We start from the raw sequence: 57671 nt of genomic DNA, 5'->3' as shown, positions 1-57671 counted from the left end.
GTCGGCCAGCGCCGCCGGGTCGGCCCAGGCACGACGCGGCCAGCCCCGCACCTCGACCGGCACCAGATCGGTGTCGGCCACCACAGACTCCACCTGCTCCGCTTTGAGACGGTGGTAGTCGGCCAGGTCGGCGCGGGTGGCGACCCCCAGCGCGGCGCCCGCCTGCCCCACCAGGCGGCGCAGGCACTCGCTCTCGTCCAGGTCGTCGTTGAGGAGGGAGGAGGGCACTGCGCGTTCGGCCAGGTCGTAGACGCGTTTCCAGCCGCGGCGCTCGCTGACGACGACCTCGCCGATGTCCAGCAGCCACTCCACGGCGATCTTGCGCTCCGACCAGTCCCACCACTCGCCGCCCTTGCGGCCGCCGCCCAGCTCGGCAGTCGTCAGCGGCCCCTCGTCCTCGAGCTGCGCGCGGACGGCGGCGCAGGAACCCTCGCGGTCCTTCATCACGTGCCAGCGGCGGCCCCGCTCCCGGAAGGCGCGGCGGCGGAAGGCGAAGTGGGGCCACTCCTCGATGGGCAGGACGCAGGCGGCATGCGACCAGTACTCGAAACTGTGCGCGCCCGTCCAGTAGGCCGCCTCCACCGTCCGGCGTCCCACCGCGCCCAGGCGGGCGTAGGGCACCAGCTCGTGCGACCGCGCCAGCACCGAGATGGTGTCCAGCTGCACCGCTCCCAGGCTCCGCAGTACGCCGCGCACGCCTGAGCGCCGGTCTGGCGCGCCCAGCAGGCCCTGCGCCCGCAGCGCGATCCGCCGCGCCTCGTCGGCGGAGAGGGAAACCGTGGGGCGGGAAGGGGCCGCGGGTGCGGCGCCGGTGAGGCCTGTGGTCATACGCGTCACCCTAGAAGGCCCCACTGACAACCCACTCCAAGTGGGTCCGCCGGCACCGTACTTCCACCCCGCTCGACCGGCCCGCTCTCGGCCGCACGGCTGCCCGGCTGCCCCGCTCGGTGGCCGTACGGCTGCCCGGCTGCCCCGCTCGGTGGCCGTACGGCTGCCCGGCTCGGTGGCTGGCCCACTCAGCGGGGAGCGGGCAGGTACGGGGTGTCGAGGGGGAGCCCCCAGTCGGAGGGGAGCAGGGCCGCGGTGCGTGCGTCGCGCCGTGTTCCCCTGTGCACGATGCGTGCCCGCTGGACGCCTTCCTCCACGAAACCGATGCGCTGCGCCACGGCACGGGAGCCCGCGTTGTCTGCCTGGGCGACCCACTCCAGCCGTTCCACGCCCAGGGAGGTGAAGGCCCACTCGGCGACGGCGCGCCCGGCCTCGGCCGCGCAGCCCCTGCGCCGGTGTCCGCGCGCTGTCCAGAAGCCCAGTTCGGCGCGGCGTTCCGCGGTGCGCAGGAGCGTCACCCCGACCAGGCCCATGGAGCCGACGAGTTGGCCGTCGTGGGTGAAGACGCCGAAGTTGTACATGGTGTCGTCCCGCCAGCCGGCCGGGTTGGTGACGGTGACGAACTCCTCGGCGTCGGCGAGTGTGTACGGTTCGGGTACGGGGACGTAACGCTGGATGTCGGGGTCGTCACACGCGGCGGCCACGGCCTCGGCGTCTCCCCGCTCGAAGGGGCGGAGGAGGAGCCGCTCGGTGCGCAGTGTGATGGGTTCCATAGTCTGAATTGTGCAGCCCCGCTCCCCGGCACCTTCCGGGCCTCCGGCACGTTGGGGGTACAGGGTCAGTCCTCCCTCGCATACGATGGCCGGTGCGGTTCAGGCCCTCGGCAAGGAGAGGACCTCGCGGATCCGCACCGACATCCGCACTGACCCGTGCAGACCGTGCCAGGCCCGACCGGCAAGGAGCCACCCTAAGTGTCCGTCTTCGGCAAGCTCATGCGCGCAGGTGAAGGGAAGATCCTGCGCAAGCTGGACCGCGTCGCGCGGCAGGTGAATTCCATCGAAGAGGACTTCGTCGACCTGTCGGACGCGGAGCTGCGCGCGCTCACGGACGAGTACAAGGAGCGGTACGCCGAGGGCGAGTCCCTGGACGACCTGATGCCCGAGGCGTTCGCCACCGTCCGTGAGGCGGCCAAGCGCGTCCTGGGCGAGCGCCACTACGACGTGCAGCTGATGGGCGGCGCCGCGCTGCACCTCGGCTACGTCGCCGAGATGAAGACCGGTGAGGGCAAGACGCTGGTCGGCACGCTGCCGGCGTACCTGAACGGGATCTCCGGTGACGGTGTGCACATCGTCACGGTCAACGACTACCTGGCGCAGCGCGACTCCGAGTGGATGGGCCGGGTGCACAGGTTCCTCGGCCTGTCGGTCGGCTGCATCGTGGCGAACATGAGCCCGGCCGAGCGCCGCGAGCAGTACGCGTGCGACATCACCTACGGCACGAACAACGAGTTCGGGTTCGACTACCTGCGCGACAACATGGCGTGGTCCAAGGACGAACTGGTCCAGCGGGGTCACAACTTCGCCATCGTCGACGAGGTCGACTCCATCCTCGTCGACGAGGCCCGTACGCCGCTGATCATCTCCGGCCCCGCAGACCAGGCCACGAAGTGGTACAGCGACTTCGCGAAGCTGGTCAAGCGCCTGGAAAAGGGCGAGCCGGGCGATCCGCGCACCCAGAAGCCCGAGACGGGCGACTACGAGGTGGACGAGAAGAAGCGCACCGTCGCCATCCACGAGTCGGGCGTCACCAAGGTCGAGGACTGGCTGGGCATCGACAACCTCTACGAGTCGGTCAACACGCCGCTGGTGGGGTACCTCAACAACGCGATCAAGGCCAAGGAGCTCTACAAGAACGACAAGGACTACGTCGTCATGGACGGCGAAGTCATGATCGTCGACGAGCACACCGGCCGCATCCTGGCGGGCCGCCGCTACAACGAGGGCATGCACCAGGCGATCGAGGCCAAGGAGGGGGTGGAGATCAAGGACGAGAACCAGACGCTCGCCACGATCACCCTCCAGAACTTCTTCCGCCTCTACAACACCCTCTCCGGCATGACCGGTACGGCCATGACCGAGGCGGCCGAGTTCCACCAGATCTACAAGCTCGGCGTGGTCCCGATCCCGACCAACCGGCCGCTGGCCCGCAAGGACCAGGCCGACCTGATCTACCGCACCGAGGTCTCCAAGTTCGACGCGGTGGTCGACGACATCGTCGAGAAGCACGAGAGCGGCCAGCCGATCCTCGTGGGCACCACCTCGGTCGAGAAGTCCGAGTACCTGTCCAAGCAGCTCACCAAGCGCGGCGTCGCCCACCAGGTGCTGAACGCGAAGAACCACGAGCGCGAGGCCCTGATCGTCGCCGAGGCGGGCCGCAAGGGCGCCGTCACGGTGGCCACCAACATGGCGGGCCGCGGTACCGACATCAAGCTCGGCGGCAACGCCGAGGGCATGGCGGAGAACGAACTGCGCGAGCGCGGCCTCGACCCCAACGAGCACGTCGAGGAGTGGGCGGCCGCGCTGCCCACCGCCCTGGACAAGGCGGAGAAGTCGGTCAAGGCGGCCGTCGAGGAGGTCAAGGAACTCGGCGGCCTCTACGTGCTGGGCACCGAGCGGCACGAGTCCCGCCGGATCGACAACCAGCTGCGCGGCCGCTCGGGCCGCCAGGGCGACCCGGGCGAGTCCCGCTTCTACCTCTCCCTGGGCGACGACCTGATGCGGCTGTTCAAGGCGCAGATGGTCGAGCGCGTGATGTCGATGGCCAACGTGCCCGACGACGTGCCGATCGAGAACAAGATGGTCACCCGCGCCATCGCCTCCGCACAGTCCCAGGTGGAGCAGCAGAACTTCGAGATCCGCAAGAACGTCCTCAAGTACGACGAGGTGCTCAACCGGCAGCGCGAGGTCATCTACGGCGAGCGCCGCCGCGTCCTGGAAGGCGAGGACCTGCAAGAGCAGGTGGGGCACTTCATGGACGACACGATCGAGGCGTACGTCCAGGCCGAGACCGTCGAGGGCTTCGCCGAGGAGTGGGACCTCGACCGGCTGTGGAGCGCCTTCAAGCAGCTGTACCCGGTCAAGGTCACGATCGAGGAGCTGGAGGAGGCCGCGGGCGACCGCGAGGGCATCACGGCCGACTTCATCATCGACTCCGTCAAGGACGACATCCACGAGCAGTACGACGCCCGTGAGAAGGAGCTGGGCTCCGAGATCATGCGCGAGCTGGAGCGGCGCGTGGTGCTGTCGGTGCTCGACCGCAAGTGGCGCGAGCACCTGTACGAGATGGACTACCTCCAGGAAGGCATCGGCCTGCGCGCGATGGCCCAGAAGGACCCGCTGGTCGAGTACCAGCGGGAGGGCTACGACATGTTCCAGGCCATGATGGAGGGCATCAAGGAGGAATCCGTCGGCTACCTGTTCAACCTGGAGGTCCAGGTCGAGCAGCAGGTCGAGGAGGTCCCCGTCGAGGACACCGTCCCCGCGCCCTCCCTGGAGAAGGACAGCGAGCCCCGGGACGCCGTTCCGGCCGGAGCGGGCGCCGGGCCGGCCCCGGCGATCCACGCCAAGGGCCTCGACCAGCCGCAGCGCCCCGACCGCCTGCACTTCTCCGCGCCCACCGCCGAGGGTGGCGTGGTCGAGGGCGACCTCGACACCGGTGCCGGCACGGACGGGGACGAGACCGGCCCCGTCCGCTCCCAGGCCGACGGCCTCACCCGCGCGGAGCGGAGGAAGGCCCAGAAGGGCCGCAAGAAGCGCAAGTGACCGCGCGGCGGTCACGCCGACGCCACCTAGTGGGCCCCTCCCGGGCCGCACCCCCGCTGAGGGGCCGAGCACCTGCTGCCCGGCCCCTCAGCCGCGCCCGACACCACTGCCCCCGACGCTGTCGGACCCCGGCCCGCCCTGTGGGGCCTGACTGACTCGGCCAGGCGCTCTGCCCGCCCTTCCAGCCCCTCTGAAGGCTCCTTGGCAACCCTGCCCGACCGCCCGGGGCCGCGTCGCGGGCTCTGCCCGCCCCTCCGGGGGCTCGCAGGCCCTGTCCGCCCCCAAGGGGCCCAGGAAGCGGGGGCCGGGACCGGACCCCGCCTGAGCGCTGCGCCGGCCCCCTGCGGCCTCTTGACCCGCCAGCCTCTCTGCCCCTTGCCCTTCCGGGCCCGGCCTCGGCGGCTCCGGCCCGCATGCCCGAGGCCGGGGGCCCGAGGCCGGGCGTCAGAGGCTCCAGACGTCCCAGACGGGCGGCAGCCGGCGGAGTTCAAGGGGTGAGGTCGAGTTCGAGGGCTGTGCAGCGCCAGCGGTTGTGGCCGTGTTCGAGGCGGAAGGCCATGGCGCGCTGGCGGTGGCCGGTGGCGACGCGGGCGAAGGCTTCGATGACGCCGGGCCGGATCTGGGTTCCGCGGGCCTCCAGGACGGCGGGGGCCGTGCGGTCGGTGCCGCGGGGGCGGAGCGGGGCCGAGGGAGCGAGGGCGCCGAGCCGTTCGTAGGTCTCGTCCGTGGCGTAGCCGAGGAGGGTGTGGACGGGGCACTGTCCGCTGAGGACGAGCAGCAGGCGGCGGGCGAACCAGTACGGGGGCTGCCGTTCCCGCGCGCGGTGGGCGGCCGCGCGGAGGGCCGACTCGGCGGGCCTGCGGCTGTCGCGCCGTGTCGGCGGCCGGGACGGCGCGGAGCGCGGGGTGCGCCGGCGCGGCTGGCGTCCGGAAGCGGACTCGGAGACGGGCGTGGTCATGGGCTCCCCCGTGGGCGTGGCGTGTATGAGTGCCTGCCGGGTCCGCCGGTGCGGGGCGGACCGCGATACCGGCCAGTAACCGGTGGCTGGCAACGGTTGTAGCCGTGGGGGGAGCCGCACGGCAATGAGGCGGTGGGGCCGGGGAGGGGGCTGGAGAAATTCCCCTATCAGGATCATGCCGCGGAGCGAGGTTGACGCCGCCGCGCGTCTACCTGCGGGTTTGCGCGGGTGCTCGTCGGCGCGGGCCTCATCGTCTGCCCGTATGCTGACGGGCAGACGGTCCCCGGCGATACACGAAAGCGGCAGCCATGCGTGTCTATGTCCCTCTGACCCTGCCCGCACTGAGTCAGGCGCACGGCGCGGGCGAGCTGGGACCGGCCCCCTTCGAGGCGTACGCGGTCACCGCGGGGCTGCGCGCGTGGTGGGGGTCCGAGGACGAGGAGGAGCTGGAGTACGCCGCGCTGGGTCTGGCGGCCGCCGCCTCCCTGCGTTCGCTGGCGAGGGACGCCGAAGCCGCGCGGCGCCGCGTCGTCGTGGTGGCCGAGGCCCCCGACGCCCTCGTGCACAGCGAGGAGCGCGACGCGGTGGGCGGCCGTTCCGAGCTGGACGAGGACGCGGCCTCCGTCGGCCGGGTGCGCCTCACGGCTGCTGTGCCGATGTCCAGGATCGCGGCCGTCCATCTGGACGCCGAGGAGGCGGTCGGGGCCGTGACGGCGGCGCTCGACGCCCTGCCCGCGGCCGCGGGCGGCGACCAGCGGGCCCAGGCGGTCGTCGACGCCGCCGAGGACCACGAACTGCTGTGGTTCGCCACCCAGGAGATCCCCGCCCTGGTCGCCTGACCCGTCGCCGGCGGTCGGATCCGTGCCTGATGATCCGGGCCTGACGGCCTGACCGGCCGGGCCCTCGGTGACGGGCCTGAACGATCGCCGCCCTGTCGCGTTGTCAGTGCCTCCACGTACCGTCGGAAGCATGGTCTTAGGGCAGCCACCGCAGCAACCGCAGCAATCCGAATCGGGACCGGAACCGCAGCAGGGCCGGCCCGCCGTGCCCTCCGCGCACCTCGTGTGGGACTGGAACGGCACGCTGCTGCACGACATCCACACCGTGCTCGAGGCGACCAACGCCGCGTTCGACGAGCTCGGCTTCCCGGCGATCACGCTGGAGCGGTATCGGGAGCTGTACTGCGTTCCGGTGCCGCGCTTCTACGAGCGGCTGTTCGGCAGGGCGCCCACGGGCAGCGAGTGGCAGGTCATGGACGAGACGTTCCACCGCCACTACTGGGCCCGTATCGCCGGCGCGGGTCTGGCCGAGGGCGCCGCGGAGCTGCTGGCGACGCGGCAGGCGGCAGGTCACACCCAGTCGCTGTGCTCGCTGGCGCCGCACGACCGGCTGGTGCCGCTGTTGCGTACGTACGGCATCGACGGGCACTTCCTGCGGGTCGACGGGGCGGTCGGCCCGACTGGCGGTGGCAAGGCCGCCCAGATGGTGCGGCATCTCGCCGCGCTGCGCGGGGTGGAGCCGAGCCGGGCCGTGGTGATCGGTGACGCGGTCGACGACGCGTTGGCGGCGGCCCACGCGGGGGCGCGCGCCGTGCTCTTCACCGGAGGCTCGCACAGCCGGGCCAGCCTGGAGGAGGCGGGGGTGCCGGTCGTCGACACGTTGCGCGAGGCGGTCGAAACAGCGGAGCGCCTGGCCCGCGAGGCCGCGGGTGACTCCCATGCCACAGGGAGCACAGGGGCCACAGAGGGCCCAGGCAACCAAGGGAGCCCCCGCTCCGACGGAGAGGGGGAAGCAGCGGCATGGGAGTAGTGTCAGCGGCGTCGTCGGCGAAACGGCGCCCGCCGACCGCCGTCGGCCGACCTCCGCTTTGGCCGAAGTCTCCCCGCTCCTGCCGGCCCCCGGCCCCCTCGTGCCGAAGAGCGGCCGTCGCGTGGCGGCATACAGCGGCACACAGCGGCATACGGCCGCACACAGCGGGCACGCGACGCCATGCGGCCGGGAAGGTGTCCGAAAGGGCCAAGACGATCTTTTCGGTCTCCCTCTTTGTACACATAAGGGCCATGACGCGAGGGTGCCGGAGAGAGATAGCCTGGCCTACGTGATCAGCGCGATATCCACCGGAGGGTCTGCCCGCGGGCGCCGCTCCGCTCAGCGCCCCCCGCGTGACCGCGCGTGGGGCGCCGCTGGTCGTCTCTCCCGGCACAGTGGCGGACCCGTGCGGACACCCCGTGTTCCGGCGCCGTGCCCCTTCCATCCCGACGTCACGCAACGGCGCGCGACAGGAGCCAGAGGACATGCAGAGCAAGCTGGAAGAAGCAAAAGCCGAGCGGCTGGCGGAAGCCGCGAGGGTGGCTGAACAGAGCCCGGCGCAGGGACGCCACCCGGTGCAGGGCCTCAACGGCCCCCAGGACGACGCCCTTGGCGCGTATCTCCAGCGGTACTACCTGCACACGGCGCCGGAGGACCTCACCGACCGTGACCCGGTCGACATCCTCGGCGGTGCACTCGCCCACTACCGTCTCGCGCAGGAGCGCCCGCAGGGCACGGCCAACGTGCGGGTGTACTCGCCGTCGATCGATGAGAACGGCTTCTCGTGCACGCACTCGGTGATCGAGGTCGTGACGGATGACATGCCGTTCCTGGTCGACTCGGTCACCAACGAGCTGTCCCGGCAGGGCCGCGGCATCCACGTCGTGATCCACCCGCAGATGGTGGTGCGCCGGGACCTGGCCGGGAAGCTGCTGGAGGTCCTGTCCGCCGGCCGTGACGACGTGGCGGCCCAGCAGGCCGACGCCGCGCAGCAGGCGGGAGCGGCTTCGCAGGGGCCGGGGAAGCGCCAGGCGAAGGAGAAGCGGGAGAAGCTGCCGCACGACGCGCTGGTCGAGTCGTGGATCCACGTCGAGATCGACCGTGAGACCGACCGGGAGGACCTCAAGCAGATCAGCGCGGATCTGCGCCGGGCGCTGTCGGACGTGCGGGAGGCGGTCGAGGACTGGCAGAAGATGCGGGGCGCGGCCCTGCGCATCGCGGACGAGCTGACGGGGGAGCCGACCGACGACCTGCCGGGTGAGGAGGTCGACGAGGCGCGTGAGCTGCTGCGCTGGCTGGCTGACGATCACTTCACCTTCCTTGGCTACCGCGAGTACGAGCTGGACGCGGAGAGCGGCAAGGGCGGCGGAAGCGGCAAGGACGCCAAGGCCGCCAAGAGCGGCAAGAGCGCCGGATCGGGCAAGGGCTCCAAGGACGGCAAGGACGCCGACGACGCCGACGACGCCGTGGAGGGCGAGGAGCTGACGCTCGCGCCGCTGCCGGGCACGGGCCTGGGCATCCTGCGGTCCGACCCGCACCAGCCGGGTGACGAGGGGCACCCGGTCTCGCCGTCGTTCAACCGGCTGCCCGCGGACGCGCGGGCGAAGGCGCGTGAGCACCGGATGCTGGTGCTCACGAAGGCGAACAGCCGTTCGACGGTGCACCGTGCCTCGTATCTGGACTACGTGGGTGTCAAGAAGTTCGACGCCGAGGGCAACGTGGTGGGGGAGCGGCGCTTCCTGGGCCTGTTCTCGTCCGCGGCCTACACGGAGTCGGTGCGGCGGGTGCCGGTCATCCGGCGGAAGGTCGCCGAGGTGCTGGACGGCGCCGGCTTCACACCGGACAGCCACGCGGGCCGCGACCTGCTGCAGATCCTGGAGACCTATCCGCGCGACGAGCTGTTCCAGACGCCGGCGGACGAGCTGCGCTCCATCGTCACCTCGGTCCTCTACCTCCAAGAGCGCCGCAAGCTGCGGCTGTACCTGCGTCAGGACGAGTACGGGCGGTACTACTCGGCGCTGGTCTACCTGCCGCGCGACCGCTACACGACCGGGGTGCGGCTGCGGCTGACGGACATCCTGACCGAGGAGCTGGGCGGCACCAGCGTCGACTTCACCGCCTGGAACACGGAGTCGGTGCTCTCCCGGCTGCACTTCGTGATCCGGGTGCGTACGGGCGCGGAGCTGCGGGAGCTGACGGACGCGGAGGTCGACCGCATCGAGACGCGGCTGGCCGAGGCGGCGCGCTCGTGGGCGGACGGCTTCAGCGAGGCGCTGGTCGCCGAGTGCGGCGAGGAGCAGGCCGCCGAGATGGCGCAGAAGTACGCGCACGCCTTCCCCGAGGGCTACAAGGCGGACTTCTCGCCGCGTGCGGCCGTGGCCGACTTGCAGCACATCGAGCAATTGGTGCGCGGCGGTGCGCAGGACGACTTCGCGCTGAGCCTGTACGAGCCGGTGGGTGCGGCTCCGGGGGAGCGGCGCTTCAAGATCTACCGCACGGGCAGTCCCGTCTCGCTCTCCGCCGTGCTGCCCGGGTTGCAGGCGATGGGCGTCGAGGTGGTGGACGAGCGCCCTTACGAGCTGCGCTGCGCGGACAGGTCGCACGCGTGGATCTACGACTTCGGGCTGCGGATGCCGGACGGGCAGCGGGGTCTGGAGGAGGAGACGCGGGAGCGTTTCCAGGAGGCGTTCGCGGCGGTGTGGACGGGCCACGCGGAGAACGACGGCCTCAACGCGCTGGTGCTCTCGGCCGGGTTGACCTGGCGGCAGGCGATGGTGCTGCGCGCGTACGCGAAGTATCTGCGGCAGGCGGGTTCGACGTTCAGCCAGGCGTACATCGAGGACACGCTGCGCGGGAACGTGCACACCACGCGGCTGCTCGTCAGCCTGTTCGAGGCCAGGCTGGACCCGACGCGCAGGCGCGCGGGGCACGAACTGGTCGACGGCATCCTGGAGGAGCTGAACGGGGCGCTGGACCAGGTCGCCAGCCTGGACGAGGACCGTATTCTGCGCTCCTTCCTCACCGTCATCACCGCCACCCTGCGCACCAACTACTTCCAGCTGGCCGGCGACGGCAGGCCGCACACCTACGTGTCGATGAAGCTGGACCCGCAGGCGATCCCGGACCTGCCCGCGCCGCGCCCCGCCTACGAGATCTGGGTGTACTCGCCGCGGGTCGAGGGCGTCCACCTGCGGTTCGGCAAGGTGGCGCGCGGTGGTCTGCGCTGGTCGGACCGGCGTGAGGACTTCCGCACGGAGATCCTCGGCCTGGTCAAGGCGCAGGAGGTCAAGAACACCGTCATCGTGCCGGTCGGCGCCAAGGGCGGCTTCGTCGGCAAGCAGCTGCCCGACCCGGCCGTGGACCGCGACGCGTGGCAGGCGGAGGGCATCGCCTGCTACAAGACGTTCATCTCGGGCCTGCTGGACGTCACCGACAACCTGGTCTTGGGCGAGGTCGAGTACCCCCAGGACGTGGTGCGCCACGACGAGGACGACACCTACCTCGTCGTCGCCGCGGACAAGGGCACGGCCACCTTCTCCGACATCGCCAACGAGGTCGCGAACTCCTACGGCTACTGGCTGGGGGACGCGTTCGCCTCCGGCGGTTCGGCAGGGTACGACCACAAGGGCATGGGCATCACGGCGCGCGGCGCCTGGGAGTCGGTCAAGCGGCACTTCCGCGAGCTGGGCCACGACACCCAGACGGAGGACTTCACCGTCGTCGGCGTCGGCGACATGTCGGGCGACGTGTTCGGCAACGGCATGCTGCTCTCCGAGCACATCCGCCTGGTGGCCGCCTTCGACCACCGGCACATCTTCCTCGACCCCGACCCGGAGGCGGCCACCTCCTACGCGGAGCGCCGCCGCCTGTTCGAGCTGCCGCGCTCCTCGTGGGCGGACTACGACACGACGCTGATCTCGGCCGGCGGCGGCGTCCACCCGCGCAGCGCCAAGTCGGTGCCGATCACCCCGCAGGTGCGGGAGGCGCTGGGCATCGAGCAGGGCGTCACCAAGATGACCCCCGCCGAGCTGATGCGCGCCATCCTGACGGCCCCCGTCGACCTGCTGTGGAACGGCGGCATCGGCACCTACGTCAAGGCGTCGACGGAGAGCGACGCGGACGTCGGCGACAAGGCCAACGACGCGATCCGGGTGGACGGCCAGGACCTGCGGGTCAAGGTCGTGGGCGAGGGCGGCAACCTGGGCTGCACCCAGCTGGGCCGGATCGAGTTCGCCTCGGACGGCGGGCGGATCAACACCGACGCGATCGACAACAGCGCGGGCGTGGACACCTCCGACCACGAGGTGAACATCAAGATCCTGCTCAACTCCGTGGTGGCCGACGGCGACATGACCGTCAAGCAGCGCAACAAGCTGCTCGCCCAGATGACGGACGAGGTCGGCGAGCTGGTGCTGCGCAACAACTACGCGCAGAACGCGGCGCTGTCCAACTCGCTGGCGCAGGCCCCCAGCCTGCTGCTGGCCAGCCAGCGGCAGATGCGCAGGCTCTCCAAGGAGGGCAAGCTGGACCGGCAGCTGGAGTTCCTGCCCTCCGACCGGCAGGTCCGCGAGCGGCTGAACAACGGCGAGGGGCTGACCCAGCCGGAGATCGCCGTGCTGCTCGCCTACACGAAGATCAACGTGACGGACGAGCTGATCACGACGTCGCTGCCGGACGACGCCTACCTGAATCGGCTGCTGTACTGCTACTTCCCCGAGGCGCTGCGCGAGCGCTTCGGACAGCAGATCGAGGCGCACGCGCTGCGCCGCGAGATCGTCACGACCGTCCTGGTCAACGACACCGTGAACGTCGCGGGCTCCACCTTCGTGCACCGTATGAAGGAGGAGTCGGGGGCCTCGACGGAGGAGATCGTGCGCGCCCACACGGCCGCGCGCGCCATCTTCCGGCTCGGTGACATCTGGGACGAGGTCGAGTCGCTGGACAACCAGGTCGCGGCCAATGTGCTCACCGACATCCGGCTGCGCTCCCGGCAGCTCGTCGAGCGCGGAACCCGCTGGCTGCTGAACAACCGTCCGCAGCCGCTGCTGCTGGCCGACACCATCGAGCTGTTCTCCGAGCGGGTGGAGACGGTGTGGGCGGAGCTGCCCAAGCTGCTCAAGGGCGACGACCTCAAGTGGCACCAGCGGGTGTACGACAAGCTGTCGGGCGCCGGTGTCCCCGCCGAGCTGGCGCAGCGGATGGCGGGCTCGGCCGCGGCGTTCTCCACGCTGGACGTGGTCGCGGTCGCGGACCGCATGGGCAAGGAGCTGATGGACGTCGCCGAGGTCTACTTCGACCTCGCCGACCGGCTGGGCATCACCCAGCTCCAGAGCCGCGTCAGCGAGCTGCCGCGGGCCGACCGCTGGCAGTCGATGGCCCGCTCCTCCATCCGCGAGGACCTGTACGCGGCGCACCAGCTGCTGGTGGCCGACGTGCTGGCCGCGGGCAACGGCGCCGACACGCCGGGGCAGCGGTACGAGGCGTGGGAGGAGAAGAACCGCGCCATCCTCGTGCGCGCCCGGGGCACCCTGGACGAGATCCAGGCCTCGGAGACGTTCGATCTGGCGAACCTGTCGGTGGCCATGCGGACGATGCGCACGCTGCTGCGCAGCAACCGCTGAGGCCCGGCGGGGTAGCCCGCTGCTGACCGCCGTGCCGGGAGGGACACCCTCCCGGCACGGCGGTCACGCGTTCGGCCCTCCACGGCGCGCGGGTCGCCTGCACCGCTGCTTACCGTGCAGAGATGGGTGGGCTGGTGGAGCGCGTGACCGGTGTGGACGACGCGGGCGCGGCGGAGAGCGCCGAGGCCGCGCGGGAGCGGCAGCGGCGCGTCCGCCGGATGCGGGACCGTACCCGGTCGGGATGCGCGCTCGGGCTGCTGGCCGCCGGCTACCTCTTCCAGGTCTGCGGCATCGCCGGGGCCGGGGCCGCCTTCGTCGTCCTCGGCGCAGCGCTGGGCCTGCTGACGGACGTGCTGCTGCCGCACCACGCGCGCAGGACGGAGCGGCGGCTGGCCCGGGCGCAGTTCACCCCTGCCGCCCGGCAGATGCTGCGGGACGCGCTGCTGCTGGGCGGCCTGGGCAGACTCGGCGTCCTCGACGCGGGCAGCACCGCGCCGCTGCTGGCGGCCGTGCTGGCGTGCTGGGCCCTGCACTTCCTGTGCCAGGCGGTCGCCGGGTCGGTGCGCGCCCGCAGACGGCTGCCCGTGGTCACCCGCAACATCGACGCCTCGGCGCTCGGGCTCACTCCCTCGCCGCCGACGCTGTTCGCGCAGCGGGCGACGGTGCGCCTGCTGGGTGTCGCGGCCGTGCTGACGGCGGGGATGAGCGCGTCGGCCGCGACGGGGGACCCGGCGTGGGCGCTGGCGGCGGCCCTGTGCTGCTGCGCCGGGATGCTCGCCGGTATCGCGTGGCTGGCCACCTGGCTGCTGCCGGGCAAGCGGGTGGCCGGCGAGGAGGAGGCGCTGGCCTGGCTGGACGGGTGGCTGGCGGAGTACCGGCCGACGGTGGGCATGTACTTCTCCGGCGGCAACGCCTCCGCGTACCAGGCGAACATGTGGCTGAGCACGCTGGCCGAGTTGGAGGGCCGGCCCGTGATCGTGCTGCGTGAGCGGTTCATGGTGCAAAAGATCGACCCGACGGACGTGCCCGTCCTGTGCGTGCCCAAGGTGTCGCACCTGATGCGGCTGGAGCACTCCACGCTCAAGGTGCTGCTGCACCCGGCGAACTCCGGCAAGACCTCGCAGGTGCTGCGCATCCCCACCCTCAAGCACGCCTTCATCAACCACGGCGAGTCCGACAAGCTCTCCTCCTGCAACCCCTACGCCAAGGCCTACGACCAGGTGTGGGTGGCGGGCGAGGCCGCCCGGGAGCGGTACGCGCTGGCGCACATCGGGGTGGAGGACAAGGATGTGGTCGAGGTCGGGCGCCCGCAGCTCGCGCCCATCGAGGCAGCGGGCACCCGCGCGGCCGGGGCGCGGGGCCGCGACGGCCGTCTCACCGTGCTGTACGCGCCGACCTGGGAGGGGTTCACCGACGATCCGGGCAACACCTCGGTGCTGGTGGCGGGCGAGGCGATCGTCTCCGCGCTGCTGGCCGACCCCGGGGTACGGCTGCTGTACAAGCCGCACCCGATGACCGGCACCGTCGACCCGCGCGCAGGAGAGGCCGACCAGCGCGTCCGTGCGCTGATCCAGCGGGCGAACGCCGGGCGGGACGGCGAGGAGCCGGGACCCGGGGCGCGGGCGGCGCTTCGGGAGGCGACCGCCGAGCTGCGCAGGCTCACCCGCGTGGACTTCGGCCGGCGTGCCGACGAGGTGGAGCGGATGCTGCGCCAGCCGGCCCCGGGACCCGGCCGCGCCCGGGAGGTGGAGGAGGCGGCGCGGGCGTGGGAGGAGGCGTACTGGGCGGCGCAGCCCGCCTGGCGGCACCAGATCGTCACCGCCGGCGGTCCTGGCCTCTTCTGCTGCTTCAACGAGGCCGACGTGCTGGTCTCGGACGTCTCGTCCGTCGTCTCCGACTACCTCAGCAGCGAGAAGCCGTACGCCGTCGCCAACACCAGCGGCCTAGAGGACGACGCCTTCCGGGCGGCCTGCCCCACCGTGCGTGCCGCCACCCTCCTCGGCCCGGACGGTACGGGCATCGACCGGCTGCTGCACACCGTGCGCCATCCGGAGGAGGACACCCTCGCTCCGGCCCGTGCCGCCTTGAAGGTCCGGCTGCTCGGGCCGGCCGAACCGCCGTCCCTGGTGCGCTTCAACCGGGCCGTGCGGGCGCTCGTGCGGGAGGCCGAGGCGCGCGAGGAGCGGGTGCGCGCGGTGGTCGGGGAGCCGCTCGACGCGGAGGGCGAGGTGGAGGCCGAGGAGGAGAGGGAGCGGGGTCAGGCGCTGGCGGAGGCGCTCGGCGAGGACGAGCGGCCCTGAGCGCTTCCCGCCGCCGGATCCGGGCCGTGCCGGCGAGCGCCCGTCTGCGCCTCGGATCCCTGCCACGATCCCGTGCCCTGGCGTGTCCCCGTCGCCTCCTGCCGCTGCCGCAGCTCCTCGTCGGAGTGGCGGGCGGCCGTCGATGAGGTGTGCTGCGTGGTCGCCGGCGCGGTGTGCTGTGCGGCCGCCGGCGTCGCGGGCTGTGTGGCCGCCGGTGCGGTGTGGTCGTCCGCCCTGGGCGCGGTCAGCGTTTTGAGGGTGAGGACCAGGTTGTTGTTGAGCGAGAAGTACAGCTGCACGGCCAGGTTGCTCTCGCCCAGCCGGGTGCGGGGGGTGACGTCGGTCTTCTTGCGGTCCGCCAGGTCGCCCAGCAGCCGCCCCAGGCGTACCCGGTCGGGACCGAGCCCCGGCCGCAGCCACAGGTCCCACACCCCCTCGGCCGCGCCGTCGGCGAAGGCCGCGGGCAGCTCGTAGGGCAGTTCCAGTTCGACGGTGTCCGCTTCGGTGCCCCGGCGGCCGGGGAACTCGAACGCCTGCCGGGGGTTGCCGCCGCGCGGTACCGCCACCAGCACGGGGCCGCCCGAGAGTTCGACGGTGCGCCGTGACAGCTCGGGCGCGACGCCCTGTCCGTACAACCGTGCGGTGAGGGCGTAGCCGTGCTCGCCGCGTACGAGACCTGTGACCTCCGCGTGCCGGTCGCGGGACCAGACCCGGACGGCCAGGCAGCCGTCCTCCGTCACGTACGGGATCCAGGGCTCCAGATGGCCGTCCGCGTTCACCGGTGCCGGCATGCTCAACAGCCGGGCCGTCTCGACCTGCTCGGCCTTGACCCGCTTGCTCCGCCCGTCCGAGGCGCGCTCGACGTAGGCGTCCCACCGGGCCTCGCGGAGGGAGGGGCCGTCCTGGCGGCTGAGACGGACCTCGACCCAGCCGTCCGCGTCGGCCTGCTCCCGGGGCGGCAGCGGGAGGCGGACGGGGGCGGTGCCGTCGCGGCCGCGGGGGCGGAGGGAGAGCGTGGCGGTGCTCCGGGGGAGGGTGGTGGCGCGCAGGCGGAACAGCAGCGCGCCGTCGTGCTGCGCCCGGACCCGGGCGAGCGGGCGCGGCAGGCTGCTGCCGCCCGCACGCGGGGTGCCCGACAGGATTCTCGCGAGGGGGCGCAGGGCGGGTACCAGCGCGCGGGGGACGACGCGGCGTGCGGCGCGGAGCGCACGGGCGCGCGCGCCGCGTGGTGCGGTACGGGAGCGCGCGCCGCGCGGCGCGGGTGCCAGGGGTGCCGTGGGCGCCCCCGTACGGGGTGCCGCTCCGGCCCCCTCGCCCGACGGGCGGTCGGCGCCCTGACCGGCCCCGGGGCCGGTGGCCGCGTCCTGTGCGGTGTCGGGGGCCGCGTCCCCCGCGGCGCCGCCGGTCGCCTGCCGTGTGGTGTCGTGCGCCGTCGGCCCGGTGCCGCCCGGTGTGCCGCGGCGCTCGGCGAGGAGACCTTCCATCAGCTCCTCGTACTCCCCCGCGATGCGCCGGGGGCTGTAGCGGGCGGCCTTCTCGCGGGCGGCGTGGCCCATGCGGGTGCGCAGGGCGGGGTCCTCCACGAGGTGGAGGAGCGCGTCGGCGTAGGCGTGGACGTTGGTGTCCTCGTTCTCGCCCAGCGGCGCGAGCAGCCCGTCGCGCCCGTTGGCGATGATCTCGCCGGGTCCGTAGGGGCAGTCGGTGCTGACGACGGGGACACCGCAGTGCATGGCCTCGACGAGGGTCATGCCGAAGGACTCGCCGTCGGAGGAGACGGCCGCGATGGAGCCCTTGGCCCACTCGGTCTCGATGGGGGAGTGGGCGCCCATCATGAAGGCGCGGTCGGACAGGCCGAGGCCGTCGAGGGTGCGGCGCAGCGCGTCGCGCTGGGGGCCTCGTCCGTACAGGCGCAGCGACCAGTCGGGGTGCTTGTCGGCGACGAGGGCGAAGGCGCGCAGCAGCCGGTCGTAGCGCTTGACCTTGATCAGGCGCCCCGCGGCGACGATGAGCTTCGCCTGCCCGTCCGAGGGCTCGACGTCGGCCGGCGGGACGGCGTTGGGGACGCAGACGATCCGGGCGCGGACGTCGGGCAGGGCGGCGCGGTAGGCGGCGGCGTCGGCGTAGGAGACGGTCACGAACCCGTCCAGGTGGGCGAGGGCCGCGTCCTGGTGGGTACGGATGTGGTCGCTGTGCATCCGGTGGGTGAGGTGTTCCTGGCCGATGCGGACGTAGCGCCTGGTGCCGTAGGCGGCGAGATAGTCGTTGATCTTCGGCCGGGTGCCGATGACGACGTCGGCGTCCAGGTTCTCCAGCAGGGCCTTGATCCGCAGGTCGCCGAGGCGGGTGGAGATGCCCCTCTCGAAGTGGTCGTGCCCTTCGGTGAAGCGCTCGCTGCGCTGGTGGTAGGCGGGGTCGTCGCCGTCGTAGGCGGGCGAGGAGCGGCGCAGGTCGATGAGCGAGGTCAGCCGTACACGCGGGTCGAAGCTGAGCGCGGGCTCCTGGCGGGAGCGGCGCAGGCTGACGACCTCCACCTGGTGCCGGTCGGCCAGGGCGCCGGAGAGGTTCACCGTTGATCTGATCGTCCCGCCGATTCCGTAGGCGTTGTCCAACAGGAACACGATCTTCATCGCGGCCTCCCCTTCACTCAGTGCTCTTTTGACCGTATTGACCGGATTTCTCCATTTCGTCCTCGTCTATTTCAGGTGGGAAAAGGGAGGAGATGCGTTCTTAACACTCGTATGTCCCTCGTTCGGCCCCGACGGCGGCATGCCGCGACGGCCGAAAGCCCGACCGCACCTACTGTCCGATCAATGGCCTCGCAGATCATCGACCCAGCCGGACCGGAAGGCGGCGTCGTCAGCCGACCCGCCGTCCCCGGCACGCGCGCGTCCGCCGCTCCCGGCGGCGGACGCGAGGCGGGGCCGGAACGGTCCGGCCGGGCCTCGCGGCCCGGCCGGTTCCTGCGGTGCGCCCGGTTCGGGCGGTCCGTCCGGCCCCTGCGGCCTCCGCGGTCCGTCTGGTCCTTGCGGTCCGCCCGGTTTCTGCGGTCCGTCCGGTCCGGGCGGCCCCTGCGGTGCGTCTGGCCCTCGGGGTCCGTCCGGTTCCTGCGGGTCGGGCGCAATGAGCCGTGCGGGTCGGCGCGTACGGGGGCGGCCCGGCCCGGGGGCGCGGGACGAGACCGGCTCTCCGGGGGCGCGGGGCGGGAGCGGCCTCCCCGGGACGCGGGGCGGGAGCGGCCTCCCCGGGACGCGGGAGGGGACGGGCCCCCGGCGGGCGGGCCCGGCCGGCCGGAACCGGGTGGGCCCGGCGGGCCGGCCCCCGGCGGACGCGCGGGCAAGGGTTCCGCCGAGCGCGACCCCTTTCTCGACAACGCCAAGTTCCTGCTGATCGTGCTCGTCGTCATCGGCCACACCTGGCCCATGGGGCTCGTCGAGGGCTCCCGCACCGTGAAGGCCGCCTACCTGTGGATCGCCTCGTTCCACATGCCCGCCTTCATCCTGCTCAGCGGCTACCTCTCGCGCGGCTTCACCGGACGGCCCGACCAGGTACGCAGACTGCTCGCCGGAGTGCTCGTGCCCTACCTCGTCTTCGAGGTGCTCTACAGCGCCGTCGAGGCCACCGTCTGGCACAAGCCCTACCGGCTCACGCTGACCGAACCCACCTTCGTGTGCTGGTTCCTGGCCGCGCTCTTCGTCTGGCGGCTGACCGCACCCGTGTGGCGCGTCGTGCCCTGGCCCGTCCCCGTCGCCGCGCTGATCTCCCTGGCCGCGGGCACCTCCACTCCGGGCCACGACCTGGCGCTGCCCCGCGTGCTGATGTTCCTCCCCTGGTTCGTGCTCGGACTGACCCTGGAGCCCGCGCACTTGGCACGACTGCGCGCCAACGGCTGGGCGCGCTGGTGCGCCCCCGCGGTGCTCACGGCCGGCGCCGCCGCGGCGTACGCGCTCGCCCCCGGCACCGATGTGCACTGGCTGTGGATGAGCTACGGCCAGGCCGACCTCGGCGTGGCCACGACGCCCTACCTGCTCGTGCGGCTGGCCCTGTTCGCGGTGACCGCGCTGATGACCGCCGCCTTCCTCGTCCTCGTACCCCGGCGCACGCTGTGGCTGACCGCGCTGGGCGCCGTCACCCTGTACCCGTATCTGCTGCACGGGCTGCTGGCCACCGCGGCGCACGCCTACGGCTGGGACGCGCCGCTGCGCCCGCTGGGCCCCCTGGGCGCCGCCCTGTTGACGGCACTGGGCGCCGCTGCCGCCGTCCTGCTGTCGACCGCGCCCGTACGGTGGCTCGCTCGACCCCTCGTCGAACCACCCCTGCCGGGCGTCACCCGCCCCCGGGCGAAGACCCGGCCTCGGGCGAGGCCCCGGACACGGACCCGGCCCGAGAGCGGGTCGGCCGACCCGGGCGCTGCGGGCGCGGCGGGTGGCCTCGCGACCGGTGCGGTGAGCGGCCCCGGCGGTTTGGGGGCGGGCGCGGTGCAGGGGCCGAGCGGACTCGGCACCGCCGGCGAGGCGCGGGATCAGGGAGAGCCGAGCGAGCCGAGCGAGCCGAGGACGGCGTGATGGCCTGGGACCCTTTCACCGACACCTACGCGACCCACGGTTACGCGGTGGGCGGAGCCGAACCCTGGGCCTCCCCACCGGGGTCCTGGCACCCCGCACCGGAAACCCGACGCTCCGCGCTCGGCAGCGGGCACATGCCCGCGGGACGCGGCGCCGTGACCGGGCACCCACCCGCGACGGGTCACTGGCCCGAGGCGGGACGCGGAGCCGGAACGGTCGGAGCCGCGACGACGGGTACAGGAACCGCCTACACCGGAATGGCCGGGCCAGGAACCGCCGGTCCCCGAACGGCCGGGACGCGGACCACCGGGGGCGGGGCCCTCGCCGGTGCGGCGCAGGGCGCCGCGCCCTACTCGCCGACCGCCCGCACCGCCCCGGTCCCGCCGGTCCCCGCCCCCTCCCCCTCGTCCGCCCCGCGACCGCGGCCCCGCGGCCGCGGGCTCGACGGCGCGCGCCCGCGATCCCGCACACGCGCCGGTGCGGCAACCGGGACGGCGGCGGGGGCCGGAACCCGGTCCAGGGCCCGAGACCGGGCCCCCGCCCCACCCACGGGCGCGACGCGCGCGGCGACGGGAGGGGCACGACTGCGGCGCCCGGACGGGCGCCGCCCCGCGCGGCGGTACGGCGGGCGGGACCCGTTCCTGGACAACGCGAAGTTCCTCCTGGTCGTCCTGGTGGTGCTGGCGCACAACTGGGCGCCCGTCGCCGACGGGATGCGCGGCGCCAAGGCGGCCTGGCTGCTGGTGTACGCCTTCCACCTGCCCGCCCTCTCCCTGCTGAGCGGCTGTCTTACGCGCGGTTTCACCGGGCGCCCGGACCAGGTGCGGAGGCTGTTGACGCACGTCCTGGTGCCCTATCTCGCCTTCGAGGCGGCGTACGCGGGGATGGACACGCTGCTGTGGGACCGGCCCTTCGCCGTCACGCTGACGCGGCCGTCCTTCGTGTGCTGGTTCCTGGCCGCGCTGCTCGTGTGGCGGCTGACCGCGCCGCTGTGGAGCGCGGTGCGCTGGCCCGTCGCGCTGGCCGCGCTCGTCTCCGTCGGCACCGGATTCCTGGAGGTGGGCGGCGGACCGGCCCTGCCGCGACTGCTGATGTACTGGCCGTGGTTCGTTCTCGGCCTGCGGCTGCGCCCCGCACACCTGCGCCTGGTGGGGAGCCGGGCGGCACGCCTGTGCGCGCTGCCTGTGGTGGCCGCCGCCGTGGTGGGGGCCTGGTGGGCGGCGCCCAGGGTGAGCCGCGACTGGCTGCTGATGGAGGCGACCAGCGAGGAGTTGGGGCTGTCCCCGTTGCGGTACGTGTGCGTGCGGCTCGCGCTCTTCGGTGTGGGCGCGGTCCTCGTCGCCGCCTTCCTGGCCCTCGTCTCCTCCCGGGTGACCAGGTTCTCCGCGCTGGGGGCGTGCGCGCTGTATCCGTTCCTGCTGCACGGGCTGGTGATCGAGGCCGTCGAGAGGGCGGGCGGCTACGGGCTCGTCCTCGCCTGGGGTCTGCCGGCTGTGGCGGGGACGACGGTGCTGGCCGTCGGGCTCGCCGTGCTGCTGAGCACGCCGCAGGTGCGCAGCTGTCTGTGGCCGTTCGTCGAACCGCCGTTCCCCGCCTGGCTGCGGGCCCGTGACCGCTCTGGTGGCGATCCGGCGGACCCGCGCCCCTCTGAGGGCCTCGCGGGCGGAGCGTTTCCGCACGGCCCCGTGCCGGGCGTGGACCGTGCCCGCCAGGGCGGTTCCTCCGCCGCGCGGAACGGTCGCTGAACTCCGGGTGGCCCGCGGACGGCGGCGCGCGGAAGCTTCGCCGAGGTGCGGTTCCTGGGCGTGCGCCGGCTCGGACCGGCCCCCTATACAGGGCCTCGGCCCCCTCGAACGTCCCCGTCCGCAGAGGAGACCCGCCTCCATGACCACCACAGCCGCGTCCACGTCCGGCCGGACACCGGCCGCCCCAGAACCGGGCGGCCGGGCGCAGGCACTGCCCGCACCGCGCTCCTTCGACGAGGTGCCCGGCTGGTTCTACCGCACGGATCTCATCCTCTTCGACTGGTTCCTCAGCCGTCAGCGGGAACTGCGGCACCGCGGCGACCTGCTGGAGATGGGCGCCTACATGGGCAAGAGCGCCGTTCTCATGCGGGCCTACCTCGACGCGCCGCACGAACGCTTCACCGTCTGCGACCTGTTCGGCTCCGAGGCGCCGGACGCCGCCAACGCGCGTGAGATGCGCGGCTCCTACGCGACCCTCACCCGACGCGCGTTCGAGGCCAACTACGGCTCCTTCTGGGACGACCTGCCGCACATCCTCCAGGCGCCCACCACCGTGGTGCCGCGCGAGGTGGAGGACGGCAGCTGCCGCTTCGTCCACGTGGACGCCTCGCACCTGTACGAGCACGTGTACGGCGACATCGCGGCCGCCCGGGACGCCCTCGGGCCCGAGGGCGTCGTCGTGCTCGACGACTACCGCTCCGACCACACCCCGGGCGTCGCCTGCGCCACCTGGCAGGCCGTACTGGAGAGCGGGCTGCGGCCCGTGTGCGTCTCCAGCCACAAGTTCTACGGCACGTGGGGCGACGCGGAACCCTGGCAGGACGCGTTGCACGCCGCGCTGCGGGAGCGGGGCAGGTGCTGGTTGCAGTGGCAGGAGGTGGCGGGCAGGCGGATGCTGCTGGTCGGTGCGCGGAAGTCCGACGCGCCGCCGGTGCCCGTCTCGCGGCACGCGCCGGCGCCGGACGCCGCCGCCGCGCGGGCGCCGCGCACCCGTGCCGCCCGCCGCCTCGCCGTCGACCTCCTGCCCCCCGTGGTGACCCGCGCCCTCGTCCGCGCCCGCGACACCCGCCGCACGGCACGCTGACGGCGGGGCCGCCACCGGGTGCCGGAAACGCGTTTCCGGCACCCGGCGCCTCTAGGGAGTGTCTTCAAAGTAGCGGCGTCCGCCCGGAGGGCGTGCCAGACACCGCCAGGCAGGCGGGACTTTGAAGACACGACCTAGTCCCGCCGGCACAGGGCGCGTTCGGCCTCCACCGGGTCGGCGGGGATGCGCATGCGGGTGCGGTCCCAGGCGCCGGTGAGGTTGTCCCAGAAGCGTGCGGGGCTCATCGCCTCGCGGGCCGAGGCCAGCAGTCCGGGGAGCGGCCCGCAGGTCAGGGCGTGCCGTGCAGCGCGTACGTCACCTGCGTCGACGCCCGGGACGCTGGTTCCGGGCGCGGTCACGTCCGCGACGATCCAGGCACGGTCGATCGGCTTCTCGTGCCCCGCCTTCTTCCGGCTGACGGGTTCGGTGTGGGCGCCCAGCGGGTTGGCCAGTCCGAGGATGTCGATGACGAAGCCGTCCAGCGGAAGTACCGCTCCGGCGTGCCCCAGCCGGGCCTCGGCGGCGGCGACCGGTGCCCGCACGTGGGGCGCGAGGGGGACGACGGGGTACCCCTTGTCGTAGGGAAGCCGCAGCACCAGTCCGTGGTTCCCGCGCTCGATGGTGCGCCGTGCGGCCGTGGTGAAGGCGCGCGGGGTCGTGGTGTGGGCGAGTTGGCCGACTGGGTGCCGGTCGCCGAGGAGGTGCTGGTAGACGGTGTGGGAGTCGAAGACGATGCGCGGGTCGTCGGGGCTCTCGATGGGGGGCCGCAGCGCCAGTGCGCACACCAGCCCCCACACACCGACCGCCCCGGCCAGCGCCACGGTCATCCGTCCGTACGGCAGCAGGAAGACCGGCAGCAGCACCAGGAACAGCGCGGGCAGCACCATGCGGCCGTGCATGAAGTCGCCGCCGATCTTGACGACGAAGAACGCCGACAGCAGCCCGGCGACGACCGGCGCCCCCACCAGCGCCGCGTCCGCCGCCCGCACCCTGCCAGGCCGTCGGGTGCCGTCCGGCTCGCGGGCGTCGTCCGGCCGCCGCCCGGGGGCGCGGCGGACCGCTGCCCGTACCGCGTACGCGGCGACCAGTCCCAGCGGCACCCACAGCGCGTAGGTGTTGAGCGTGTTGAGCATGTAGTCCCAGCCGAACCGCCACTCCGTTCCCGAGGCCTCCTTGGCGATGGCGGGGAGGGGGACGAGCACGCCGTAGTAGCCCGCGCGGAAGACCTCGTAGGCGACGGGGAGCGCCACGGCGGCGCCCGCCCAGCCGAGGGTCGTGCGCCACCCGGGACGCCACATCAGCCACATGGCCACCAGGAACAGGCCGCTCACCAGCGCCAGGTCGGGCCGCACCAGGGGGCCGAGCCCCAGCGCGCACGCCGTCGCGGGCAGCGCTGGGGCTCGGCCGTCCTCCACCCGCGCCCGCACGCCCTCCGCGCCCGCCTGCGCTCGCGTTCCCGCCTGCGCTCGCGTTCCCGGGTGTGACGCCCTCGCCCGCAGCACCCGCGCGTGGACCAGCAGCCACCAGCACCCGCCCAGATAGGCGAACGAGAGGCCCGTCTCCAGACCCGAGGTCGCGTAGTCCCAGGTCGCGCACAGCGGCAGCAGCAGCACGACACCGAAGGGGAGCAGCGCCCCCGCCGGGCGGGTGAGGCGGATCATGCGGCGGGTGCCGTCGAGCGCGAGGAGGTAGCCGACGACGGTCAGCAGCAGCCCCAGTGCCACGGCCAGCCGCAGCGGATCGTCCACGCCCGGCACGGCGCTGCCCGCGGCGAGCAACCACTGCCACAGCGTCCCGGTCGACGTCTCGGCGCGCTCCGTGGCGTTGAAGACGGGGCCGTTGCCCGCGAGGATCTGGCGCACGGCGCGGGTGTAGATCAGCGCGTCGTCGTTGGTCCAGCGGTGCCGGTACCCCATGACCAGCACCGTGACCCCGCAGGCGGCCACGGCCAGCGCGTTCCACCGCTGGGCCAGGGTGCCGGGCAGGCTGAAGGACCGTGTCCTGCCGCTCGGTTGGGGGACGGGAATCTCATCGGATCGGGCCATGACGCCACCATCGCTCCGGGCCCGTCGGCCCCCTCGCGCACGGCGCGCCGCACGGGCCCCGCTCACCCGGTCGGCGGACGGGCCGCCCCGCGCGGTCGACGGCAGCGGCGCGGCGCGGCGCGCCGGGCACCGCGGGTGCGTGAGCGCCGCCATCCTCGCCCCAGCGGGCCGTCCGCTGCCTCTTCCGGGCACCGACGGGCCGGCGGGCTCCCGCCGCCCGTCACCACAGGGAACCGGCCACCCCGCGCCACAGGGAACCGGCCATACCGCCGCACAGAGAGCGAGCCCTCATGGACACCACCGACACGAGCACAGGCATGAGCACAGGCATGAGCCCCGACACGAGCACAGGCATGAGCACCGGTACGAGCCCCGACACGAGCAGCGTGGCGAGCGCCGCTCCGGGCGGGGGCTCGCGCACGTCCTTCCGGGTGATGCCGGGCGCGCAGGTCTCCGGCGACGCCGCCGTGGGGACGGGCACGACCGTGTGGGAGCTGGCGCAGGTGCGGGAGGGGGCGGTGGTCGGTGCGGAGTGCGTCATCGGGCGGGGGGCCTACGTCGGTGCGGGCGTCCGGCTCGGCGCGCGCTGCAAGGTGCAAAACCACGCGCTGCTCTACGAGCCGGCCGAGCTGGGTGACGGCGTCTTCGTCGGGCCCGCCGTGGTGCTCACCAACGACCGCGCGCCGCGCGCCGTCGACCCGGACGGGACGCTCAAGCGGGCGGGCGACTGGCACGCGGTCGGCGTCACCGTCGCGGAGGGCGCGTCGCTGGGGGCGCGGGCGGTGTGCGTGGCGCCGGTGCGGGTCGGCCGCTGGGCGATGGTGGCGGCGGGTGCCGTGGTGACGTCCGACGTACCGGATTTCTCACTCGTGGTGGGGGTGCCTGCGCGCCGGGTCGGCTGGGTGGGCAGGGCGGGCGTGCGGCTGCGTGCCGTGCCGGGCCACCCCGGCGTGTGGGAGTGCCCGACGACGGGCGAACGGTACGAGGAGCGCGCGTCGGACAGCACGGAGGGCGGGGCCGTGACGCTTCGTGAGTCCGGCTCGGCGGCGTGCTCCGCAGGGTGAACCGTGGGCCTGAGCCCGGGATCCGCGGTTAGGCGGTCCGGGTGATTTGTAAGCCTATAGTGCAAGAGCGCGGCCGGATGTGGGTCCACATAGGGCGAATCTGCCGGGGAACCGGAGGGGCACATCCGCCATGCAAGGGCTGCGAAAAGACATGAATCCGGCTGCCGGGCCCGCGTCGGCGCCCACGACGGCGCCGACGACAGCACCGACGACAGAGCCGGCTTCGGCGTACGCGACGGCCGCCGGCGAGCCCGGCGATTCCGGCGCGTCCACCGACGCCCGGCCGACGCCCGCCACCGCCGAGGCGCCCGCCACCGCCGAGCCGCCCGCCGTGCGCGAGGCGCTCGCCGCCGGGGCCGCGGTGGCCGGGTCTCCGGGTTCTGACACGCACGTCGCCGCAGCAGCGCCTTCCGGTGCGGTCGGCGGGCTTCCGGCGCCGCCGACCGCTTCCGTGGCGCCCGTCGTGGCCACGTCCACGATCCCGGCGGCCAAGCCGGTGATCGGGGACGAGGAGGTGGCCGCCGCCGTGCGGGTGCTGCGGGACGGCCGGGTGGTGCAGGGACCCGAGGTCGCCGCGTTCGAGCAGGAGTTCGCCGCGCTGGTCGAGGGCCGCCCGTGTGTCGCCGTGAACTCGGGTACCTCCGCGCTGCATCTGGCGTTGCTGGCGCTGGGGATCGGGCCGGGCGACGAGGTGGTCGTGCCCTCCTTCTCGTTCGCGGCGACCGCCAACGCGGTACGGCTGGCCGGTGCCGAGCCGGTCTTCGCCGAGGTGGATCCCGACACCTTCTGCCTGGACCCGGACGCGGCCGCCGAGGCCGTGGGCCCGCGCACGGCGGCGCTGATGCCCGTACACCTGTACGGGCATCCGGCGCCGATGGGCAGGCTGACCCAGCTGGCGCAGCGGCACGGGCTCGCTCTGATCGAGGACGCCTGCCAGGCGCACGCGGCGCAGCTGCACGGCCGCCCCGTGGGGACGTTCGGGGACGCGGCGTGCTTCAGCTTCTATCCGACGAAGAACATGCACACCCTGGAGGGCGGTCTCGTCGTCGTCCCCGACGAGGAGCGCGCCCGCACGCTGCGGCTGCTGCGGAACCAGGGCATGGAGCAGCGGTACGAGAACGAGATCGTCGGCGCCAACATGCGGATGACCGACGTGGCCGCCGCCATCGGCCGCGTCCAGCTCGAACGCCTGGCGGAGTGGACACAGCAGCGGCGTCGCAACGCCCGGACGCTGGATCTGGGGCTGGACGCGGGGCTGGTCGCCCCGCGGGTCGCGGACGGCGCCCGGCACGTCTACCACCAGTACACGGTGCGCGTCCGCGGCGGTGCGGCCGTGCGGGACGCGGTGCAGGCCCGGCTGCGGGCGGAGGGCATCGGCTGCGCCGTCTACTATCCGACGCCCATCCACCGGCTGAGGCCCTACGCGCACCTGGGCGCCGAACTGCCGGTCACCGACCGGGCGGCGGCCGAGGTGCTGTCCCTGCCCGTGCACCCCTCGCTCACCCCGGGCGACCTGGACCAGATCGTGGCGGCCGCCAACCGTGCGGTCGCCGAGGCGGGAGGGACCCGATGACGGGAACGAGAGCGAAGCCGGCGCCCACGGCGCCGAGCGCGAACGCCCCGAAGACGGCCGACGCGCCCAGGGCCCCCGAGGCCGCGGGCCCGGCGGTGGAGGCGCCCGCACCCGCGGGTGCCCCGGCGGCGGTGGAGCGGGGCGCAGGCGGGCGCCGCCGTCCCGGCACGCTGCGCGCCGGGCTCATCGGGCTGGGCGCGATGGGCCGCAACCACGCGCGGATCCTCTCGTCGCTGGAGGGCGTCGAGTTCGTGGGCGCCGTCGATCCCGCGGGTGATCCGCACGGCAGTCTGCGCGGGCTGCTCGGCGCGCACGGGGTACCGGTGCTGCCCGAGGTGGCCGATCTGCTGGCGCTGGGCGTCGACTACGCGGTGGTCGCCTGTCCGACCGGTCTGCACGAGGAGGTCGGCCTCCAGCTGGCGGCGCACGGGGTGTGCGCGCTTCTCGAGAAGCCGCTGGCCCACACGGCGCAGGCGGCCCACCGGCTCGTGCGCGCGTTCGAGGAACGGGGGCTGGTGGCGGGTGTCGGCCACGTCGAGCGGTTCAACCCGGCGCTCCAGCAGCTGCGTTCCCGGCTGGAGGCCGGGGAGCTGGGCGAGGTCTTCCAGGTCGTCACCCGGCGCCAGGGTCCTTTCCCGCACCGCATCGCGGATGTCGGCGTGGTCAAGGATCTGGCCACCCACGACATCGACCTCACGAGCTGGATCACGGGAGCGGCGTACGCGTCGCTGTCGGCCCGTACGGTCTCCAAGAGCGGGCGGGAGCACGAGGACATGGTCGCGGTCGTCGGCTCCTTGGTGGACGGGACGATGGTCTCCCACCTGGTGAACTGGCTCAGTCCGCTCAAGGAGCGCTTCACGGCCGTCACCGGGGAGCGGGGGTGCTTCGTCGCGGACACCCTGACCGCCGACCTGACGTTCCACGCCAACGGCGCCGTCGCCACCGAGTGGGAGGCGCTGCGTGCCTTCCGCGGGGTGGCGGAGGGCGACACCGTGCGCTTCGCGTTCCCCAAGCGCGAGCCGCTGGCCGTCGAGCACGAGCGGTTCCGCGACGCGGTACGGGCAGGGCAGGCGGCGGAGGGCTGCGGCATCGTCACCATACGGGAGGGCCTGCGGACGGTGGAGGTGTCGGCGGCGGTGCTGGAGTCGGCGCGCGGCATGAGCGGCCTGGCCGTACCGCACGACGCGGCGGACCTGAGCGGTGCGGGCGGCGCGAACACCGGAACGGGTATGGGCGGTACGCGCGGCCCGCACGCCGGGGCGGTCCTGGACGGCGGCCGGGCAGGCGCGGGCGGTACGGGCGGCGCGGGTCGGGAGGCGGCGGCCACCGCGGGTACGGCCCCCGCGCTCCTCGGCCCGGAAGCGGGCCCGGCCCCCGGCGAACGCGGCGCGTCCGTTCGTCGGACCGCGTACGTCGCGGAGCGCACGGCATGAGGCGGCCACGCGGGAGGATCCGCCGCCGCGCCACGCACACCGGCACCACCCCCGAGGCGCCCGGCGCGGCCGAGGCGCGGCTCGGCGAGGAGGCGGGACCCGGCGCGGGACCGGCGGGCGCGGACCCCGAGGGCCGGCCGGCCCTCGGCCCGGCGGCGGCCGGCGGACCCACCGGGAGCGGTGGCCCCCGGGGCAGGCCGCGGCTCGCCGTCATCGTCGGCAACTCCATCGCCGGGGACTCGCGGGTGCAGAAGACCGCGATCGCGGCGGCGCGCGCGGGCTGGGACGTGACGCTGGTGGGCCGCAGCCCCTCCAAGCGGCGTGAGGAGTCGGTGCTGGGCCCCGTGCGGGTCGTCAAGGTGCCGGTGTCCGCGCACATGCGGGCCGTGGTGAACGCCGAGCGGCGCCGCCCCCACCTGCGCGCCCACGTCACCCAGCTCGGGCTGCCGGACGACGGCGCCTGGGTGCGGGCCCGCTCCGCGCACGCGGCGTGGGTGCGCGAACAGACGGCCCGCGTCGGCTGGCTGGCGGAATCCGCGTCGAGACCGGGGGCCGCGGTGGCCAGGGAAGCGCTCAAGGGCTGGGTGCGGCTGCGCCGGTACGCGCACCAGGGGCGAGGGCGTGTCTACCGGTGGGAGCGCAGGATGGCCGCGGGACCGCCGCGGCCGACCGGTGACTGGCGCCGGGACTGGCCCGAACTCCTCGACCTCGACCTGGCGTTCGGCCCGGTCATCGAGGAGCTCGCACCCGACGTCGTGCACGCCAACGACATCACCATGATCGCCGTGGGTGCCCGCAGCGTCGCCCGGCTCCGCGCCCGCGGACACCGCACCTCCTGGCTCTACGACGCCCACGAGTACGTACGGGGCGTCGAGTGGCCGGACGCGGTGCGCGCCTCCGCGTTCCCCGGTGTGGAGAAGGAGTTCATCTCCCGCGCGGACGCGGTGGTGACCGTCTCGGGCGAGCTGGCGGGCATTCTGCGCGAGGCGTACGGGCTGTCCAAGGCGCCGCACGTCGTCGCCAACGCGCCGGTGCGCGAGGCCGTCAGCGCCCCCACCGACGAGTGCGTCTCCGTCCGCGACGCCTGCGGGCTGGGGCCCGACGTGCCGCTGCTCGTCTACGCCGGGTGGATCGGGCCCGAGCGCGGTCTGGACACCGCCGTCGAGGCCCTGCCCGCACTGCCGCACGCGCACCTCGCGCTCGTCGTGGGGCCCAAGCCGAACGCGACCCTCTCCGCGCTGCTGGCCCGCGCGGAGGAGCTGGGCGTGCGCGAGCGGATGCACGTCGTCCCCTACGTGCCGCAGGAGCAGGTGCCCGACTACCTCTCCTCCGCCGACCTGGGCCTGATCTGCTTCCGGCACGTGCTCAACTGCGAGATCTCCCTGCCCACCAAGGCCGCCGAGTACCTGCACGCCGGGCTGCCGCTGATCACCAGCGGGGTGCGTACGCTGCGCAACTTCGTGGAGCGCACCGGCGTCGGCGAGGTGTTCGTCACCGAGGACGTCCCCTCCTTCACCGCCGCCGTCCAGCGCGGCCTGTCCCGGCGGAGCACGCTGGTCGGCAAGATCACCGAACCGCTGCTGCGGGAGCTGTCCTGGGAGCAGCAGTCGGCCGGACTGCTCGCCCTCTACGAGCGGCTGGCGGGGCCCGAGGCGGCCGCCAGGCTCGCCCCCCGCACCCTGTCCTGGTCGGTGTCCGAACAGCCGGGCCTCGGCGCCCCCGGGCAGCCGCGCCGGCTGGAGACCACCCCGCCCGACGGGGCGCCGCCCGGCTGGCGGGCGCTGGGCACCACGCCCGTACGGCTCGGCCTGGGCTGCGCCAACTCCGCTGGACAGCTCGCCGGATTCGCCCGCGCGCTGTGCGAGCGGCGCCAGGACCTGTCCGCCGAGGTCGTGATGCACACCCACGACCAGAGTGTCATCTACCCGGCCGACATCTACGCGATCGGCGAGCGCACCGGCGACCTGGGCTTCCAACTGGACCGGGCCCGCCGCGTGCTCGGCTCCTACACCCACTACCTCGCCGACTCCTTCACCCCGGCCCTGGGCAGGCTCAACGGCGGCCACATCTGCGACGACCTGCCCTCGCTGTCCGCCGCCGGGATCAAGGTGGCGCTGCTGGCGCACGGCAGCGACGTCCGCGACCCCGAACGGCACATGAGCCGCTACGAGCACTCCCTCTTCCACGCAGCGGACGAGGCGATCCTGGCGGCCCTGGTGAAGAAGAGCGCCAGGAACCGGCGGCTGGCGGCGCGCAGCGGGCTGCCGCAGTTCGTGACCACCCCCGACCTGCTGGACGAGCTGCCGGGGTCCCGCTGGGCGCCCCTGGTGGTGGACGTGGACGGCTGGGCGAGCGAGCGGCCCGCCATGGAACGCGCGCGGCCCGTGGTGGTGCACGCGCCCTCCAAGCGCTGGACCAAGGGCACCGAGCAGGTGGTCCCGGTCCTGGAGGAGCTGGACCGGCGCGGTCTGATCGAGTTCCGCATGGCCACGGGGGTGCCGTGGCTCCAGGTGCAGGAGCTGGTCAAGGAGGCGGACATCGTCGTGGACCAGTTCGCGGTCGGCACCTACGGCACCTTCGCCTGCGAGGGCATGGCGGCGGGCCGGCCCGTGATCGCGTTCCTGGACGAGCGGCTGCACCGCTCCGTCGGTATCCGCCCGCCCATCGTCAACGCCACCCCCGCCACGCTCCGCACCGCGGTCGAGTCTCTGGTCGAGGACCGCGACCTGGCCCGGCGTACGGCGCAGGAGTCGGTGGAGTACGTGCGCACCTACCACGACGGCGGCTACACCGCCGACGTACTGGACGGCTTCCTGCGCTGAGCAGCCGAGCGAGCCGGCTGAGCGGCCGCGTCACCTGAGCGATCGAGCCACTGAACAGGTGAGCCGCCGAACGCCCGGTCGGCCGGGACGACAACCGAAAGGCGAGCCCGTGGAGTTCGACAGCCGCACCCCGCACGCGGGGCAGCCCACCGGAGGGCGGCGCGGCCGCGTCGTGATGCTGGTGTGCAACGGGGTGAGGGGGGACTCGCGGGTGCAGAAGACGGCCCGCTCGGCCGCCGAGGCGGGCTGGGACGTCACGCTGCTGGGCCGCTCCCCCGACGGGCGCCCCGCCTCCTGGCGCCTCGGCGAGGCCCGGGTGCGGCTGCTGCCCGTCCCCACCCCGCTCGCACACCCGCCGCGTGCGACCCGCCGCCCGCTGCTGACCGGACCGCTGGCCTACCGTCCTGGCACGGCCGGCTACCGCGTCCAGCGCGCCAAGGCACGCCGCGACGAGTTGCGCACCCGCCGTGCCGCCCTGGCGCTCGGGCCCGCCACCCCCCTCGCCAGAGGCCGCCGCACCGCGCGGCTCGCCCTCCCGCGCCTCGCGGCCCGGCTGGCCCGGCACTGGACCGGACTCCGCAAGCGCCAGCTCGACCGGGGGCAGGCCAGGCGCGGCACGGGCACCCTCACGGAGCGGGCCGCCGTCGCGCTGTGGCAGCGCGCCATGGGCAAGCGGTGCTGGCGCAGACTGTGGCCGAGCCTCTACGACTTCGAGCTGGCGTACGGCAGGGCCGTCGACGAGCTGCGGCCCGAGATCATCCACGCCCACGACTTCCGGATGCTCGGTGTCGGCGCCCGCGCCAAGATCCGCGCGGCGGCCCGGGGCGAGGCCGTGAAACTGGTGTGGGACGCCCACGAGTACCTGCCGGGGGTTCGGCCCTGGACCGATGACGTGCGCTGGCTGCCCGCCCACGTGGCACACGAGAGGGAGTACGCGCCCTACGCGGACGCCGCCGTCACCGTCTCCGCCACCCTCGCCGCTCTGCTGCGCCGCACCCACCGCCTCGCCGAGGACCCGCACGTCGTCCTCAACGCGCCCGAGACGCCCGCCACCCGGCCGGTCCGGCACGGCGGGGTACCGGGGCTGCGCGCCCAGTGCGGCATCGGCCCGGACACGCCGCTGGTCGTCTACAGCGGCGCCGCGGCCCCGCAGCGCGGCCTGGACACCATGGTCGACGCGCTGCCGGGGCTGCCCGGCGTGCACACCGCGCTGATCGTGCCCAAGCCCGCCGCCGGATACCTGGGGCGGCTGCGGGCACGGGCAGCCCGCCTGGGGGTGGCCGAGCGGCTGCACGTGCTGCCGTACGTGGACTGCGACCAGGTCGTTGCCTTCCTCACCGCGGCGGACGCCGGGGCGATCCCGCTGCACCACTGGCCGAACCACGAGATCGCGCTGATCACCAAGTTCTTCGAGTACGCGCACGCCCGGCTGCCGCTGGTGGTCAGCGACGTGGAGACGATGGCCGCCACCACCCGGGCGGCGGGGATCGGCGAGGTCTTCACCGCCGAGGACACCGACGGGTACGCGCGCGCGGTGCGCGCCGTCCTCGCCGGCCCGGAGCGCTACCGCGCCGCCTACGGGCGCCCCGGGCTGCTGGACCGGTGGACCTGGGAGGCACAGGCGCGGACCCTCGACGGGATCTATACCGGGCTGATGCGTCAGACCGCGCTGTCGCACGAGACCGCGCCGGAAGAGCCGGGGGCCGGGCGCGGACGCGACCGGCGCGGGCGGGAGGCCCGGCGCGGCCCGGCCGCCCGGCGCGAGCCCACGGGCACGGCGCGGGCACCAAGCCCGACACAACGCTGAAGGAGACGGGAATGCGGATCTGTGTGGTGGCGCTCGGGAAGATCGGGCTGCCCCTGGCCGTGCAGTTCGCGGCGAAGGGGCACCGGGTGACCGGCGCGGACACCGACGCGCGCGTGGTGGAGCACGTCAACCAGGGCCTGGAGCCCTTCCCCGGCGAGGAGGGCCTGGCCGAGCGGCTGGCCGAGGCGGTCGGCGCGGGCACACTGCGCGCCACCACGGACACCACGGAGGCCGTCGCCGAGGCGGAGGCCGTCGTCGTGGTCGTCCCCCTGTTCGTCGACGACCGGGGCACCCCCGACTTCCGTGCCATGGACGCCGCCACCCGTGCCGTCGCCGCCGGGCTGCGCCCCGGCGCCCTCGTCAGCTACGAGACGACCCTCCCGGTCGGCACCACCCGCGAGCGCTGGGCGCCGCTGTTGCGGGAGGGCTCAGGGCTGCTGCCCGAGCGGGACTTCTCCCTCGTCTTCTCGCCCGAGCGGGTCCTCACCGGGCGGGTCTTCGCCGACCTGCGCCGCTACCCCAAACTGGTCGGCGGCATCGGCCCCGCCTCCGCCAAGGACGGCGTGCGCTTCTACGAGGCGGTGCTCGACTTCGACCCGCGCACCGATCTCGCCCGCCCCAACGGGGTGTGGGACCTGGGCTCCGCCGAGGCCGCCGAGCTGGCCAAGCTGGCCGAGACCACCTACAGGGACGTCAACATCGCGCTGGCCAACCAGTTCGCCAGGTTCGCCGACCGGGCCGGTGTCGACGCCGAGGCCGTCATCGACGCCTGCAACACCCAGCCCTACAGCCACATCCACCACCCCGGCATCGCCGTCGGCGGCCACTGCATCCCCGTCTACCCGCGCATGTACCTGTGGAACGATCCGGGTGCCGAGGTGGTCGCCGCCGCCCGCCGGACCAACGAGGCCATGCCGGCCCACGCCGTCGACCTGCTCGCCGACGCCTACGGCGACCTGGAGGGGGCCGAGGTCGTGGTCCTCGGAGCCGCCTACCGCGGGGCGGTGAAGGAGACCGCGTTCTCCGGCGTCTTCCCCACCGTCGCCGCGCTGCGCGAACGCGGGGCACGCGCCTACGTCTCCGACCCGATGTTCGCGCCCCACGAACTGGCCGACATGGGGCTGCGCCCGCACACCGGGCAGCCCGTCACCGCCGCCGTCGTCCAGGCCGACCACCCCGCCTACCGCACACTGTCCGCCGACCACCTCCCGTCGGTCCGCGTCCTGGTGGACGGGCGGCGCGTCACCGACCCCGCGCTGTGGGCCGGGGTGCGGCGCGTGGTGATCGGCGACGGAGCGGGGCGCGGGGGCAGACGCTCCCCGGGGCGCTCGGCGGTGCGCGCGTGAGCACCGGGCCGGGCGCGACAGCCGCGGACGCACAGCCCGACGTCAGCGTCGTCGTCGCCGTCTACAACACGATGCCCTACCTCACCCGCTGCCTCGACTCGCTCGTCGGGCAGTCGATCGGGCAGCGGCGGATGCAGGTCGTCGCCGTCGACGACGGGTCCACCGACGGCAGCAGCGAGGAGCTTTGGCGCTACGCCGACCTCCACCCCCAGCTGTTCACCACCGTGCGGCAACCCAACTCCGGCGGCCCCGCCGCGCCCAGCAACCGCGGCCTGGAGCTGGCCACAGGGCGCTACGTCTTCTTCCTCGGCGCCGACGACCACCTGGCGCCCGAGGCGCTGGAGCGCATGGTCACCATGGCCGACAACTGCCGCTCCGACGTGCTGCTGTGCAAGATGGTGCCGATCGGTGAACGCACGGTCCCCAGCGGCGTGTTCACCCGCACGGCCCCCGTCATCCGGCTGGTCGGCGACGGGCTGCCCTGGGCACTGTCCAACACCAAACTCTTCCGGCGCGCCCTCATCGAGGAGCACCGCATCCGCTACGACGAGACGATGCCCGCCTTCAGCGACCAGCCGTTCGTCCTGGAGACCTGCGTCCGCGCGGCCCGCATCTCGGTACTGGCCGACCAGGCCCACTACTTCGCCGTGCGCCGCGCCGACTCCGGCAACATCACCTACCACACAGGGCCCGAGACGCGCCTGCGCTGCGCCGAGCGCCTCTTCCAGGCGACCTGCCGCTTCCTGGGTCCAGGACCGCTGCGCGACGCCTTCCACAAACGCCACTTCCACGTCGAGGTCTGCCAGCTGTTCGGCCCCGACTTCCCCGGGCTGCCGCCCGCCGTACGGGAAGCGGTGTGCACCGGCGCCGCCCGGCTCATCGGCACCTACGGCGACGGCGTCGTGGAGCGGCTCGACGCCCGGCGCCGCCGCGTCCTGGAGCTGGCGTGGCGCGGCGACACCGACGCCGTCTGCGCCCACATCGCGCCCCGGGATCCCGGGCCCGCCTCCGTGGTGCGCCTCTCCCCACTGAGCCGCACGGCGCTCGGCCGCACGCCACTGGGCCGGTGGCTGCGAGCTCCGGGCACGGAACCTCCCGTGACCCGCCCCTGAGCAGCCGGGGGCGCCGGGGCCGGGACCTAGGTGAGATCCAGGGTGACGCGCAGGGCGGCCGAGATCCGGTCCATGGTCGCGGTGTCGACACTGCCCAGGAACTCGCCCTTGGACAGGCGCTCGTCGGTGAGCGCTGTGAGGCCGACGGCGACGGCGGCGCCGCGCACTGGTCGGGTCATGGGGATGGTGACGACCGTGTCGGGGGCGCCCTCGGTCTCGTCGATCATCATGCACACGGCTGTGCCGGGCAGAGCCTCGAGTGCGGCGTCGGACTCGACGACGACCATCGCCCGGGTCCTGGTGGCCAACTGGACACGCCAGACCTGGCCGCGGGCGAGAGGCGTCACGCGACGTCCTCGCCGAAGAGGTCGGTGAACTCCTCGGTGTCGTTCCGGGCCTGCTCGCGCCAGGCCCGCACAGCGGGGGCCGCGTCGCGTAGCTGCTGGGCCCTGAGCGCCTGCTCGACATAGGCGGACAGGTTGCCGCCGGAGGCGGTGCGGGCGTGATCGACCAGGTCGGCTGGCAGGCTTACCGTGGTCCGCATACGCGTACTCATACGGCTGAGCATACTTTTGTATGCGTTCGGGGGACGTGCGCTCCGCCAAGCCGACCGGCGGCGCGGGCGCCCCCGGTCGGTTCAGGGGGCCGGTGTCGGGGGCTGGTCGAGGCCGTCGGAGGCGGGCCAGAGGGTGGTGCCCAGGCCCCAGGTCGTCAGGTCGGGATCGGGGGCGACGGCGGCTTCGGCCTCTTCGGGGCTGGGGGCGACGGGGCGTTCCGACAGCGGAAGGACCGTCGGGAGGGCGGCGGTGTCCTCGCCCAGCAGGACCGACCTGACCACGCGTTCGGCGGCGCGGCCGTCGTCCCACGGGCAGAAGCGCGCCCGGAACGCGGCCCGCAGGGCGCGGGCCTCGGGGCCGCGCCAGGTGCCGCTGCGGAAGACGGCGGTCAGCTCCTCCTCGGTGCGGGTGACGGGTCCGGGGGTCTCGCCGGGGCGGCCGGAGAGCAGGTCGAAGTAGACGCCGCGCGAGTCGCGGTAGCTCTCCCAGTCGGGGGCGTGGACGACGAGGGGGCGGTCGAGGTTGGCGTAGTCGAACATCAGGGACGAGTAGTCGGTGATCAGCGCGTCGGCCGCCAGGCACAGGTCCTCGGTGGAGGGGTGCCGGGAGACGTCCCGCACCAGGCCGCGGGCGTGCAGCTCGCGCAGCACGCTGTTCCGCCCGTAGTAGTAGTGGGTCCGCACGAGCAGTACGTACTCCTCGCCGAGCCCGGCGCTGAGCCGCTCCAGGTCGAGGCGGGGCACGAAGCCCTTGCGGTAGTCGCGTGCGGTGGGCGCGTACAGCAGGGCGATGCGGCCGCGCGGGATGCCGAGGCGGGCGCGGATACCGGCGATCTCCTCGGCGGTGGCGGTGGCGTAGCGGTCGTTGCGGGGGTAGCCGGCGGGCAGGTCCTCGTGCGCGCAGGGGTAGACGCGGTCCCACACCTCGGCCGAGTGCGGGTTGGAGGTGACGCTCACGTCCCAGCGGTCGGCGCGGCTCAGCAGCTTGCGGAAGCTCATCTGGGCGGCGGCCGGGTAGGGCTGCTGGTCGAGGCCCATGGTTTTGAGCGGGGTCCCGTGGTGGGTCATCACGTGGATCTGGCCAGGGCGTTTGACCAGGTGGTCGGGGAAGTTGACGTTGTTGACGAAGTACTTCGCCCGCGCCAGTGTCCGCCAGTAGCGCGGGGATCCCGGCACGACGTGGTCGGCCGCCGGCGGCAGGGTGGCGACGGCCTCGGGTTTGACGATCCACACGTTCCTCAGGTGCGGGGCCAGCTGCCTCGCGCGCTCCTCGATGGCCGCCGGGTTGCAGGCGGCGCCGCGGTACCAGTAGGCGGCGTAGACGGCCAGGTCGTCCTCCAGGGGGAGCCTGCGCTGGAGGGCGTAGTAGAGGCGGTGGTACCGCCTGGCGAGCCCCCGGCTGGCCGCGCGGGCGCCCCGCCACGTGCGGCCCCGGGCGCGGCGCACGGTCTCGCGGGCCGCGAAGAGGGGGTAGGCGTCGTGGGCGAGCAGCCAGAAGTCGCGGGCGGCGCGGCGGGGCGGGGCGAAGCCGGGCGGCTGGTGGGTGCGGTAGTGCCGGGCCGCGTGGCGGAAGTAGGCGCGCCGGTCGGCGGGCCGCACGCGCTCCCCGCGGCGCAGGCAGAACACCAGGTGAGAGACCATCCGCTCGAACAGCAGCCGCCGGTGGGCCTCCAGGTGGGGTCTGCGGTCCAGGAAGGCGAACATCGAGGCGTACTGGGGGAATATGTCGAAGTGCCGGCGGCCGGGGGAGCGGGTGATGGCGCCGCGGTGCCGCTGCCGGTAGTCGACGCAGACGCGCGGCAGGCAGCCGATGGTGCGGGCGCACACCATCGCCTCGTTCGAGACGGGCGCGTCCTCGTACAGTCCGGGTGCGAAGCTGAGCCCTTCCTCTTCGTAGAACGCGCGGCGGTATGCCTTGTTCCAGGCGACGTGGAAGAGCGTGAGCAGGTCGGGGTTCTCGGCCGCCGAGAAGGTCTGGGTGCCGGTGGCGGCCAGCTGCCTGCCGAAGGAGCTGGGCTCCCTGCGGCCCCACCAGTAGGAGCGCTGGTGGTCGAAGACCAGCACGTCGGGGTCGCGGCAGGCGGTCAGCTGCGCGTCGACGGCCTCCAGCGCGCCGGGCAGGTAGCTGTCGTCGCTGTCGAGGAAGAGCAGGTACTCGCCCTCGGCGTGGGCGACGCCGGCGTTGCGGGCCCGTCCGAGGCCGACGTTCTCGCGCAGGTGCAGCACGCGTACGCGCGGGTCGCGCGCCTCGTACTCGTCGAGGATGCTGCCGCTGTGGTCGGGTGAGCGGTCGTCGACGGCTATGAGCTCCAGGTCGGTGAAGGACTGTTCGAGCACCGAGTCGAGGCACTCGCGCAGGTATCCCTGGACCTTGAACACGGGTACGACGACGCTGAAGCGGACCATGACCACCAGTCCTTCTCTGCGAGGGGTGCGGGAGAGCCGGGCGGGCCCCCGGGGACGGGGGAGCCGGAAGGGGGACCACCGGGCGCGGTGACGGGCGCGGGCGCGGTGACGGGCCCGGCCGCGGGCGCGGGTCGGCGCTCGGCGAGCGGCACCACGGGCGGGAGCGCCGCGGGCACGGTGGCGGCACGGGAGGGCTCGGCACCGCCGGGTCGCCCCGGGCCGGTCTCGCGCAGGAAGACGTGGCGGACGACGCGTTCGGCGGCGTGGCCGTCGTCCCAGGGGCAGAAGCGCGCCCGGAAGGCGGCGCGTTGCCGCCGGGCGTGCTCGGTGGCGTGGGCGCCGGTGGCGAGCAGGCCGATCAGCTCGTCGTCGCCGCGCGCCACGGGGCCCGGCGCCAGCGCCGTGATGTCGAAGTAGGTGCCGCGTGCGTCGCGGTAGCTCTCCCAGTCGGGGGCGTGGACGACCACGGGCCGGTCCAGCACCGCGTAGTCGAACATCAGGGACGAGTAGTCGGTGACCAGCACGTCGGAGGCCAGGCACAGCTCTTCGACCGACGGGTGCCCGGTCACGTCGATCAGCCCGCCGGGCGGTTCGCACGGCAGCCGCTGCCCGGCGTGGAAGTAGTGGGCGCGCGCCAGCACCACGAAGGACGGGCCGAGCGCGGCCGTCAGCCGCACCAGGTCCAGCCACGGTTGCCGCCCGCGCCGGTAGTCGCGGTGCGTGGGCGCGTACAGCACGGCCGTCGCGCCCTCCGGCACACCGAGGTCGGCGCGCAGGCGTGCCACCTCGGCGGCGGTCGCCCGCTGGAAGCGGTCGTTGCGCGGGTAGCCGAACTCCAGCGTCGTGTACGGCGACGGGTAGGCGCGCTCCCACACCCGGGTGGAGTGCGGGTTGGCGGACAGGCTGAAGTCCCAGCGGTCGGTGTGGGCCAGCAGCCGCCCGAAGTCCATCCCGGCCGCGGCGGCCGGATACGGCATCAGGTCGAGGCCCATGTGTTTGAGCGGGGTGCCGTGGTGGGTCTGGAGCAGTCTCTGGCCGTCTCGTTTGACGAAGGCGTGCGGGAGGTTGACGTTGCTGACGAGGTGGCGGGCGCGGGCCAGCGCGCTCCAGCAGGCGGCCGAGCCCGGCGTCAGGCGCCGCACACCGGGCGGGAGCGTGTGCGCGTACTCGGGGCCGCATATCCACGCCGTGCGGATGCCGGGCACCAACTCGCGGGCCTTGGCCTCGATGGCCGCCGGGTTGCACGAGTAGCCGCGGTTCCAGTACGCGGAGAAGACCGCGAGGTCGTCCTCGATCCGGCGGCGGCGCTGGAGGGCGTAGTACGCGCGCAGGAGCGCCTTGCGTGCCGTCGTGCGCAGCCGGCGGAGCAGGGCAGGTGCGGCGCGGCGGGCCAGGTCGGCGAGGGAGAGCAGCCGCAGGAGGCGGTGCGCGCCGGCGCGTACCAGCCGGCGGCGCAGCCGTGCGCGCGGCGGCTGCCGGCCCTCGTCGTGCCCGGGTGCGGGCCGGTACCTGCGGCAGTACTCTCGCGCCCGCTTCGCGAAGTCCGCGCGGGCCCTGCGGGGCAGCCTGCCGGGGCTCCTGTGGATGACGGCGAAGTGGTCGGTCATCCGCCGGTGGAGTGCGGGCCGCCAGCGCGCCAGTTCGGGCCGGGCTTCGAAGAGGGCGAAGAGGCGGTCGTACTGCGCGAAGACGTCGAAGTGCCGGCGGGTCGTGGTCGTCAGGATGCTGCCGCCGCGCCGCTGCCGGTAGTGCACGCACACCCGGTCGAGCGTGGCGAGGGTGCGGGCGGTCAGCAGCGCGTGGAACGACCAGGGGGTGTCCTCGTAAGTGCCGGGCGGGAAGGTGAGCCGTTCGCGGTGGAGGAAGTCCCGCCGGTAGGTCTTGCTCCAGGCGAACGCCGGGAGGCGCAGCAGTTCGGGCCGGTCCGCGAGGCTGCCGACGGCGGGGCCCGCGTGCGGGGAGAGCAGTTCGGGGTGGGCGGCGCGGGTCGGCTCGCCGTCCCAGTACACGGGGGCGTGGTCGAACACCAGAACGTCCGGGTCGCCGGTTGCCGACAGCCGCTCGGCGAGGGCGTGCAGCGTGCCGGGCGCCATCGTGTCGTCTCCGTCGAGGTAGAGCACGTAGTCGCCGCGGGCCCGTGCGGTACCGCTGTTGCGCGCGGGGCCGAGGCCGGCGTTCTGCGCCAGATGGATGACGCGCACGCGCGGGTCCGCGGCGCCGTAGGCGTCGAGGATCTCACCGCAAGAGTCGGGGGAGTGGTCGTCGACGGCGATCAGCTCGAAGTCGCCGAAGCACTGGCCGAGCACGGAGTCGAGGCACTCGTGCAGATACGCCTGCACCCGGTGGACGGGGACGATCACACTGAATCGAGGCACGGCTGGTTCCCCGGTATCGACGTGACGGCTGGGACGAGTCGGACGGCTGGGATGGTCGTGACGGCTGTCGCGTTGGGCTGTGTCGGACGGACAGGCCAATAGTCCGATTTATCCCATACGGCGCCGCGCGTCACATCCCGGAGACGTCCACCGCACCTCCCGCGGGGGCTCCGCCGGTTGTCCCGTTCCCCGGTGCCCCCTCGCCTCCCTCGCGCCCCTCGCCCCGGCAGCTCTCAGCTCACCCCGGCAGCCGCCGGAAGAGCGGCCGGGGCAGATGGCGCAGCACGCTCATCACAGGACCCAGCGCGGCCGGCACCCACACCGTGCGCGCCCGTCGGCGCACCCCGTGCGCGATGGCGTCGGCCACGGCGCCCGGTGTGGTGGACAGCGGCGCGGGCGGCCTCCCCTCCGTCATCCGGGTGTGCACGAACCCCGGCCGTACCACCAGCACGTGCACCCCCGAACCGTGCAGCGCGTCCCCCAGGCCCTGCGTGAACGCGTCCAGCCCCGCCTTGCTGGAGCCGTAGATGAAGTTGGCGCGGCGTGCCCGCTCGCCCGCCACGGAGGAGAGCACCACCAGCGAGCCGTGCCCCTGCGCCCGCAGCGCGTTCGCACACACCAGTCCCGCCGAGACGGCACCGGTGTAGTTCGTCCGGGTGACGCGCACGGCGGCCATCGGGTCGTGCTCGTCGGCCGTCTGGTCGCCCAGCACACCGAACGCCACCAGCACCAGGTCGATGTCGCCCTCCGCGAAGACCTTCTCCAGCACCTCCTCGTGCGTCTCGGGCGCCAGCGCGTCGAAGGGAACCGTACGGACCCCCACCTGCGCCCCGTGCGCCGCCGCCTCGTCGCGCAGCCCTGCCGCCGCGGCGTCCAGCCGCGGGCCCTGCCGCCCCGCGAGCCACACCGTGCGGGTGCGCCTGGCCATGAAGCGGCGCACGGTGGCGAGCGCGATCTCGGAGGTGCCGCCGAGAACGAGCACGGACTGCGGGGAACCGAAGGCGTCCTTCATGAGCTGCTCCAGGTCAGGTACGACGAGGGGGGAACGGGCACGTCGGGTGAGCGCCCGGGAACGGTCACAGCGCCAGCCGCCGGGCGAGGTCCGAGGTGAAGACCCCGCGCGGATCCAGCCGGGCACGCAGCGCGCGGAAGTCGTCCAGCCGCGGATACATCGCCCCCAGCAGCTCGGGCCGCATCCGCGCGTCCTTGGCCAGGTAGAGCCGGCCGCCCGCGGCGGCGACCTCCTCGTCCAGCAGGTCGAGGAAGTCCCCGAGCCCCGGCAGCGAGGCCGGGATGTCCAGCGCCAGCGTCCACCCCCGGGTGGGGAAGGACAGCCAGCCCGGGTCCCCGGCACCGAACCGTTTGAGCACGGCGAGAAACGAGGGGCACGAGCGGCGGGAGAGCAGCCGCACCACCCGGCGCAGCGCGTCGTCGGCGTCCTCGGGCACCACGCACTGCCACTGCACGAACCCCGCGCTGCCGTAGACCCGGTTCCAGTGCGGCAGCCCGTCCAGCGGGTGGAAGAACGCGGCCAGCCGCTGGAGTTCACCCGTCCGGCGCCGGGGCGCCTTGTGGTACCAGAGCCGGTTGAACGCGCCGACCGTGGCCCCGCGCAGCAGCCCGCCCGGCACGGCGCGCGGCGCGGGCGGCAGCTGCCCGGGGCGGAAGGCCAGCGGCTCACGCCGTGCCGCGCGCGCCGTCCGCCCCCTGCCCTCCAGGGCCGCCAGCGGCGCGTGGTCCCCGCGGGTGAGGACGGCGCGCCCGGCAGCCGTGCCGCGCGCCAGCAGGTCGATCCAGGCGACCGAGTAGCGGTAGCGGTCGTCGGTCGCCGTCAGCGTCGCCAGCAGCGAGTCCAGGTCGGGCAGGCGTTCGGTGTCCACGCTCATCAGCGAGGTCTCCACCGGCAGCAGGTCCACCGTGGCGCTCAGCACCAGCCCCGTCAGCCCCATGCCGCCCGCCGTCGCGTCGAACAGCTCGCTGCCCCGCGGCACCCGGCGCACCTCGCCGTCCGCCGTCAGCAGCTCCAGCTCCCGCACGTGCCGGGTGAAGGCCCCGGAGACGTGGTGGTTCTTGCCGTGGATGTCCGCGCCGATCGCCCCGCCGACCGTCACGTACCGGGTCCCGGGTGTCACCGGCACGAACCAGCCCAGCGGCAGCAGCACCGTCATCAGCCGGTGCAGACTGACCCCCGCCTCGCAGGTCACCGTCCCGCCCACCGCGTCGATCGCCAGCACCCGGTCCAGGCCCGTGGTGTCCACCACGGTGCCGCCCGCGTTCTGCGCGGCGTCCCCGTACGCCCGCCCCAGCCCCCGCGCGATGCCGCCCCGCGCCCCGCACGCGCGCACCGCCGCCGCGGCCTCCGCGCGGGTACCGGGCCGCAGCACGTGCGCTCCGGTGGGCGCGGTCCTGCCCCAGCCCGTCAGCAGCCGGCGTGCGGGGCCGGCGGCCGTGCCCCGCCCGGTGGAGCGGCCGTAGCCGCCGTCGGCGGGGGGTGCGGTGGTCGCGTCGCGCCGGGGGGAGCGGAAGTGCTGAACGGACATGCACGCGACCGTAGGCGCCCGGAACAGCCCGGAACGGGAGGCTGCGCCGTCACTGTCGCTGAAAGAGTGAAAGGCGGAGTGTCGGATCGTATGGTCACCGGGTGACGGCGCCGCGCGCGCGAGAGTCGGGGGCGTGGCAGCGACGACGGCACGACGATGGAGCCGATGGGAACGGCGGCTGCTGTGCGCCCTGGGCGACTGCGCAGCCGACGCCCGGGTTGCGGGCGCGGCGCGGACCCTGTCCTGGTGCGGGGAACACGCCGCCGTCTGGCTCCTCGCCGGACTCGCCGGAGCCGCCACCGACCGTACGCGGCGGGAGCGCTGGCTCAGGGGCACGGGCCTCGTGGCCGCCGCCCACCTGGCCAGCATGGGGCTCAAACGGGTCGTGCGCCGCCCGCGGCCCCGACTGGCGGGCCGCGCCCCGCTCGTACGGACAGCAGGACGCCACTCCTTCCCCAGCTCCCACGCCGCCTCCGCAGGCGCGGCGGCCCTCGCCCTCGGCGGGCTGCGCCACCGGCGGGCCTTCGGCGCGCTCGCCGCGCTGATGTGCGTCTCCCGGCTGGTCGCCGGCGTCCACTACCCCTCCGACGTGCTCGCCGGTGCGGCCCTCGGCGCGGCGACCGCACGGCTGGGCACCCGACGGGAGCCCCGCCATGGCTGAACGCTTCACTCTGACCGGCAGCCGCGAAGGGGGACCCGCGCCGGTGACAGAACCCCCGAAGACCACCGCACGCCTCCGGCCCGAGCCCGCCGGCACCTGCGCCCCGCCCCCGCCCGCCGCCACCCGCCCCGCCGGATTCGCCGGCACCCTCGCCGGCGGGCTGCTGCTGACCACGCGGCCCCGGCAGTGGGTCAAGAACCTCCTCGTCGCCGCCGCGCCCGCCGCCGCCGGACAACTCGCCTCCCCGCACACCGTGGCGCGACTGGCACTCGTCTTCGCCCTGTTCACCGCCGCCGCCTCGGCCGTCTACCTGCTCAACGACGCCCGCGACGCCGAGTCCGACCGCGCGCACCCCGACAAGTGCCGCCGCCCCGTCGCCGCCGGCACCGTCCCCGCCCCCCTCGCCTACACCCTCGGCGCGGCCCTCGCCCTCGCCACGACCACGCTGGCCGCCCTGCTGTGCAACGCCGCGACCGCCGCGCTGCTGGCCGGCTACGTCCTCATGCAGATCGCCTACTGCCTGCTGCTCAAACGCATCCTGGTCGTCGACCTCGCCGTGGTGACCGCCGGGTTCGTCATGCGCGCCATGGCCGGCGGACTCGCCCTCGACATCCCGCTCTCCCGCTGGTTCCTGCTCACCGCCGGATTCGGCGCCCTGTTCATGGTGGCGGCCAAGCGGTACTCCGAGGCCGTCCTCATGGGGGAGGGGGAGGGCGACACCCGCGCCCTCCTGCGCGACTACTCGGTCGGCTACCTGCGCTTCGTGTGGCAACTCGCCGCCGGAGTCGCCGTCCTGGCCTACTGCCTGTGGGCCCTGGAGGCCGACGGCGGACAAGAGGGCTCCCTGTGGCGGCAGCTGTCCATGGTGCCGCTGATCCTGGCCGTCCTGCGCTACGCCGTCTTCGCCGACCGCGGCCACGCGGGCTCCCCCGAAGACGTTCTCCTGCGCGACCGCCCCCTCGCCGTCACCGCACTGATCTGGGCCCTCCTGTACGGGCTGTCCGTCGCGGGTCTGTGACCCGGGTGGGTCCTGGCGTGAAGGGGGCGCGCGCCGTGTGGGACCGGGTCCCCGCGCGCGCCCGCGCGCTGTGCGCCGAGATCGCGGGGTTCGCGGTCGTCGGGGTGTTCGCGTTCGCCGCCGACCTCGGTACGTTCCTGTGGCTGCGCGGCCCCGCGGGGCTCGATCCGATGGCGGCGAAGGCCCTCTCGTTCGCCGCCGGTGTCGCCGTCGCGTACACCGGCAACGCGCTGGGCCCCTACCGGCTGCGCGGCCGCCGGGTCGCCGGACGCTGGCGCAGGTTCAGCGTCTTCGCGCTGGTCAACACGGCGGGCGGAGCCGTCCAGTTGGGGTGCCTCGGCGTGTCCAGGTACGGGCTCGGGCTGACGTCCACGCTGGCGGACGTGGTGTCGGGAGCGGGCGTCGGCCTCGTGCTGGGCACGGCCGTGCGTTTCTGGGGGACACGCACGCTGGTGTTCTCAGCAGCGTCCACGGCCGGATCCGCGCCGCTGCCCGAGTCCGGGCCCGCCCCCGGGCCCGCCCACGCCTCCGAGGCGGTGGGGGAGAGGGGAGCGGGCGGGCGTCGGTGACGTCACTTCACGGCGCCGGCCATGACACCGGAGACGAACTGGCGCTGGAAGGCGAAGAAGACGGCCAGCGGGATCAGCATGGAGATGAAGGCACCGGGCGCCAGAACGTCGATGTTGTTGCCGAACTGGCGCATCTGCTGCTGGAGGGCGACGGTGATCGGCGGGTTCGTGGAGTCCGCGAAGATCAGTGCGACGAGCATGTCGTTCCACACCCACAGGAACTGGAAGATGCCGAGCGAGGCGATGGCGGGCCCGCCCAGCGGCATGACCACCCGGGTGAACAGGCGCAGTTCTCCGGCTCCGTCCAGCCGGGCGGCCTCCAGGAGTTCGCGGGGGATCTCGGCGAAGAAGTTGCGCAGCAGGAAGATGGCGAAGGGCAGGCCGAAGGCGGTGTGGAAGAGGACGACTCCTGCGGTGGTCTCGAAGATGCCGAGCGTGTTGAACAGCTTGGCGACCGGCACGAGCGCCACCTGCACCGGTACCACCAGCAGCCCCACGACGAGCAGGAACCACCAGTCGCGTCCGGGGAAGTCCATCCAGGCGAAGGCGTATCCGGCCAGGGCGCCGATCACCACGACGAGCACCGTCGCCGGGACGGTGATGAGCACGGTGGTCCACAGGGATTCCATCACCTGTTCGTTGGCGAACAGGGCGTCGTAGTTGGACCACGTCAGCTGGTCGGTGTCGAGGATCCAGGGGAAGCTGCCGTTCAGGTCGAAGACGTTCCACCATCCGGAGATGGAGATGTCCGCCGGGTCGCGCAGCGACGAGCTGAGCAGGCCGGCTGTCGGCAGCAGCCAGAACAGTCCGATGACGACGAGCGCGAAGCGCACCGCCCAGTGGCCGGTCAGCGCGGCCACCCGTTGGGCCATCGTGGTCCTGGGGCGTCCGGTCTCCCGCGCGGGAGCCGACGGCCCTGAGGGGGTGCCCGAGGCGCCCGCGGCGCCGTCGGTGGTCAGCGTGGTCATCGGCGGGACTCCCTGCGCAGACGACGGATGTTGAGGATCATGACGGGCACGACGAGCAGCAGCAGGATCACCGCGATCGCGCTGCCCGCTCCCTGGTCGGGCTTGCCGCCGAAGGACTTCAGATACAGCTGGAGCGCGAGGACGTTGGCTTCCCGCTGGGTGGCGCCGGGCGAGATGATGTAGACGAGGTCGAAGATCTTCAGCACGTTGATCATCAGGGTGACGGTGACGACGCCGAGGACCGGCGCCAGCAGCGGCACGGTGATCTTGCGGAAGACCTTCCACTCGCTCGCGCCGTCGACCCTGGCCTGCTCCAGCAGTTCGCGCGGTACCCCGGCCAGCCCCGCGGCGATGAGCACCATCGCGAAGCCCGCCCACATCCACACGTAGCTGCCGATGATGGCGGGCGTCACCAGCGTGGGGCCGAGCCAGTCGACGCCGTTGTAGGGCTGCGCGAAGTTGCCGGCGGGCAGCCGCAGGGTGGCGCCGTCGGCGGCGGCCGGGAGGGTGAAGGTGCCGTCCTCGCCGGTGGTGGCCTTCGCCACCGTCCGACCGTCCTTGACGGCCTCGACCTCGATGTTCGCGAGTGCCTTCTCCTGCTGGTCGATGACGCCGTGCTCGCTGCGCCCGCCCTTGACGAAGTCCAGCCACACGGTGCCGGTGACCTTCCCGCCCTCGGTCTTGGCCGCCTTCTTCGCGGGCGCGGCGTCGCTCGCCTCCTTCGGCGGGATGCCGACCAGCGGCAGGGAGACCGGGCTCGCCGCGTCGACGGTCTCGCGGGTGAGGTACGCGCCGCCGCCCACGGCCTTCAGCGGGGCGTCGGTGCGGGGCCTGGCCTCGGGCCAGGGCGCGGTGTCGGCGAACGTGTCGTGCACGGTGGTCCACATGGCGTTGGCGATGCCGCGGTCGGGGTCCTGCTCGTAGACGAGCCGGAAGATGATGCCCGAGGCGAGCATGGAGATGGCCATCGGCATGAAGACCAGCAGCTTGAACGCCGTGCCCCAGCGCACCCGTTCGGTGAGAACGGCGAAGATCAGGCCGAGCGCGGTGCAGACGGCCGGGGCGACGACGAACCAGACCAGGTTGTTGCGGAACGCGATCAGCGTCCCGTCGTCGGTGAAGATCTCCGCGAAGTTGTCCAGCCCCACGAAGGACGAGCCGTCGGCGTCCATGAAGCTGCGGTAGATCGAGTAGCCGATCGGGTAGACGACCAGCGCTCCCAGGACCACCAGCGCGGGCAGCAGGAACAGCGCGGCGATCCAGGGGCGCCGGCGCAGCGCCGCGGCCCCTGCGGCGACCTTTCCGGTCTCGGGCCCTGGACTCTTGCCCGCGCCGGCCGCTGTGCCGGCTCCGGCGTCGGTGCCGGGCGGTGCTGCCGGGCCGGTCTGCGGGGTGGTGCTGGTCGCTGCGCCGGTGACCGGCGCGTCGGGGGCACCGGTGTCGTCCGGTATGCCTCCGGTCGCGCCACTCGATGGATTGCTCGGGGTCGGCATGACGGTGGTCTCCCCTGTCCTGGTCCGTCAGTGAGGCGTGGAGATCGCGGAAGCCGTACGGCGGGTGCTGCGGCACGTGCGGAGCGTGGAGCGCGCGCGGTGGGTACGGGTCGCGGCGGGTGTGGTCACGGCGCGGTTCACTTCTCGTACGCCTTGGCGGCGGCCTTCTCCAGTGCGCGCTGGGTGCCCTTGATGTCCTTCGGGTGCGCCAGGAAGTCCTGGAGGGCCTTCCACTCGCCCTCGCCCTTGGTCCCGCCGAAGGAGGCGGGGGCCTGGTCGGACATGTCGAAGCGGAAGTCGTCGCCCGCGCCGATGAGCGCCTTGGCGATCTCCCGCTGCGGCTGGTTGGGGTACGCCGACAGGTCCAGCTCCTTGTTCGGGGAGATGAAACCGTCCTCGGCCGCCCAGATGCCCGCCGCGTCCTTGGACGCCAGGAACGTGGCCAGCGCCTGCGCCCCCTTGCTGTCCTTGAGTACGGCCGCCGCGTCGCCGCCGGTCACCACCGGGGGCTGGGCGCCGACCTTCGGGAAGGGATAGACCTGTGCGTCCTCGCCGATGCGGGCCTTCGTGTCGGTCGCGATGTTGACGCCCACGAAGTCCGCCTCGAAGACGAGCGCGGCCTGAGGCGAGGCCAGGTTCCCGTACGGCTTGGAGACCGAGTCGGGGAAGGCCGTTTGCAGCGCGCCCTTGTTGCCGCCCGCCAGCAGGTGGCTCTCGCCCCACAGCTGGGCCAGCGTCCTGAGCGCCTTGGTGACCGAGGGGTCCGTCCACGGGATGTCGTGCGAGGCGAGCTTGTCGTACTTCTCGGGGCCCGCCTGGGAGAGGTAGATGTTCTCGAACCAGTCGGTGAGCACCCAGCCGTCGGCGCCGCCGATCGCCACCGGGTCGACACCGGAGTCGGAGAGGGTCTGCGCGTCCTCGACGAAGGCGTCCCAGTCCTCGGCCTCTCCCACCCCGGCGTCCGCGAACGCCTGGGCGTTGTACCAGATCAGGGACTTGTTGGCGGCCTTGTAGTAGATGCCGTACTGCTTACCGTCGACGCTGCCGAGGTCGCGCCAGCCCTTGCCGAAGTTCTTCTCCGACTCGGCCAGCGCCTCCTTGCCCAGTGGCTTGAGCCAGCCCTTCTCGGCGAACTGCCGCAACACGCCCACCTGCGGCATCATCGCCACGTCCGGCGGGGCACCGCCCTCGATCTTGGAGCCGATGTAGGTGGCCACGTTGTCGCCGGTGGGGACGAACTCCACCGTCGCGCCTGTGCGTTTTTCGAACTCGTCCAGCACCTTGCGGAAGTTCTCCTGCTCCGCACCGGTCCACACGGCCGCCACCTGGAGCTTCTTGCCGTGGAGGTCGGGGAGGTCGACGGTCGGCTCGTGTGAAGCCGCCCACGCGCTTCCCTCGTCCTCCTTGGCGCAGCCCGCGGCGGCGAGTGTGAGGGCGATGACGGAGACGAGCGCGAGAGCCGTGCGTGGAGCACGCGTATGACGCATGGTTCAGGCCGTCCCTTTCCCCCATGTATCCCGTCCCGTGTCGGCCGAACGGGAATCGAGCAGGGCGCGGCCAGCCGTGGCGGGTACCGCGCCGTACCTTTCTGTGCGGAAGTTTGTACGCCCGGATCAGTACCCGTGGCAACACTGTGCGGACCCCCGCCGGTATCTTGATCAGTCCGTGACCTGCCGCCCCCCAGCAACGCGCCGACTACTGCGAACTCCTGGGAGCCACGGGGCAGTTGAGTCACCCGTACGGAGGGCGTGCACCCTCCGCCGCCGCGAGCGGACGCTCTCCCTCAGGCAGCGCCCGAGCCCCCGCGGTGGGCGCACGGCCTCCACGCCGCCCCGGGGGCGCGCGCCCCCGGGGCGGACCCGCCCCGGCCCCTCCCGTCACCGGGCACGAGCACGGCCGTGCCCTCATGGCAGCGACGGCACTGCTGTGAGCACAACTGTGGGGGCACGGCAGCGGAGCACCGCTGTGGAAGCACCGCTGTGAGGGCACGCCGCAACGCTCGTGGCGCGCGCACATTCAGCGCTCACCGTGGGCCGGCGGGGCACACGTGGCCGCGGCGCAGGGCCCGCCCGCGGGCGGCCCCGCGGCCCGTGGCCTCTGCCGGCCGCTACCGTGAGCGGGCCGCCTGCTGGGCGGCGCGCTCCATGGCGCTGGCGAGCAGCGCCAGGTCCGTCGGCCCGTTGCCGAGCTCACGCACCTGCCGCCGCGCGGGCGGATCACCCGCCCGCGCCCAGTCCAACGGCACCACGGTCGGCCGGACCGTCGCCGTGCGCGGGATGCGTCCCGTCACCCGCCCCGCCTGGAAGGCGACGGGGATTCCGTGTTCGGCGGCCTCGGCTTCCACGGCGCCTCCGGTCCCTCGGCCTCCTCGGGGCCGTCGGACCACCAGAGTGCCGCGCCCGGGCGGTGCCGCCGTGGGCCCGCCCTCGCCACCGGTCAACCGCGCGTGCAGCGCCGCCTGTTGGGCGAGGAGGGTGGCCGCCGTCCGGTCGGGGCGTCCCGTCGCGGCGACGACGTGCACGCCCAACCGCGCTCCCGACCTGGCCACGGCCTCCAGCGCGCGCACGACCGAACCGGCCGCGGGACGGCCGGGGTTGCCCAGGGCCGGATCGACCAGCGTGTCGAAGTCGTCGACGAGTACGACGAGACGGGGCGGTACGCCGTTGGGCCCCAGCGGCGAGGGAGAGGCGAGCGCGCTCGCCGCCTCCGACGCCCCGGCCCGCTCTGCGCCGCCTCCCCGTTCGCCGCTCGCCTGACGCAGTCGCAGGGTGCGCTGTGTCCGGTCCGGTTCCACCGCACCCGCCGACTCGCCACCGGCGCGGTCTGGCTGTCCGCCGGTGGTCTCGCTGCTGGTGATCCGGCCGCCGGGGTGGCTGCCGGCCGGGGTCGGAGTGCCCGCGCGGGAGGCGCCACCTGTCGGGGTGTCGCCGGCTCCCTCGGTCGGCTCCGGCGACTGCGCGGCCTGGGACGGAAGCGTCTCCCGCCGCCTGCCGGACCTCTCGGCGGACGAGTGGGGGTCGGCGTACGCACCGGGCGCCCCGCCGGAGCCCCCGAAGCCGCCCGCACCTTCGGCTGAGCCGCCGCCCTGCCCGCCTCCGGATCCGCGCGGTCCGAAGCCCTGGCCCTGCCGGGCGGGCTGCCCGGCGGCCACCGCCGCCCGCTCGTCCGGCGCCTGAGCCGGGGCCGGCACCTGCACCTCGGCTCCGGTGGAGGACGCTGACCCGGCGGGAGAAGCCGTCCCTGCGGGAGAAGCCGTCCCTGCGGAGGAACCCGTCCCCACCCGAGAACCCGTCCCTGCGGAGGAGGTCCCACCCGAGGAGGCCCCGCCCGAGGACATCGCGCCCGAGGAGGCGGTCACGGGGGCGGATGCCGACCCGGCGCGGGTGCCCGCACCGGCGGCGGGTGTCGCCTCCCGTTCGGGCGCCTGGCGCGGGGCCACCACACGGCCGCCGGGCCCGGCGGCCAGCCGCACGTACTCGTCGTAGCTGCTGCCGTCCCCGATCAGCTCCGCGCGCCGCTTCACCTCGGCGCTCAGCGCCTGTGCGAACTGCCGCATGCGCACCGGATCGCCCGCCACCAGGTGTTCGGTGACGTGGGGCAGGTCAGTGCAGGCGCGCAGGCCCTCTCCTGAGCCGGTTCCCGCGCCGTCCACGAGGACGAGAGCGAGCCTGTCGGGCCGCTCCCCGGCGGCGAGCGAGGCCGACAGCGAGCGCAGCAGCTCCGTCTTCCCGGACCCGGAGGCTCCGCTGATCAGAGCGTGTCCTCCCGCGGAGGCGGCTTCCACACCGGCCTCCGCCGCCTGCGCGGCCGCTGTCGATGTCGCTGCCGCTGTCTCGGCGGGCGCCGCCCGGTCGTTCGCCGCTTCCGCCCGGTCGCCGAGGTGGGCGAGGTCGGCCTCCAGGGGGCCGTGAGGGCCCGCGCCGAAGACGAGAGGGGCCCGTCCCGTGGGGGCGCCGAGCCGTTCCGACCAGCGGGCCAGGAGCGCGGCGGGGGTGGCGCGGGCCAGGCCCAGCTCGTCCAGCAGCCGGCACTGTTCGGGCAGGGTCACGGTGGGCCGGGTGAGCCCCGCGCGGGCCGCCGCGTCGTCCGGTTCCCTCAGGGGGGCCAGTGCGCGCGCGAACCGTTCGGCCCAGGCGAGTGAGACCGCGTCGACGGTCGCGACGGGAGCGCTCGTACCGCCCGCCGCCGGGCCGGAGTGACCGGACGCACCGGCGCCAACGGACGCCGCCGTGCGGTCCGGTGCTCCGGGGTGGCCCGGGTGGTCTGAGTGGTCTGAGTGACCCGGGTGCCCCGTCGGATCGGGGCGGCCGGGCGCGCGGTGCAGGACACGGACGGCCGTGGCGACGTCGCCGCTCAGCAGCGCGACCGTGCCGCACTCGGGAAAGACCGGGCACACCGCGTTCGCCGCCTCGACCGTGGCCGTCACCGGCGACGAGGGACTGGCCGCCGGTGTCTCGGCGAGGCAGATCAGGTGGATGCCCGCAGCCGCGCCCTCCCGCGCCAGCCGCTCCACACTCGCGCGCAGAGCCGCCGAGCCCGGATCCCCGTCCACCACCACGACGACGGCGGGACCCACCCGGGCGCCGCGGGACGACGCCGCACCGCCTCCCCGCGCCACGCCGCCGGGCAGACCGCCACCGCGGTGGGCGGCCGCCTCGGCGGTCTCATGGGCGGCGGCTTGAGGGGCGACCGGAACAGCGGGTGCGGTGCCGTGCGTGTCGAGGCGCCGGATGAGCTCGGCCGTGCGTGCAGCCGCCTGTTCACGGTCGTACGCCGTCAGCAGGCCGCAGTCCTGGCCGTGCGCCGGGCGCAGGTGCGGCAGCCAGCCCAGCCACGACCACTCCTGCCGACGGACCTCGGCGCCGCGCGTACGGTCAGCGGACAGCAGAACGATCTCCAGGGCGCTCGGCCCGTGCAGGGCCGCCAACTGGGCGAGCACCGCACGGGTCAGCCCGGCGAGCCGCGCCCGCGGTCCTGCCAGCCCGAGGGATCCCGCCTGCCGCAGATCCACGGTGACGGGGTCGCCGTGTCCGCCGCTGCGGTGGGTGACGCCGAGGCGCACCGTCAGGGCGTCGGGGTGGCCCGGGGCGCGCTCCCACAGCCGGGGCCCCGGGCCCAGCGCGTTCAGCAGCACCGCTGCCGGGTCCGGCCAGCGTGCCTCCCACTCGTGCGGCGTGAGCCTGGGCCCTGCCGTGTCCCACGCGCCCGGCTCCTGCGGGTGCGCGGCGAGACCGTCGGCGGTGCCGGAGCCGTAGCGGGTGGGCCCGCTTGGCCGGCCTCCGGGATCTGACGCGGGCGGCGGCTCACTGACGAGGGAGGGGCCGCCCGCGGCCCCGGCCTCGCTCGGACCGGCGCCCTGGGCCGGCTCCGCGCGGCCGCCCGCGAACCGGCGCGCCCAGGCGCCGAGCCCCTTGCCCTTCCGAGCGCCCGCGTCCCGCGCTCCGAGCGGTGGCGGGGAGGCGAGACCGAAACCATGGGTCTCCTCGGCACCGGCACGGGCGTCGCCACCGGGGAAGGGCCTCGGCGCGTACGCGTGCCCGTCGGGGCCCCGCTCGGCCGCCTCGTGCCCGAACCCGCCGCCGCGCTGTCCGCTCGCCTCCCCGCTCGGACCGGCGGTCCCGTATGGACCGGCAGTGCTCCCGTACGGACCCGTGGCGGGGAGGGGATCGGCCCGCGTGCCGGGGCCTGACGTGCCGGGGTCTGAGGGGGAGGCGGCGTCCTCCTGGCGCGCCAGGCGGAGCCTGCCTTCCCCGTCGGGGACGGTGGGCAGCGCGAGCGGGGGCATGGCCGCGGCGCTGCTCTGCTCGGCGGGCGCGCCGGAGCCCGCCGCCTCCAGCCGCAGGGACGTCTCACCGAGGCGGAGTGTCGCGCCGGGAGGGAAGAGGGCCGGCTGGGAGCCGACCGGTGCGCCGTCGAGGGTGGTGCCGTTGGTGGAGCCGAGGTCGGTGACGGTGACCGTGCCACCGTCGGTGACCGTCACCGCGCAGTGCAGCCGGGAGACGTCCGGGTCGTCCAGGGGGACGTCCGCCTCGGCCGAGCGTCCCAGCAGGACCTTGCCGCCCTGGAGGAGGTGGATGCCGCCCGCGTCGGGCCCCGCCACGACGTGCAGCCTGGCCTTGGCCGAACCGTACGCCCGCAGGGCCGTGAGGGCGGCGCCGTGCGCGGGGAGGGTGGCGGGCGCGACCGGCGCGTGGAGCGAGACGAGCGCGCCGTCCAGCAGGGGCGGCTCGCCGATGATCTGGCGGTGCGGGTCGAGCCGCCGGGTGCCGGCGTAGACGACGACGGGTTCCTGCGGCCCATCCTCGCTCCCGGACTTACCGCCCCCGGCCGCAGGCTCGTGCCCCGTGGCGCGCGGGGCGCCGGAAGCGCTCGTGGACCCCGAGGTGCCGGTGACGCCCGAGGCGCCCGTGTCGCCCGGAGACTCCGCGCCGGCCAGCGCCGCCGCCGTCGAGGTCGCCAGGGCCCCCGTCACCGCGGAGAGCACCGTGCCGGCCGGGGCGGTGACCAGCACGTTCGCAGACCCGACGGGGTGGGTCTGCGGTGTGCCTGAACCACCGGCGCCCGCCGTGCCGCCCGAGCCTCCCGCGCTGCGTGCGCCGCGTGGCGCCAGGGCGACAGTCAGCCGGATCTGCATCTGCCCCTCCAGGTCCCGTCCGCTTCCTGTCCGCGGTCCGTCCGCGTCGTCCTGCCCGCGGTTGGCCCGCGTCATTCTGTCCGTTGTCCGTACCGCTTCTGTCCGCGGTCCGCGACACCCTTCGCGGCACCGTCCGTCCCCGCGTCCTGCCCGCGGTCCGCCGCGCCGCCCGTTCTTCCGCTTCTTCCGTTCTCCGTCCTGCCGCGCCGTCCGTCGCCCGGTCCGCCGTGTCGCCGTGTGCGGTCCGGCGCACGGCGGGGCAGCGTTCGCCGTGTTGCCGTGCGCGGTCCGTGGTCCGGTTCGTCGTGCCGTTCCGCATCGTGTGTCTGCGCTGCGTTGCGGCTGGTTCTCGCATGCATACTCGCACTTGCCGCCGACAGCGGGGCCCGTCCTGGCCACCTCATGATCAGGGCGGGCGGAACGATCTTGTCCGGGTGTGGGTGGCGCCGCAACCATCGCCCTGCCCGGTGCGTCTCAGCAGGGAGCCGCCGGGCGCCTCGGTGCCGCGGGGTGCGGGTCTGTGCGGGGGGAGGTCCGCGGGCCCGGCACCGCCTTGCGGGGCGGCACTATTGTGGGCGGGACAGCAGTACGAGACCAGGGAGCGCATGACGTGCGGCCGGTAGGCAGCAAGTACCTGCTCGAAGAGCCGCTGGGGCGCGGCGCCACGGGCACCGTCTGGCGGGCCCGCCAGCGTGAGACGGCGGGCTCCGAGGCGGCGGTGGCCGGGCAGCCCGGCGAGACCGTCGCGATCAAGGTCCTCAAGGAGGAGCTGGCGGGCGACCCGGACGTGGTGATGCGGTTCCTGCGGGAGCGCTCCGTCCTCCTGCGGCTGACGCACCACAACATCGTCAGAACCCGCGATCTCGTGGTCGAGGGCGATCTTCTGGCGCTCGTGATGGATCTCATCGAGGGCCCTGACCTGCATCGCTATCTGCGCGAGAACGGCCCGTTCTCGCCCGTCGCGGCGTGTCTGGTCACCGCGCAGGTGGCCGACGCGCTGGCGGCGAGCCATGCGGACGGGGTGGTGCACCGGGATCTCAAGCCCGCGAACGTGCTGCTCACCGAGGACGAGAACGGCATGCGCCCGATGCTGACCGACTTCGGTATCGCGCGCCTGGCGGACTCGCCGGGGCTGACCCGTACCCAGGAGTTCGTCGGCACCCCGGCCTATGTGGCGCCCGAGTCGGCCGAGGGCAGGCCGCAGACGTCGGCTGTGGACGTCTACGGCGCGGGGATCGTGCTGTACGAGCTGGTCACCGGGCGTCCGCCGTTCAGCGGTGACAACGCGCTCGCGGTGCTGCACCAGCATCTGGCGCAGGATCCCGAGCGGCCCGCGAACATTCCGAATCCGCTGTGGACGGTCATCGAGCGCTGTCTGCGCAAGAACCCGGACGAGCGGCCCAGTGCCGTGAATCTCGCCCGGGGGCTGCGGACGGTCGCCGACGGTATCGGTGCCCAGGCCACTCCGCAGGCGGCCGGGGCCGCGCTGGGTGTGGGTGCGCTGCTGGTGCCCGACCCGACGCCCGCGCCGGTGCCGGAGTCCGGCACGCTCGCCGGGGGCGCCCCGGGGGCGGGCGCGGGCGACTCCGACCCGACGCAGGTCCTTCCGCACGGCGCGGGCTCCGGTGCGGGGGCCGGCGGGCAGTACGACCCGTCGGCGGAGACGAACGTGATGCCGCAGACGGGCATGCCGCAGACGGGCGGCCCCGGCGGCCCGGGGCAGCAGGGCCAGGGACCCAACGCCGATCCGACGCAGGTGATGCCCCCCGTCCCCGGCGGCCCCCCGCAGGGGCAGTCGCCGCAGCAGGACGGGCCGCACCCGTGGGAGAACCAGCTGCGCGCCGCGCGGGACCGCAACGAGCAGACGCAGTTCCAGCCGCTGGATCCGAGCTTGGATCCGCTGCGCCGCCGTCCGCAGCGCCAAGCCCCGCAGCCGCCCCCGTACGGGCAGCAGGGCTATGGCCAGCAGGGGTACGGGCAGCAGGGGTACGGGCAGCAGCCCCCGCAGCAGTACGGCGGGCAGCAGCACCCGGGGCCCCGGCAGCAGCCGCAGCAGCCTCCGCAGCGGTACGAGCCGCAGCCGTCGCGGCGGCGGGAGCCGAGGCCGCAGCGGGAGCCGCGTCCGCCGCGTGAGCCCAGGCCGCAGCGGGAGCCGCGGCAGCGCAGCGCGAACCCGATGCGGATTCCGGGTCTCGGCTGCCTCAAGGGCTGCCTGTTCATGATCGTCATACTGGTGGTGGCGGGCGTGCTGGTCTGGAACTTCACGCCGGTGCCGGAGTGGTGGGCGCAGGGCAAGAGCTTCTGGCAGTCGGCCAAGGACGTCTTCGATCAGATAGGGGACTTCTTCTCGAAGGTCAACGGCTGACGACACGACCCGTCAGCTGTTCGCCGACCTTGGGAATTTGTCGACTTCCAAAGAGGGATTTCCCCCGCAGAAGTGACAGTTACCGGTATCCGGGGCTCCCAAGGCCCGCCGTGCCGCGTAGCTTTGTCGCCATGGCAAGGAAGATCGGCAGTCGCT

33 protein-coding genes and 2 pseudogenes (2 of these 35 running past the window's edge) are annotated in these 57671 nt (G+C 74.0%); 20 read left to right on the top strand and 15 right to left on the bottom strand.

The genetic code is table 11. The features are described 5' to 3' along the window. Both DQ392_RS02735 and DQ392_RS02730 read right to left on the bottom strand, forming a co-directional pair. Positions 1-828 carry the 5' portion of a winged helix-turn-helix domain-containing protein gene (locus DQ392_RS02735; protein WP_114013826.1) on the bottom strand. 381 nt of this gene lie to the left of the window's left edge, so 828 of the gene's 1209 nt are visible here — the first part of the coding sequence; the start codon lies at positions 826-828; the stop codon falls past the left edge of the window. Positions 829-1016: 188 nt separating this feature from the next. Further along, positions 1017-1601: a GNAT family N-acetyltransferase gene (locus DQ392_RS02730; RefSeq protein ID WP_114013825.1), complete on the bottom strand. Its 585-nt coding sequence runs from the start codon at positions 1599-1601 to the stop codon at positions 1017-1019. A 198-nt stretch (positions 1602-1799) separates the two neighbouring features. Here DQ392_RS02730 and secA point away from each other — a divergent pair, with 198 nt between their 5' ends. Then, positions 1800-4649, top strand: coding sequence for a preprotein translocase subunit SecA (gene secA / locus DQ392_RS02725; protein ID WP_114013824.1), 2850 nt, complete (start codon positions 1800-1802; stop codon positions 4647-4649). A 487-nt stretch (positions 4650-5136) separates the two neighbouring features. On the opposite strand, the gene DQ392_RS34745 is transcribed toward secA, so the two are convergent. Then, positions 5137-5607 (bottom strand): Rv3235 family protein, encoded by a 471-nt coding sequence (locus tag DQ392_RS34745; RefSeq protein ID WP_220182584.1) that lies wholly within the window; start codon positions 5605-5607, stop codon positions 5137-5139. 308 nt (positions 5608-5915) lie between these two features. Here DQ392_RS34745 and DQ392_RS02715 point away from each other — a divergent pair, with 308 nt between their 5' ends. The 4 genes and pseudogenes from DQ392_RS02715 (at position 5916) to DQ392_RS02700 (ending at position 15337) form a co-directional block, all read left to right on the top strand. Then, the gene (locus DQ392_RS02715; RefSeq protein WP_114013823.1) at positions 5916-6446 is read left to right on the top strand and encodes a DUF6912 family protein; all 531 of its coding nucleotides are present in this window, start codon (positions 5916-5918) and stop codon (positions 6444-6446) included. 223 nt (positions 6447-6669) lie between these two features. Then, positions 6670-7302: pseudogene (locus DQ392_RS02710) on the top strand (HAD family hydrolase); the annotation flags it as partial. 599 nt (positions 7303-7901) lie between these two features. Then, positions 7902-13037, top strand: a complete 5136-nt coding sequence (locus tag DQ392_RS02705; RefSeq protein WP_114013821.1) for an NAD-glutamate dehydrogenase — start codon at positions 7902-7904, stop codon at positions 13035-13037. Positions 13038-13159: 122 nt separating this feature from the next. Next, positions 13160-15337 carry a hypothetical protein gene (locus DQ392_RS02700; RefSeq protein WP_245981104.1) on the top strand — a complete coding sequence of 726 codons (2178 nt, stop codon included), beginning with the start codon at positions 13160-13162 and terminating at the stop codon, positions 15335-15337. Here DQ392_RS02700 and DQ392_RS02695 read toward each other — a convergent pair. Next, a complete protein-coding gene (locus DQ392_RS02695) occupies positions 15295-17964 on the bottom strand; it encodes a glycosyltransferase family 4 protein (RefSeq protein WP_114013820.1) in 2670 nt (889 codons plus the stop codon). The genes DQ392_RS02700 and DQ392_RS02695 overlap by 43 nt on opposite strands. Before the next feature lie 762 nt (positions 17965-18726). Here DQ392_RS02695 and DQ392_RS36125 point away from each other — a divergent pair. The 3 genes from DQ392_RS36125 to DQ392_RS02680 all read left to right on the top strand — a co-directional run bounded on the left by DQ392_RS36125 (position 18727) and on the right by DQ392_RS02680 (position 22728). After that, entirely contained in the window at positions 18727-19899 is a 1173-nt protein-coding gene (locus DQ392_RS36125) for an acyltransferase family protein (protein WP_245981103.1), read from the top strand. Beyond that, positions 19899-21644: an acyltransferase family protein gene (locus tag DQ392_RS34260; protein ID WP_181856239.1), complete on the top strand. Its 1746-nt coding sequence runs from the start codon at positions 19899-19901 to the stop codon at positions 21642-21644. The genes DQ392_RS36125 and DQ392_RS34260 overlap by 1 nt, the downstream gene beginning before the upstream one ends. Positions 21645-21783: 139 nt before the next feature. Further along, positions 21784-22728 carry a class I SAM-dependent methyltransferase gene (locus DQ392_RS02680; protein ID WP_114013819.1) on the top strand — a complete coding sequence of 315 codons (945 nt, stop codon included), beginning with the start codon at positions 21784-21786 and terminating at the stop codon, positions 22726-22728. A 134-nt stretch (positions 22729-22862) separates the two neighbouring features. Here the strand turns inward: DQ392_RS02680 and DQ392_RS02675 are convergent, their stop codons facing one another. After that, positions 22863-24773 carry an arabinofuranosyltransferase AftB family protein gene (locus DQ392_RS02675; protein WP_114013818.1) on the bottom strand — a complete coding sequence of 637 codons (1911 nt, stop codon included), beginning with the start codon at positions 24771-24773 and terminating at the stop codon, positions 22863-22865. Between the two features lie 434 nt (positions 24774-25207). Between DQ392_RS02675 and DQ392_RS02670 the strand changes: the two genes are divergently transcribed. The 7 genes and pseudogenes from DQ392_RS02670 to DQ392_RS02640 all read left to right on the top strand — a co-directional run bounded on the left by DQ392_RS02670 (position 25208) and on the right by DQ392_RS02640 (position 35930). Continuing rightward, positions 25208-25837: an acyltransferase gene (locus tag DQ392_RS02670; protein WP_245981113.1), complete on the top strand. Its 630-nt coding sequence runs from the start codon at positions 25208-25210 to the stop codon at positions 25835-25837. A gap of 451 nt (positions 25838-26288) precedes the next feature. Beyond that, positions 26289-27410, top strand: coding sequence for a DegT/DnrJ/EryC1/StrS family aminotransferase (locus DQ392_RS02665; RefSeq protein ID WP_425470467.1), 1122 nt, complete (start codon positions 26289-26291; stop codon positions 27408-27410). Beyond that, positions 27407-28564, top strand: a pseudogene (locus DQ392_RS02660) (Gfo/Idh/MocA family oxidoreductase); the annotation flags it as partial. The gene DQ392_RS02665 and the pseudogene DQ392_RS02660, both read left to right, overlap by 4 nt. A 275-nt stretch (positions 28565-28839) precedes the next feature. Beyond that, entirely contained in the window at positions 28840-31665 is a 2826-nt protein-coding gene (locus tag DQ392_RS02655; protein WP_245981101.1) for a glycosyltransferase family 4 protein, read from the top strand. Positions 31666-31774: 109 nt separating this feature from the next. Then, positions 31775-33472, top strand: a complete 1698-nt coding sequence (locus DQ392_RS02650; protein WP_342774899.1) for a glycosyltransferase family 4 protein — start codon at positions 31775-31777, stop codon at positions 33470-33472. An 11-nt stretch (positions 33473-33483) separates the two neighbouring features. After that, entirely contained in the window at positions 33484-34818 is a 1335-nt protein-coding gene (locus tag DQ392_RS02645; RefSeq protein WP_114013817.1) for a nucleotide sugar dehydrogenase, read from the top strand. Continuing rightward, a complete protein-coding gene (locus DQ392_RS02640) occupies positions 34815-35930 on the top strand; it encodes a glycosyltransferase family 2 protein (protein WP_245981100.1) in 1116 nt (371 codons plus the stop codon). Before DQ392_RS02645 ends, DQ392_RS02640 begins: the two co-directional genes overlap by 4 nt. Positions 35931-35956: 26 nt before the next feature. On the opposite strand, the gene DQ392_RS02635 is transcribed toward DQ392_RS02640, so the two are convergent. The 6 genes from DQ392_RS02635 to dprE1 all read right to left on the bottom strand — a co-directional run bounded on the left by DQ392_RS02635 (position 35957) and on the right by dprE1 (position 43807). Further along, complete coding sequence (locus DQ392_RS02635; protein ID WP_245981098.1) at positions 35957-36277, bottom strand: type II toxin-antitoxin system PemK/MazF family toxin; 321 nt, start codon at positions 36275-36277, stop codon at positions 35957-35959. Beyond that, positions 36274-36486, bottom strand: a complete 213-nt coding sequence (locus DQ392_RS02630) for a type II toxin-antitoxin system CcdA family antitoxin (protein ID WP_114013856.1) — start codon at positions 36484-36486, stop codon at positions 36274-36276. The genes DQ392_RS02635 and DQ392_RS02630 overlap by 4 nt, the downstream gene beginning before the upstream one ends. A gap of 81 nt (positions 36487-36567) precedes the next feature. Further along, the gene (locus DQ392_RS02625) at positions 36568-38892 is read right to left on the bottom strand and encodes a bifunctional glycosyltransferase/CDP-glycerol:glycerophosphate glycerophosphotransferase (RefSeq protein WP_114013816.1); all 2325 of its coding nucleotides are present in this window, start codon (positions 38890-38892) and stop codon (positions 36568-36570) included. Further along, positions 38787-41267: a bifunctional glycosyltransferase/CDP-glycerol:glycerophosphate glycerophosphotransferase gene (locus DQ392_RS02620; RefSeq protein WP_114013815.1), complete on the bottom strand. Its 2481-nt coding sequence runs from the start codon at positions 41265-41267 to the stop codon at positions 38787-38789. Before DQ392_RS02620 ends, DQ392_RS02625 begins: the two co-directional genes overlap by 106 nt. Before the next feature lie 238 nt (positions 41268-41505). Further along, a complete protein-coding gene (gene dprE2 / locus DQ392_RS02615) occupies positions 41506-42279 on the bottom strand; it encodes a decaprenylphospho-beta-D-erythro-pentofuranosid-2-ulose 2-reductase (protein ID WP_114013814.1) in 774 nt (257 codons plus the stop codon). 64 nt (positions 42280-42343) lie between these two features. Beyond that, complete coding sequence (gene dprE1 / locus DQ392_RS02610) at positions 42344-43807, bottom strand: decaprenylphosphoryl-beta-D-ribose oxidase (RefSeq protein WP_114013813.1); 1464 nt, start codon at positions 43805-43807, stop codon at positions 42344-42346. Positions 43808-43988: 181 nt separating this feature from the next. On the opposite strand from dprE1, the gene DQ392_RS02605 reads away from it, so the two are divergent. The 3 genes from DQ392_RS02605 to DQ392_RS02595 are packed head-to-tail and all read left to right on the top strand — an operon-like array spanning position 43989 to position 46055. Further along, positions 43989-44468, top strand: coding sequence for a phosphatase PAP2 family protein (locus DQ392_RS02605; RefSeq protein ID WP_114013855.1), 480 nt, complete (start codon positions 43989-43991; stop codon positions 44466-44468). Then, positions 44461-45486 (top strand): decaprenyl-phosphate phosphoribosyltransferase, encoded by a 1026-nt coding sequence (locus tag DQ392_RS02600; RefSeq protein ID WP_114013812.1) that lies wholly within the window; start codon positions 44461-44463, stop codon positions 45484-45486. Before DQ392_RS02605 ends, DQ392_RS02600 begins: the two co-directional genes overlap by 8 nt. Positions 45487-45503: 17 nt before the next feature. Continuing rightward, positions 45504-46055: a GtrA family protein gene (locus DQ392_RS02595; protein ID WP_245981095.1), complete on the top strand. Its 552-nt coding sequence runs from the start codon at positions 45504-45506 to the stop codon at positions 46053-46055. Between the two features lie 2 nt (positions 46056-46057). Here DQ392_RS02595 and DQ392_RS02590 read toward each other — a convergent pair whose 3' ends face one another. The 4 genes from DQ392_RS02590 to DQ392_RS02575 form a co-directional block, all read right to left on the bottom strand. Further along, the gene (locus DQ392_RS02590) at positions 46058-47023 is read right to left on the bottom strand and encodes a carbohydrate ABC transporter permease (protein ID WP_181856238.1); all 966 of its coding nucleotides are present in this window, start codon (positions 47021-47023) and stop codon (positions 46058-46060) included. Further along, positions 47020-48516: a carbohydrate ABC transporter permease gene (locus tag DQ392_RS02585; RefSeq protein WP_114013811.1), complete on the bottom strand. Its 1497-nt coding sequence runs from the start codon at positions 48514-48516 to the stop codon at positions 47020-47022. The genes DQ392_RS02590 and DQ392_RS02585 overlap by 4 nt, the downstream gene beginning before the upstream one ends. Before the next feature lie 137 nt (positions 48517-48653). Next, on the bottom strand, positions 48654-50003 hold the full coding sequence (locus DQ392_RS02580) for an ABC transporter substrate-binding protein (RefSeq protein ID WP_114013810.1): 1350 nt from the start codon (positions 50001-50003) through the stop codon (positions 48654-48656). Positions 50004-50623: 620 nt separating this feature from the next. Then, positions 50624-55225 (bottom strand): FtsK/SpoIIIE domain-containing protein, encoded by a 4602-nt coding sequence (locus DQ392_RS02575; RefSeq protein WP_245981093.1) that lies wholly within the window; start codon positions 55223-55225, stop codon positions 50624-50626. 535 nt (positions 55226-55760) lie between these two features. Between DQ392_RS02575 and DQ392_RS02570 the strand changes: the two genes are divergently transcribed. Both DQ392_RS02570 and DQ392_RS02565 read left to right on the top strand, forming a co-directional pair. After that, on the top strand, positions 55761-57515 hold the full coding sequence (locus DQ392_RS02570; RefSeq protein WP_114013809.1) for a serine/threonine-protein kinase: 1755 nt from the start codon (positions 55761-55763) through the stop codon (positions 57513-57515). A gap of 131 nt (positions 57516-57646) precedes the next feature. Continuing rightward, on the top strand, positions 57647-57671 hold the 5' portion of the coding sequence (locus DQ392_RS02565) for a serine/threonine-protein kinase (protein ID WP_114013808.1). It continues 1238 nt past the right edge of the window; the window shows 25 of its 1263 coding nt (coding positions 1-25); it begins with the start codon at positions 57647-57649; the stop codon falls past the right edge of the window.

Source organism: Streptomyces reniochalinae, assembly GCF_003323735.1.
Classification (GTDB): domain Bacteria; phylum Actinomycetota; class Actinomycetes; order Streptomycetales; family Streptomycetaceae; genus Streptomyces; species Streptomyces reniochalinae.
Note: the sequence above shows the minus strand (reverse complement) of the source record. Positions and strands in the feature narration are given on the sequence as shown.

What these genes read in the sequence shown, in the direction of transcription:
- DQ392_RS34745 (WP_220182584.1), bottom strand. Translation starts at nt 5,607, where the DNA reads ATGACCACGCCCGTCTCCGAGTCCGCTTCCGGACGCCAGCCGCGCCGG.
- dprE1 (WP_114013813.1), bottom strand. Translation starts at nt 43,807, where the DNA reads ATGTCCGTTCAGCACTTCCGCTCCCCCCGGCGCGACGCGACCACCGCA.
- DQ392_RS02680 (WP_114013819.1), top strand. Translation starts at nt 21,784, where the DNA reads ATGACCACCACAGCCGCGTCCACGTCCGGCCGGACACCGGCCGCCCCA.
- DQ392_RS02675 (WP_114013818.1), bottom strand. Translation starts at nt 24,773, where the DNA reads ATGGCCCGATCCGATGAGATTCCCGTCCCCCAACCGAGCGGCAGGACA.
- DQ392_RS02705 (WP_114013821.1), top strand. Translation starts at nt 7,902, where the DNA reads ATGCAGAGCAAGCTGGAAGAAGCAAAAGCCGAGCGGCTGGCGGAAGCC.
- DQ392_RS02645 (WP_114013817.1), top strand. Translation starts at nt 33,484, where the DNA reads ATGCGGATCTGTGTGGTGGCGCTCGGGAAGATCGGGCTGCCCCTGGCC.
- DQ392_RS02580 (WP_114013810.1), bottom strand. Translation starts at nt 50,003, where the DNA reads ATGCGTCATACGCGTGCTCCACGCACGGCTCTCGCGCTCGTCTCCGTC.
- DQ392_RS02585 (WP_114013811.1), bottom strand. Translation starts at nt 48,516, where the DNA reads ATGCCGACCCCGAGCAATCCATCGAGTGGCGCGACCGGAGGCATACCG.
- DQ392_RS02700 (WP_245981104.1), top strand. Translation starts at nt 13,160, where the DNA reads ATGGGTGGGCTGGTGGAGCGCGTGACCGGTGTGGACGACGCGGGCGCG.
- DQ392_RS02695 (WP_114013820.1), bottom strand. Translation starts at nt 17,964, where the DNA reads ATGAAGATCGTGTTCCTGTTGGACAACGCCTACGGAATCGGCGGGACG.
- DQ392_RS02600 (WP_114013812.1), top strand. Translation starts at nt 44,461, where the DNA reads ATGGCTGAACGCTTCACTCTGACCGGCAGCCGCGAAGGGGGACCCGCG.
- DQ392_RS02630 (WP_114013856.1), bottom strand. Translation starts at nt 36,486, where the DNA reads ATGAGTACGCGTATGCGGACCACGGTAAGCCTGCCAGCCGACCTGGTC.
- DQ392_RS02575 (WP_245981093.1), bottom strand. Translation starts at nt 55,225, where the DNA reads ATGACGCGGGCCAACCGCGGGCAGGACGACGCGGACGGACCGCGGACA.
- DQ392_RS02730 (WP_114013825.1), bottom strand. Translation starts at nt 1,601, where the DNA reads ATGGAACCCATCACACTGCGCACCGAGCGGCTCCTCCTCCGCCCCTTC.
- DQ392_RS02655 (WP_245981101.1), top strand. Translation starts at nt 28,840, where the DNA reads ATGAGGCGGCCACGCGGGAGGATCCGCCGCCGCGCCACGCACACCGGC.
- DQ392_RS02670 (WP_245981113.1), top strand. Translation starts at nt 25,208, where the DNA reads ATGCCGGGCGCGCAGGTCTCCGGCGACGCCGCCGTGGGGACGGGCACG.
- dprE2 (WP_114013814.1), bottom strand. Translation starts at nt 42,279, where the DNA reads ATGAAGGACGCCTTCGGTTCCCCGCAGTCCGTGCTCGTTCTCGGCGGC.
- DQ392_RS34260 (WP_181856239.1), top strand. Translation starts at nt 19,899, where the DNA reads ATGGCCTGGGACCCTTTCACCGACACCTACGCGACCCACGGTTACGCG.
- DQ392_RS02590 (WP_181856238.1), bottom strand. Translation starts at nt 47,023, where the DNA reads ATGACCACGCTGACCACCGACGGCGCCGCGGGCGCCTCGGGCACCCCC.
- DQ392_RS02625 (WP_114013816.1), bottom strand. Translation starts at nt 38,892, where the DNA reads ATGGTCCGCTTCAGCGTCGTCGTACCCGTGTTCAAGGTCCAGGGATAC.
- DQ392_RS02715 (WP_114013823.1), top strand. Translation starts at nt 5,916, where the DNA reads ATGCGTGTCTATGTCCCTCTGACCCTGCCCGCACTGAGTCAGGCGCAC.